Raw genomic sequence first — 57,671 nt, 5'->3', positions numbered from 1 at the left:
GGACCCTACTACTCCGGAGACACAAAGACCCTTGACGTTCACATAAAGCGACTTCGATCCAAGGTTGAGATAGACCCTTCAGACCCAAAGGTCATAACCACAGTAAGAGGGCTAGGCTACCGTCTGGAGACATCTAGGTAAACTCTTGGTGTGAATACACCCCTTGAGGATAAAATTCGTGAGCTCAAACATCAAGGTCTAAAAGCCACGGTTGCCAGACGTGCCGTGTTGGAGGTTCTCATCGAGGGACCTAGTCACCAAAGCGCTGACGACATAGCCACGAAGATATCTCAAAGGTACCCTGAGATACACCTTTCGACGATATATCGAACCTTGGATACCCTTGAGAACATCGGATCGATCGACCATGTACATCTTGGCCATGGACGGGCTGTATACCATCTCGGAGACGATCCTCATCAACACTTAGTGTGCGATCGCTGTGGATCGGTGATAGAGGTTCCCAACGAGATATTTGCATCGCTTAGCAAGACACTCGCCAACGACTACGGTTTCCACCTGAGAAGAAGCCACTTTGCGGTCTTGGGTCGGTGCCAGGCCTGCGAGGCCACAGATGGTTCTACAGCTCAGCCTCGATAGCAGTACCCAAAGACCGCTCTATCTTACTTAAAGGTTATGATCGTCAGAGTCCCAACGAAAAATAGGATACCTGACACTCCATATACCGTTGACTTGACAAGAACCCGCTTTAGAGGAGATCTCACGTAATCATCCATAATGTATCTAAGACCGTTGGTTCCATGAAGCAGCCCAAGTGATAGCAGGAGCCAGTCGAATATCTTCCAGAGAGGATTTTGGTATCGCGCTGCCACGAAGGCAACCGTCGTAGTTGTGACGTCATGCAAAATGTGCATGATAAAGAAATGAACCAGAGCGAGGAAGAACAAGATTATCCCCGAGACTCTCATAAAGAGCCAGGACCACGTCTCAAAGTTTTGTCTAGACGCACGCCTCTGAGGCGACACATCCCTGGACTGTGGACTCTTAATTACAGATGCCATCTCACACCTTTCCTGTAAAAAACGGCTTCAGAATGTAGACCGCCCCGACGAGCGTCATTACCCCTGCTAGAGACAGCATAAACAAAAACACTCCTTTTTCATTTTTGATCGCCTTGGGAAAGAAGTCGATCATGACTACTCGAAGCCCATTTAAGGCGTGATACAGTAAAGCGAAAAGTAGCCCGACTTCAAAGAGCCTTAAGAAGATGTTTCCATATAGCTTGTGGATCGAGTTGTAGATATGTGGACTGTTCAAGGTCGACACATCGACGATGTGAAGCAGGATGAACATGAACACCAAAAAACCAGTTATCCGGTGAAGCACGAAAGCCCACTGACCGGTCTTACCTTTATACATCGTCGAAGAAGGACTCACTTTGACCTCCGAACCCACTTGTCGCCCCAAAGCGTTGTCGAGACTACATAAATTGCAAAGCCAACCACTACAAGCGTTACCGCTCCTAGCGCTATCGAAAATAACAGTTGAGATGTATTCACAACTGTAAACCTAGCGGAAATTATCCATTGCGTCTAAACCCAATTCTAAGTGAGCCTGCCTTCAGGAGAAATTCTGCTTCGTCCACCTAGGTAGGGGTGCAACGCCTCAGGCACGCTCACTCCTCCGTCAGCCTCACGATTGGCTTCGACAATAGCAGCCCAGATGCGAGGCCAAGCCAAAGCAGAGCCGTTGACTGTGTTGAGCAACCTTACCCGTCCATCAGACTGACTTCGGTACCTAAGATTCGCTCTTCGAGCCTGATAGTCCGAGAACCAAGATACCGACGAAACCTCAAGCCATCGATCGACGCCAGGTGCGTACACCTCAAGGTCGATAGTCCTAGCCGAGGAGATACCTAGATCTCCAGTGCAAAGCTGCACCACTCTATAGATGAGGCCGAGTCGCTGAAGGAGCCCTTCGGCACGAACCAAGATGTCGTTCATCGCTTCATCGCGTTGCTCGTAGGTGCAACACGCAAAGAGCTCGACCTTATCGAACTCGTGCAGCCTAAGCAGCCCCCTAGTATCTTTACCTGCTGAACCTGCTTCGCGCCTAAAACACGGCGACACGGCACACAGCCTCAAAGGCAGGTCCTTTTCCTCTAAGATCTCGTCTTTGAACATGGAGGTCAGCGGAACCTCGGCGGTGGGAATCGCGAATAGATCATCTACCTCCATGTGATATGCGTCGTCTTCAAACTTCGGCAGATGCCCGGTCGACACCATCGTTTGACGACGCACGAAGGTCGGAGGCCTAACCTCGAGGTAGGAGTCTTCGTGTTCATCCAGAGCCAGTGAGGTCATGGCACGCAACAACCGGGCCCCAGGACCTTTGAACATGGGAAACATTGAACCCGATATCTTGGCAGCCCGACCAAGGTCTAACAACCCTAGTTGCTCTCCAATCTCCCAGTGGGGTACGCGCTTATGGTCTGGGTACTCAGGAAGTGTGAACTCTGAATACTTTCTCTCTCCGCTAGAAGGCGACCAAGCCCGCTCTACAACGTTGTCTTCCTCTGATAGCCCAATAGGCACCCTGTCGTCGGGTATGTTTGGAATAATCGCCCAGATACTGCGTCGCTCGTTTTCTAACTCTTGACACTGTCTTTCGATCAGACCGAGCTGTTCTCCCAACTCCCGAGAGGTCCGACGGAGTTCCTCTGCCTTCGGAGCATCTCCATCTCTCATTGCTTGAGCCACCTCTGCGGAGATCTTGTTGATTCTCTCTCGCATCGCGTCACGAGCCGTCATTGACCCAAGAAGCTTGGAATCTATCTCCAAGACCTTTGAAATCATGTCTGGGTCCACCCCTCGACTACCCAGACGCTTCGTTATCTCTTGAGTCTGTTCTCGCAGCAATTTTATGTCGATCATTACCAACACAGACTAGTGTCAAATCTATGGCAGTAATTGAGGTTTCAGATCTCCGCGTCTCCTACGGTTCTAAGGAGGCTGTATCTGGACTGAGTTTTGAGACCGACTACGGTCAAATCTTCATTGTGCTTGGTCCAAACGGGGCCGGAAAGTCCACAACTATCGAGACCTTAGAGGGGTTTCGATCTCCAAGTCAAGGAAAGGTCACAATACTTGGCCTAGACCCCAAGAAGCAACAGCGGGAGCTTGGAAAGCTAATCGGAGTCATGCTTCAAGGAGGAGGAGTTAACCCTAGGATGACTCCCAGCCAGGCCCTTACGCTGTTTGCGGGCTACTACGACAACCCTATCGACCCTGCCGAACTTGAGAGAACTTTGGAACTTGAGCACGTGAGAAAGACCCCCTTCCGAAGGCTTTCTGGTGGGGAGAAACAACGACTTCTACTGGCTCTAGCCGTGATCGGTCGGCCAAAGGTCGTGTTTTTAGACGAGCCCACATCTGGCGTTGATCCTGCGGGCAGAATAGCCATCAGGGAACTAATCGCTCGACTACGCGCAGAGGGAGTCGCCATAATTTTGACCACCCATGAACTAGGTGAGGCCGAAAAGCTAGCTGACAAGTTGCTCATCATCTCGCAGGGCAAGAAGGTTGCTTATGGAGACCTAGGCGAGATAAAAGCACAGCACTCCGCATCACAGATAACCTTCCGTTCAGCAGACGAGATCGATCCGAAGTCATTCGAAGAACACCTAAACGTTGCGCTCAAGCGTCCCTTCGGTAATGAGCTTTACGTGGTAGAAGCAGATGGCTCCCCTGAGTTAATCGCCAATCTCGCCCGCTATCTTGCCGATCAAGGGATAGGTTTCTCAGACCTCTCAACCTCCAGCACGTCTTTGGAGGACATCTATCTCTCGATAACATCCAAGGCGGATGCCTGATGTCCAATACCTTGAAATGGAGTAGAAAGTGAAGGCATATTTGGCACAAGCAAAATCGGAGATTCGCCTCTCTCTCACCCAAGGAGAGTCGCTCCTAGTTACGATCCTTATTCCTGTGATCTTTCTTCTAGGTTTCTCGGCGATAAAGGTTCTCCCAGTCCCAAAGGGCATTCACTCAAGGGTTGACTTTTTGGTTCCTGGGACGATGGCTTTGGCGGTAATGGCCACAGGGATGGTTTCACAGGGCATTGCAACTGCGGTGGACCGAACCTACGGGGTCTTAAAGAGGCTAGGTGTGACCCCACTTGGGAAAAGCGGCTTTCTGTACGCCAAGATTACAGCGATACTCGTCGTGGAGGTCATCCAAGTGGCAGTCCTGTACATAGTCGGGACATTACTTGGCTGGCATCCGCAAGGAAACTTTGCGATTTTCATAGTAGGTGCGTTACTGGCTACCGTAGCGTTTTCGGGCATCGGACTGCTCCTCGCCGGTACTTTGAAGTCCGAGGCAATGATAGGGATCTCAAATGCTATCTACCTGATCCTACTGTTTCTTGGAGGGATGATATTTCCAACCTCATCGCTCCCTGGACTTTTAGCGACTGTCGCCAAAGTACTACCCGCCCAGGCAACGTCCGATATCTTCTTCCATGCCTTGGGTGCCGGTGGATCGATTCCATCTTCAGACTGGACAACCCTCATAGTCTGGGCCGTCGTTGCACCTCTTTTAGCTGCAAAGTTCTTTCGTTGGGAGTCCTAAGGCTCAACCTCAATAGGCCTTAGGCCGAGTTTGCTCTTGATCTTGTCTTATCTTGATCGCTAGGACGCAAACACCAAGCACCGCCCAAGGGAAAAGGCAAAAACTCGTCGACAAATGGTCCAAGGTGTATCGACGAAGTACGATAAAGAAAGTAAGTAATACGAGACCGTCGAGGTACCCCTGATAGTTAGCTGAGAATCAGTTCAAGCTAAGCCATTAGACACACTAGATTGTAAATTGTGATCGAAGAGTGGACGAAGTGGTTCAAAGAGTGGAGGATAACGCCCGTAGGCTTTCGGCGACTATCCTACGCCACCTTGGTGTTTCTTGCGGTAATCATAGTCACAGGCGGAGCCGTTAGGCTCACGCAATCTGGTCTAGGTTGTCCCACCTGGCCAGACTGCACGGCGAACCACCTTGTCGCTGCAGACTCATTCCATCCCATGGTGGAGTTTGTAAACCGAATGATCACAATCGGTGCGTCTATCATTGTAATCCTCTCAGCACTCGCCGCCTTCTTGCGCAAGCCCTTTCGCAAGGACCTGGCGTGGTTGGCGATGGGATTGGTTGGAGGTCTCATAGCTGAGATCGTACTAGGTGGACTGACCGTACTAGCGAAGCTTGCACCTCCATATGTCATGGCTCACTTCATCTTGGCGATCCTGATTGTATGGAACGCCATCGTTCTATATGCCCACTCTGCTTCAGATGACGTGGCACCTACTCGACGGGTATCTAAAGAAACCGTCCTTTGGGGTCGATTAGTGCTCTTGGTTCTCGGAGCTGTTATCTTCGTAGGTACCGCAGTGACGGGATCGGGTCCTCACAGCGGGAGTCCAATAGCGGCTCGCCTACCCTTCAAACTAAGAGACGTCGCCCAGTTGCACGCAGATATAGTTTGGCTGCTAGTCGGACTAACCCTAGTCGGGCTGTTGCTTCTAAAGCAAAGCGGAGCTCCCGAAGACGTACAAAAAGCTGGACGGTTCCTCTTGGTGATGGAAGCACTTCAAGGGGCCATCGGGTACACACAGTACTTCACGCACCTTCCAGCGCTACTGGTGGGTTTCCACATCGCTGGGGCTACTGTCGTTTGGATGGCCGCTTTATGGCTGAACCTTTTGTTCTTCGAAAGGGGAACCCTAAAGGACGAGGCAGAGCGAAACCTTGAGTCGACCGAGATCCCCAACCTGTCCCCCACCTAACCCGATGGCCTGGAAAAGCCCAAGGTGACGGTTGAAAACTCTCACAATAACTACTTCAAGCGGTCTCACTAGATAACAACTAGTCCTTCGTCCGCAAGGCAGAGATAGGATGATTTTGCTCAGATACGTTGCTCCGAAAGGGATACAGCTTTGACGGCTCTAGGGGGAATGGTCGAGACTGAAGAGAGATTGGGTCAGGAGATTGATTCTCCGTGGGTTGTAATCGTCTGGAACGACCCAGTAAATCTCATGAACTACGTAACCTTTGTTCTACAAAAGCTATTTGGTTACTCGAAAGAGAAGGCTACAGAGCTGATGCTTCAAATTCACAATGAAGGTAAAGCCGCTGTTTCATCGGGATCAAAGTCGGAGGCTGAGAGAGACGTAAACCGACTCCACGCCTACGGCCTCTGGGCCACAATGCAGCAAGATAAGTAAGTGGCCGGTAGATGAAGTCTCCATTCAAACGACAAGGGGAAGACACGATCAAGGTTCGTATAAACGATCGAGAGCGAGACGTTCTCTCCAACTATCTAGAGCAGATATCGAACATAGTCCTAAGCGATATAAATCTGTCTTGGAGACTTTTCCCGCCCATATTTGACGATCCCGTCAGACAAGCCGAATGTGAACTGGACTCTCAAAGCCGCGAAGATGCCAAGCAGTTCGAGGTTGCTAGCTCCTTCAGCGTAAGTGCCGAGATGATAAGGCGAAAAGACTTGTTGAACTCAGTAGAGGCCACCACTTTACTCCAAGACCTCAACAAAGCAAGGCTTGTGCTGGCTGAGATTTTAGGCATAAAGGACGAGTCATTTAACCAGTCGAGCCTAGGCTCAGACGAGCTAAGGTTTATCTTTGACGTTTACAACTATTTAGGGTGGATCGTGTCAGAACTAATCGAGACACTCGCTAGCTAACTCCTAAGTGGAAGCGCCATTCCCTAAGACTACCGATAAAGAAGCGATAAAGAAGAAAGAGCACACCATGTCATCTTTGATTAGTTCGAACCAATCTAGCGCGAGCGTTCTCTCTCCATATTGGTCACCCCGCAGAGATCATCTATCAGCGTCGTTCAAAAAGGTAGATCACCTAGATGCCACAAAGATTCTTCGTAGAGACGGCAAGCTTATCGTTCCGAGCTACTCCATGTTGACGCCCGAACTTCTTTCGACTCTAAGAGATGGAGGTAATCTCTTTTTATTCGGCTCTTTAGAGTCAGAGTCGACTCGTATCGGCGATATTGAACTGAATTTAGATACGCTTCCAACGTCTGAATGGTACCTTAAGCTGAATAAGGATATTCCTGCCTTCGTGCGGTTCCCTTCAGAGGTACCGATCCTCTCTTCTCTTTATACATGTCGCACACCCGAAGGAGCCGAGCCACTTACGTATGTAAACATACACATGCAAGACCGTTTGGTTTCGTGGAGACGTGCTGTGGGTGCTGGAACCCTGCATTTCTTCGGATTCGACTTCGACAGTCTAACCTGCGCTAACGAAGAGGTTCGGTACCTCCTTGAGGTGTATCTGACTTTATCAAACAACCGTCCCAAACCCTTTGGTGTCTCCGTGGTTGGGTATGGGCCCTACGGTGGCATGGGCTATTTTCATGGAAGTGCAGCTTCATCGATAGAAGGGTTGTCATTTGTGGGTGCAGTCGATCCAAGTCCCGATAGGCGCGCTGCGGCATCAAGGGAGTTTCCTGGGATTACGACTGTATCCACTCACAAGGACCTCCTCGAGGTTGACGAAGTAGAGGTTGTAGTGGTCGCAACTCCACCGTCCACGCACTATCAGATCGCTCTTGACGCTCTAAGAGCAGGTAGACACGTAGTACTGGAGAAACCCATGTGCCTAACGGTTCAGGAGGCGGATGACCTAATCGAGCTTGCTCAAGCCCAGGGACTCGTCCTAACAGTAAATCAGAACCGGCGTTGGGATCAAGACTACAGAGCGATTCGAGAAGTGGTCTTCGCCGGAGGCATAGGAGACCTCTTCAATATCGAAACCTTTGTCGGAACCTTCGACCATCCGTGCCGGGCCTGGCACTCAGACGAAGGCGTTTCCGGCGGAGCAGCCTACGACTGGGGTGCCCACTACGTCGACTGGACACTTCAGCTACTAGGTCAAGCACCCACGGTGGTTACCTCTTTTGGACACAAGCGTCGTTGGTACGAGGTTTCCAACCTAGACCAGATAACCATTCACATGAGCTTTCCGGAAGGCAGGGAGGCGACTTTCATCCAAAGTGACCTAGCGGCTATTCGAAAGCCAAAGTTCTACCTGCAAGGAACGGAGGGAACCCTAGTCGGTCATTACCAGCCAATTACAAAAGAGACGGTGACGCAAGAACACGGATACGTAAAAGACTACTACCACTTCGCTGAAGCACCAGCTGAACTGGAACTTGCACGCTATGAGGGGCCAAATAGAGTCTCACGGCAAACTATAACTCTTCCGCCGCCAAAGCGATACGGATTCTGGCGCAACTTTGCAGATCATATCCATCTAGGATCGGCTCTTGAGGTTCAACCAGATCAGGTTCGTGAGGTCATAGCCGTCCTGGAACAGGCACACCTTCAGAGTAAAGATGGGTAGTTAGGTCTATGAAAGGCAACAACACGGTCGGTTTCGGTGTGATCGGAGCTACCAGCCACGTCGCCCAAGTAGGAGTTATCCCAGCTATCGAAGGTGCCAATAACTCCCGTATCGTCGCTATGTCTTCGAGAACCTTCAGGGAAAACGACCTAAGCACCTCCGGAGTAAGGCTGTACAGAGACTACCGTGACCTGCTAGAGGATGCCGAGGTAGACGCAGTCTACGTTGCACTTCCAAACCACCTGCACCACGAGGTCGTAATCGAGGCTATAACGTCAAAGAAACACGTTCTCTGTGAAAAACCTATGGCGATCTCAGGAAAAGACCTCCAAGAGATGCACGGAGCGGCACAAAAAAACCGTGTCGCTCTTGCAGAGGCTTACATGACCGCATACCATCCTCGCCATATCAAGGCTTTGGGTCTTTGCAGAGACGAATCCTTTGGAGAGGTGCAAAGCATCTACTCGTCCTTTTCCGGCAGGCTCGAACCCCTGTCGGGCTACCGTCTAGATCCTATGCAAGGTGGGGGTTCTCTCTGGGATATCGGAATCTACGCGTTCTCCCCGGTCCTAAAGATCCTGGGATCCCAACCCAAGCGACTAATCACCAGCTTTACCAAGTCTCGAAGTCTTATCGATCTTCGGACAGCCACAACTATAGAGTTCGAGGGAGATCGTAATGCTTTTGTCTTCACCTCTTTCGTCTCTGCCGAGAGCCAAGATCTCAAGATAATCGGCGAGAACCTATCCTTAGAGGTCAAAAAGGCCTGCACCCCTAGTTCAGCTGACACACAGATAGTACAAACTGACAGATTTGGTAAGGTAACTCTGTTTGAAAGTGAGCCTATTAGCGCATATCTGGCCATGATCATGGCTTTCTCAAAACACATCCTGGAAGGCACGCCTCTCATCTGGAGTGTTGACGACACTGCAACGACACTTCGCATAGTCGAACGACTAGTATCTGAGATCGGGAAGTCTAGAGATCAAGTCGGACACGTTGAGGTCCGTGCCCTTTAGATTAGACATTCCAGCAAGTCAGTAGATCGTCACGTGTGGAACATTTCCAAGCTAAAACAGGTTAAAGATGTGTGCAGTCACAGTATCGAAACCTCGCAAACGGACTACGTGTCCACTTCCTCTACCAACAGGGGGTGGGACCCTCCATCGTGATGATCCACGGACTCGCCTCAAATGCAAAGATGTACCGAGGTGTCGGTCAACGTCTCAGCGCCCACGGATACAGTCTCTGTAGCGTCGATCAAAGAGGACATGGTGAAACCGATAAGCCCGATGGTAGCTACGACTACGATACATTTGTCCAGGATCTGAAAGAGTTCCTGGATCTCGCTGTAAACGAAGGCCTTTTGACAGTTCCAGCTGTCTTTGTTGGACAAAGTTTCGGATGCTCAGTCGTTGAAAACTACGCACTAAGATATCCAAGCGACGTTAGAGGGCTCGTACTCATTGACGGTGGGTTTAGAGCGCTAAAGAAGGATTACCCTACCTGGCAAGAGTGCGAAGCCAAGCTAAGTCCTCCGCGATTCGACAACTACACTATCAGTTCGCTTCGGCAGCGTCTCCAAGAAAATCTATCTGACTTTCCAGACAGCGCATTCGAGGGAATCCTGGCCAACTTCAAAGAAAGTCCCGAGGGTAATGTTTCGGCGAGGCTCGAACGATCAAACCACATCAAGATCCTGCGGGAACTGTGGGAGCAGGATCCCGTGGAGATATTCGAGAAGATCTCCACGCCGTTCATCTTCATCACGGCACTCAACGACGAAATAGTGGATTCGGCAACTAAGAGAGAGGAAATTCGACGCTTACGAGAGATTTCGGACGCAGCTTCATCTGCTTACTGGATAGCTGGTCACCATGATCTCCACGCCCAGCACCCAGATTACGTTGCGCAGATTATCCACAGAGAGATAGAAGAAGGAGTATTTTCAACACCATGAGTTCAATGACATCCGCTTCAGCTCAAGGACTGTTATGCATAATGGGATCAGGTGAGACAGCGCCTACTATGGTCAAGGTCCACAGGTCTCTGATCAGCGCTGTAGAGGAGGCAAGGGGCAGTCAAACTCTATATAACATCTTGGACACCCCTTACGGTTTCCAAGAAAACGCTGACGAGCTCTCCCAGCGTGCCCAAGAGTACTTTCAAACCTCACTAAATCGCCGGTTTGAGGTAGCTTCACTCCGGACAGTATCACAAATAGGTACCGTGGATCAAGATAGCTTCTACGACAAGCTTACAAGGTCTAGTTACGTCTTCGCTGGTCCGGGCAGTCCTACCTATGCGCTAAGGGTATGGAAAGACCTCGAGCTATCAAGCTTGTTGTCAAAGGTCTTGAGTTCGAGACGGGTTGTTACGTTCTCCTCTGCCGCCGCACTCACTCTAGGCAGTTACACTCTGCCGGTCTATGAGATCTACAAAGCAGGCGAAGACCTCCGGTGGGAGTCCGGCTTAGGTCTTTTGGACAAACTATTTGGGAGAAAAATCGCCGTCGTGCCCCACTACAACAATCAAGAGGGTGGAACACACGACACGAGATACTGCTACATGGGCGAACGACGAATCAGTGTACTGGAGAGAGAACTTCCCGAGGATGCCTTCATACTAGGTATAGACGAACACTCAGGAGTGATCTTTGATCTAAAATCTCAAAGTATCGAGACAGTTGGGATTGGTCTAATAACCATCCGCCGTGCAGGCAGCTCCTTACAGATCACCCCTGGCACAACCATGCCTATCAGCGAGTTCCTAAACTTACATCGAGAAGAAGAGGCTAAGGGGAACCTTTCCCCCGTCAACGTTGCAAACGATGAGGACAAAGAGGTAGTCGATCTAATCCAACGAGGAGAACCCCTTGAAGAGGAGTTGCTAAGGCTGCAAGGCGAGTTCGAGGAGGCTATCGACGCTGGCAACTTCCTCGATGCTGCAAAGAAGATCCTGGAGCTTGAAGGAACTTTGAAGGAATGGGAGACCGACTCATTGATGTCAGATATCAACAAGAGAGGTCGGGCGCAGGTGAGAAGCATGATACTCAGGCTTGGACAAACAAGCACCGAGCGCGTCTTCGACCCTTCCGAGACCATAGCACCTTACGTAAAGTTCATCCTCGAGGAACGAGAGAAGGCTCGGGCGTCAAAGAACTTCGAACGGTCTGACCAAATTCGCGATCTGTTGACTAGTTTGGGGATAGAGGTACAAGACTCACCGCAGGGAACTTCATGGTCGCTAAAAGACGCTATAGTATCTTCTACAGTTAACTAGCTAGCCCCCATCGTCTAGTGGACTAGGACGTCGCCCTTTCACGGCGGTAACACGGGTTCGAATCCCGTTGGGGGTGCAACCACAGCTTCGAATCGATCTCGGAATGCACCGAGTCACCGGATTAGGGAAGTGAATCTAAGATATACAGACTTCTACCCACTAACCGTCCTTCACGTCATTAGTCAATAGATACGTGGCTCAGCCTGATTCCGATACCTCTGGTTCTCAAAAGGAGGTTCTGAGAACCACCAACCCAACTCAAGAGACTGCGGGCTCAGAGTCAAAGTACCCCAGTCTCTTCGTGTCATCGCAACCAGTCAACGCATAATAGGTTATCTATTTCTGCTGAACAACCTCGTCACATCTATCTTCACCGGCATCCCTAATGTATTGTTGGCAGCGTGCTTCAACTAAAGCTCCAGAGCGATGGGTTCCCTATCCGGCATACTCGATAAATGGGTATGCGACGACGGCATCGAATCAGGCTCAAAGGACACTCGATGTCGATTATGGTCAAACAAGACTGTCGTTCTAGGTTCTAGAAACAATCACGACAAGCTCCACGTGCCACATCCTTGTGTCTTAAAGCCGACGACGTTCGACCCTATCGTCAGGGTGACAGGACCACTCACCGTATTGTTGGATATGATCGAAGAGGTGCTACCGAGGAAGTCAGAGTCCATCTCCCAGTAGCAGTTTGAACCACCTGAGGTAGAGTAAGTTCCAGGAGAGATGTTAACTCCAACCGCGTAGACCCCATCGCCAAAGCTGGAAAGTTTCGTCCCGCTAGCAGGCAAGGGGTGCCACGTGCCACATCCCTGGCTCTCAAAACCAACATCACTTGGGAGAATCGTTACAATATCTGGACCGCTAACGGTATCGTTGCTTATAACGCTACTGAAGCTACCTGAAAGAGAGCTTTCACGTTGCCAGTAGCAGTCCGATCCCCCTTGAGTCTGGTAAGTGCCTGGCGCAATCTGCTGACCGACCACCCAGTTCCCATCACCAAAGCTGGTACGAGGACCTGAATCCGTAGTCGTCGTCGACGCAACAACAGATTTAGCGGGAGCTATCGTAGTAGACGACCCCGAACTGGTTTTTCGACTATTAGAAGAATCTTGGGCTACGGGAGAAGCAACCGGCGAACTTGTCGAGGACCGGTCCGTTGAGACACTCGTGTTCGAAGTCGAGGTGGTCGCAGTCCCTATAGTTGATGTCGACTTAGATGTGACATTTGCCTTGACGTTAGCCTGATGACTTCCAAGCGATTGAGCGAAGACTATAAACAAAAATACAGCTCCCGCAATAGAAAGCTTCTTGTGTTCTTTGAACCACACAAACTTCATAGCTACTCCTTTCAGTTCAGTGCACGAGACCAAAACGGTACAACACAGGTGTTACCATCCAGACTTCTTGCTTTTGTACTCTCGTTACCAACAGCCAGTACAAGGATCACCAATCTGTGTCTTTGTGCTTAGGAAGAACTCGACCCTAACGGCACGGCACAAAGTCGATAATCAGTGACCCCTTCTTGCTTCTTGCGTCAACACTCCGGCTTAGCCGTACCCCCAAGTAGCCTCAGAGATCCTCGTTTGAACGATGAAGGGTTTCGAGATCTCAGGCGATGTAGGACAGACTCGTGCCTTAAACTTCACATGAGTGGTGCGGACAGATGTTTCACCCATTTAGGCACCCAAAGGCTGTGACTATACACCACCGGCTGATTTGCGAGTGATCACTAACCTCCCGGTAAATTCCGTTGCAGATTCAGAACCACTCAATCCTTCTTTCTTCCCACAGTTGTGCGGCACGCCAGATCCTGATAGTGCTCCCTAGGCACGGCCATGATATCGACAGCTAGGTAATGAGCTGCAAGAATAAAAAGACCAAGATACCAGACTGTCTGTTATCCTCAGGATCGAGTCAACTCAGCACAACGAAACCACTGGAAAGAGCTACCAGGATTTAGACCACGAATCACTCATCGCTTTACCTACTACCACAGAGGCTACATAGGTGAAACAGTGGAGTGCAGCTTCGTTTTGGTAGTTCATGCAAAAAGTACATCACCGCCATCGAAGTAGCCGATTCTTACAAAGGAAAGACCCTTGCCTAAGAGAAGTGCTTCAAGCTCAGTATCAGAGGTCGTGGTTACGAGCAACCGATCTGGCTTTTCTCCAAGAAGATCCATAACTGTTAGTTTGTCCCTGTAAAGCACACATCCTACTCTGGAGCTAGCTGATATCTCTCTCACTGCATCAAGCACTCCACCTGAACTCACGTTGTGTAAAGTCTCCACTCCATATGCGTCAGCGTGTTCAAAGAGTTCTATCGCCGTATCCCTAAGCCTCGTAACCTTGTCGTAGTCAAAGGTAAATAGATTGCCTCCGTCAGAGTTCAGAAAGTCAAAGGCAAAGGCAGATCCCGAAAGCGTTTCACAGCTCTCCCCAATCAGATACAGAGAAGAACCGACACTAGACCGGGCAAGCGAGGGAACTGGGAGAGACGGTATGTTTGATAACCCCACAGTAGTAACGGTCGGCGTCGGGTCGATATCGACCCCGTTTGCCTCGTTGTACAGTGATACATTACCCCCAACCACGGCAACACCTAGGGCCTCGCACGCCTCGGCCACTCCATCGATCGACTCCGACAGCTGCCACATCACCTCCGGATGAGTTGGATTACCAAAGTTTAGACAGTCGACCAACGCCACCGCCTTGGCGCCGACACAAGCTATATTCATCACAGACTCAACTACAGTGGCTGCAGCGCCCCTACGGGGATGCACTACGCACCAGCGAGGATTGCCATCAACCGAAACGCCGAAACTGCGCTCTACACGTCCAACTCCAGGTGCTCCGATCCGCAACAGTGCAGCGTCCTCGCCTGGACCAACGATGGTGTTTAGGAACAGCTGGTGATCGTATTGCCGATAGACCGTCGAGGGATCGAAGGTGGTCTTTAGCAGATCATTTAGAACATCTTCTGTTACTGAATCTACCGATGGAGCATCTTGTAACTTTCTTTTCCAACCCTCAGGCTCCCGCCGTTCTCTATCGTAAAGAGGAGCCTCATCAGCTAAAGAGCCTGCAGGAACTTCGGCGAGCAGCTCACCGTCCCTATGATCGTAGACTCTGAGGATTCCTCGCACCTTCCCATCGAGCCACCGCTCAGGATCCTTAACCTCTCCGACTACCGAGGCCTGTACCTCCCAGTGCTCTGCCAAGGCAAGCACCTTGTCTAAGTTACTTGGGTGGACGATCGCGAGCATGCGCTCCTGAGACTCTGAGATCATCACCTCAAAGGGCTCCATACAGCTCTCTCTCCTTGGCACCTTATCGAGATATATATCCATAGATGATCCACCCTTCGCAGCGGTCTCAGAGGTAGCACAGGACAGACCGGCGCCACCTAGATCCTGAATCCCTACCAATAGATCAGAGCGAAGAAGATCAAGGCATAACTCGATCAGCTTTTTCTCTTCGAAAGGATCGCCTACCTGCACCGAAGGTCTCTTGGATGAGTCTGACTCTCCGCCGAAACCCGTGGAAGCCAATATAGAGACTCCACCGATCCCATCTCTGCCGGTCGGAGCACCAAGGAGGACCACTAAGTTGCCAGCTCCCGTAGCTGCAGCTTTAATAAGGTGTTCCTTTGGGGCAATACCAATCGCTGCCACATTTACCAATGGGTTGTATCCGAACTTCTCTTCAAAGTGTGTCTCCCCGCCCACCGTTGGAACACCCACAGCGTTGCCGTATCCTGATATACCCGATACCACTCCTTTGAAGATCCAACGAGACTTCGGATCGTTTTGGGGTCCCATCCATAAGCTATCGAGGAGGGCAACTGGACGAGCGCCCACTGTGAATATATCACGCAGTATGCCACCAACCCCTGTTGCTGCGCCCTGGTATGGTTCTATCGCGGATGGGTGATTGTGGCTCTCCATGCGAATAGCTAGGGCAAAACCGTCGCCTACATCTATCACGCCAGCGTTCTCACCAGGTCCCATAATCACCGAAGGACCCTCCGTCGGAAGGCGGCGAAGATGCACCCTAGAAGACTTGTAGGAGCAGTGTTCTGACCACATGACCGAGTACATAGCTAACTCTAAATCGTTGGGATCGCGCTGTAAGACGCTCCTTATCATCGCAAACTCTTCGTCGGTAAGACCTAAAGCTATGTGTAACGGTTCAGCCATATGGTATCCAAGATAGCAACGTCGCACTCTCTCAAGGGTCGCCCGATATCGGGAATCGTCAGGCGGACGGTACCGATCGTCTTTGACCGGCTACGAGGGCATCTTCTGCGTAATCTTTGTTCCGAGCTCTCTAAGAACTAAGACTAACTCTGAAAGATAGATCCACCACCTTTGGGTCTGGACTTGGGCTGGTTTGCAAAAAGACCTCGAAGCCTGACTAAACCCCACTAAATCCCTCCCACATTGCGTGAGGTCGACTAAGTCAAAGTCTGGCCAAGATGGCTGCGACAGACTCTTCGGGCACCCTAAGGTCACCCTCTCCCACGCCAGGATTGAGCCCTACTTTAAAGGTACCGTGATAGTCCGAACCGCCCGTTGGCACAAGTCCTATCCGATTCGCCATCTCTACAAGCTCTGCTCTAACAGAGGGAGAGTAACGCGAGTAATAAGACTCCAAACCAAAAAGTCCAAGACCTCTGAGACGCTCTAGCATATCGGTCAACTCTTCCTTGGAGACTCGCAAGGTCAGGGGATGGGCAATAGAGGCTAGACCTTTTGACTCTTGGGTCAACTGTAGCAATTCCTCGATCGAGAGACCTTCTTTCTCGATGTCAAAGGGGGTGGAATCGCCCAAATATCTATCGAAAGCCTCGTCGATCGAGTCGACGACCCCCAGATCGATCAACACAGCCGCAAAATGCGGTCGAGCCACGTTACCCTGCGTCGCCTTGGCTGCAACCATCTCCATTGTGATGTCGATACCTGCATCTCTGAGAGATGCGACTAGCCGCTCGTTCCGTTCCTTGCGCTTTTCACGAAGCAGATCAAGTCGCTGCTCTAGTATCGTCGTATCCTCTGAAGGGAGATAGACAAGAACGTGAAAAGTACCGAGCTGGCGCGCAGGTATCGACATCTCGACGCCCTTTATAAGAGTCATGCCAAGCTCACTCGCCCTCTTTCGAGCCTCTTCGTAGCCGTCTGTGCTGTCATGGTCGGTTAGGGCTATCACCTCGCAATTAAACGCGTGCGCCTTATCGACTAGCTCATATGGAGTATCCGAACCGTCTGAGTACGTGCTATGCAGATGAAGATCGTAGACCACTTTGATCAACCTAGCAGCTAAATTCCAAGCTCTTGTCATAGCGCTTGACTCGGCGTAGTTCACCGCATTAGACACGACACAGGCAACACAGAGGCAATATGATCCAATAGAGCGAGATGCTAACCTGTAGTAGTGACACTGCCACGACAGCGCCGGCTCGACAAGCGGCAACGTACCTCACGCACCACGGAGAAGGCCATTGTTTTTATCTGACAAACCTGAAGAGGCATGCGGCGTCTTCGCAGTGTACGCTCCGGGGCGAAAGGTTGCAAACCTAACCTTCGACGGACTGTACGCTCTTCAGCATCGAGGACAAGAGTCAGCAGGTATGGCGGTCTCTGATCACAACTCGGTGACCGTTTATAAGAATATGGGCTTGGTAAGCAACGTGTTCGATGAGCGAACCTTGGCTTCCCTGCCAGGGGATCTAGCAATCGGACACACTAGGTACTCCACTACAGGTGCGTCCAACTGGAGGAACGCTCAACCTGTATATCGATCCGTAGGACCTTATGGGTTTGCTATTGCTCACAATGGAAATCTAACCAACACGTCGGAGTTGGCCGAGCAGATCGGCATGCTTCCTGGCATGGTGTCGTCGGACTCAGATCTCATGGCAGAACTCATAGCCATGCGGTTCCCAAAGGAAAAAGGTGACACAAGGGAGCTTCGCCCGGGCGAAGCACTTGTAAGTGCAACACTTTCGGTCTTACCCGAACTCCAAGGAGCGTACTCTCTCGTACTTATGGATGCAGAGGTGGTTGTGGCGGTTAGGGATCCTCATGGATTTCGCCCACTGTGCATAGGTGAACTAGATGGAGGCGGACACGTCTTCGCCTCTGAGACGCCTGCTTTGGACGTAGTAGGGGCGCAGTTCATTCGCGAGATTGAGCCCGGCGAGATGGTAGTGGCAGACGACCACGGTGTAAGAAGTTACCACCCCTTTGATCCAAAGACCTTAGAGCCAAAACTCTGTATCTTCGAGTTTGTCTACTTCGCCCGTCCAGACTCTCGCCTGCTAGACCAGGAGGTCCACGGTACGAGAAGACGCATGGGTATGTACCTCGCACAAACAATGCCTGTAGAGGCAGACATGGTAATGGGGGTACCCGACTCAGGGGTTCCAGCAGCCGAGGGTTACGCACTTGCATCCAAAATCCCTTATGGTCAGGGTCTGGTAAAGAATCGTTACATAGGCCGCACGTTTATCTCTCCAGATCCAGCCTCCAGAGTTAGCGCTGTACGAAGAAAGCTTAACCCTCTAAGTGAGAACATCTCTGGAAAGCGTCTGGTCGTCGTCGACGACTCCATTGTGCGAGGCACCACAACACGATCGATGGTGAAGATGCTGAGGTCAGCGGGCGCAGCCGAGGTCCACCTGCGTATATCGTCACCTCCTTATAAGTGGCCGTGTTTTTATGGAATCAATACACCGTCTCGAAAGGATCTGCTTGCTGCAAGGTACGACATGGAAGAGATGAGAGAGTTCCTTGAAGCAGACTCGCTTGCATTTCTCTCCTTAGATGATCTGCGCAAAGCCATCTCTGTCGACGGAGGGTTCTGCGATGCATGCCTAACCGGAAACTACCCTACTAAGACCTCACAACAGCCATAGAGTAAAGGCGAGATGTACCCGTAGACTAACTGACACTTTCACAGAAAGGCAACGGAACTTGAGCACATATAGAGATGCGGGGGTTGATGTAACCGCCGGCGAACGGGCAGTATCTATGTTTGCCGAGACCCTCAACCGCTCGTTTTCCTCCCGCGTCCTAAGCTCAGTGGGAGGGTTTGGATCGCTTTATTCGATAGACAACCTCGGAGTCAAAGAGCCGATATTGGTGTCGTCAACAGACGGTGTTGGTACAAAGACTCAACTAGCCCGTCTTCTTGGCCGATACGACACGATAGGGCAGGACTTGGTGGCGATGTGCGTAGACGACATAGCATGTTACGGCGCCCAGCCACTTTTCTTTTTAGATTACCTATCGGTCGGTAAGCAGAGTCCAGAGATAGTCTCAGAGATCGTGACCGGCGTCGCAACCGCTTGCACTAAGGCTAGATGCTCTCTGATTGGCGGAGAGACCGCTGAACATCCAGGGGTCATGGACCCAGACGACTTTGATCTTGGAGGATTTGTAGTCGGCTTAGTCGCCAAGGATCAGATGTGGGGACCGAATCTAGTAAGAGAGGGAGACCTACTCCTAGGACTTAAATCCCCAAACTTGAGATCCAACGGCTTTTCTTTAATCAGAAGGATATACGAGATCGATCGCCTTCTTCAACATCCTCAATCTCTCTCTGATCACACTCGCGAAGAACTAAAGGTAGTTCTGGAGCCGTCCATTTTGTACAGTCCCTACCTGCAAGACATGCCGATGAGACAAGAGGTAAGGGTAGCGGCGCACATCACCGGTGGTGGACTCTTACACAATCTATCGAGGTCGATACCAGATGGTCTGGTAGCTGAGGTAGTAAGGGATAGCTGGCCGGTACCGGAGATATTCCTAGAGGTTAAACGGCGAGGAGACGTACCATCTGAGGAGATGTATCGTATCTTCAATATGGGAGTCGGAATGGTTCTCGTAGTTTCTCCCGACAGCATCTCCTCGATAAGCTCCTACTTTTACAGCGTCGGCGTGGAAACCTATACACTGGGACAGATCTCCAAAAGAACCAAGGACGAAGAAGGAGCGGTCTGGGTTGAGTAGTTTTGAACAGCTTCGATCAGAAGATGATGAGTCGCTTAAGGCACGACTCAGGGAACTCCTACTCAAGCACTCGATACTACGAGGGGAGTTTGTTCTTAAGTCGGGTCAGAGATCGACTTGGTTCATAGACGTCAAAAACACAGTGTGCCGGCCAGAGGGTCTTGCAATCGTATCTCTCTTGATACTGCGGCACCTTCCCCACGAGGTAACTGCGATCGGAGGACAAACCATGGGAGCTGATCCTATAGCCTTCGGTACCGCCGGGGTAGCAACCTCACTTGGAAGAGCGATTCGAAGCTTCTCTATCCGCAAAGAGGCCAAAGACCACGGTCCCGGAGGCATGATCGCTGGTGTTCTATCAGAGACAGACAACGCCATATTGGTCGAAGACGCCTCCTCACGGGGGACATCAACACTGTCGGCTGCGAGTGCGGTAAGGGCAGCCGGGGCTAAAGTAGCCTTGGCGATAGCAGTTGTAGATCGAGGAGGAACAGCAAAGCAACTCCTAGAACAAAATGGTATCGAGTTTCGTGCTCTGCTGAGCGCTCCGGACCTAGGTTTGCCTTTCGAAGGCGGCCTAACCTAACGTCTTGCATAAAGGCAACCTTTACCACTAGATTGCTAGGAGATCCCTAGCCGCTCTTTCAATCGTTGGAAGATCGATCACCTCTCGAGAGTGGTGATGATGTAACTTCCCGATAGATCCTCTAGGAAGCCCACAGACCACCTTGATCGGGGCGTCTAAATCCCAAAAGCCGTTCTCCGAGATTAAGCTTGCCACACGAGCAGAGAAGTCTCCTTCCCTCTCGCCCAGTATCAGCACCTTGGAACATCGCTTCACTGAATCCAAAATTGTTTCTGTATCCAAAGGCAAAACCGATCGTAGATCCACCACCTCGACAGACGCCTCCCCGAAGAGAGTCTCGGCCACTGCGTGGGCGTGATGGCGCAAGATCCCACATGTAACAATGGACAGATCATGCCCGCGTCCAATAACATCCGCACGTCCAAATGGCACCAGGTAAGTTGCTTGAGGCATCTCCCCCTTTACGTAATCACGAGCGTAGGAGTTCTCTAGCACCACCACCGCATCGTGGCTACGAAAGGCGTTGGTGACTAGACCCACCGCATCCGACGGCGTTGAGGGAACCACACATGGGACCGAACGACTTGGGCTGTAGACGTCAGCTATTGCGATAGCCGCCGATCCAAGAAACTTCGAGTCGCCGTAGCGAACCCTGATAGTTATAGGCAAAGAAGCATCGGGACTCTGACGTAGAGAGAGACTTGCCAACTCGTCTGAGATATTACTCAACAAAGCGGCAGGCGCTTCCTGCTCATATATCTCTACGACAGGCCTCCGCCCTGCAAGAGCAACTCCACAGGCAAGATGTAGCCTCGTGCTTCCGCTTAGACGACCCTCGATTACCCTGTCAGAATACAGCTCAGATCTTTCAGCTTTATCGATGCCGTAATGTTGCCGCCGAAGATCGATATCTGCTACCAAAATGCTCTCCGGTGAAGAGTTGATCATATCGTCGAAGCTTTTGTCCAAGGCTTCGCCTAAGGTGGCAAGAGTTCGCGGGCCTTGATAGTTTTCAAATCCTCCTTGGTAAGGTACCTCCTCAGCATCTCTTAGGAGACCATCCTCAACGCCTTCACTCTCTCCACTCTTTAGAAAACGTCCACCTCTATCTCTCCTTAGCTCTTCTTTGATCTGAGTTTCAAACTGCGACAGTTGATCTAGATCTCCTCCCATCTCGCCCAGATGAGTCTTTAGACACCAAAGGGTGTCTGGAGCCATAACGATCTGATCACGGTCGTTTAACATCTCCTTTAGGTTGTGATCGACCCTGGAGCAACCTCTGGTTACAACAATGACCGGACCCTCACCTCCTTCAGTAAGGGATTTGGCCTCCTCAAGCTTGTCTACAATATCCTCTGGCATGCACGAACAGGCTGAGAGCACAGTTACCGCATCGCTGTATCGGTCGGTTTCCCTCTTTACAAGAGATACCGTGGATGAGTTTTCACCCGCTAAAGAGCGGTCTAGCAAGACAACTACAAGGGGGAGGCTGTGCTTTTTGCCATGGGACATCGCCTCAAGAAACTCAATCTCAGAGATTCTGTCAGAGGTCAACAAAGCGTATATAGTCTTTGGTTTCGCCGTGATACTAATGGCATGAAGATAACCGACAGCCTGTGCTAAGTGCTGACTTCTTCGAGACGATCCGCCCAGAGTTCTGTTTTGAATCTCTGACAGTTCCGAGCGGGTCGTATCGCATAAAGACAGGGCCGCTGCCCTATAGGCAAAGTAACAGTTTCCAGGGAATACTATCGCCTCTTCACCTATAGCCACCATCGCCAAGGTCGTGATGACTACCTCCGAGCTCTCTGAAACCGATAGCGTTTCAGCGATACCCTTAGAGAGCAGATCGCCCGTAAGTGACGATATAGCCCTAAGGGTCGCAGCCGCCCGAAACACCTTCAAAAGATCGTCTCGGGTCATCCTCTCCTTCGAGGAAGTTTTCGAGAGATCGGCTAGTGAAGTAACCGACTGACTAGAGGACGTAACCGACTTTGACCTCTTACCCTTGCTCCATCGAAAAAGTTGCAAGACACCCCCTAACTATCTAGCACAACTAGCTAAAGACACAGAGACAGCGTAGCTTTAAATGAGATCACATGTCGCTAACTCAAACATGGGGTCACCCCACTACACCTATTAGTCATGGTTCGGACAACCAGAAACTATATTTTGTCACCCTGATATTTCACAAATATCACAACTTCGGCTAGTCTTAGGCTCCATGGTCACTCCCAATGTTTCTTATTCAGTAGTTCTTCGTGTTGAATTAAGCCATAGACCCGGAACCCTCGGAAGATTAACTACCGCGATCGGAGAAGCCGGCGGTAACATCTTGGGCGTCGACATCGTCGAAGTCTCAGACGATGTAATCGTTCGAGACATAACCGTGTTAGCTGTCGACGTCGAACACGCAAACGTAATCCGTGAAGCAGCTGAAAGCGTAGAAGGCGTTCACGTTCGAAGCGTAATGGATCGTACATTCAGACTTCATCTAGGTGGGAAGATAGAGGTTAAAGGCAAAGTACCTATCACAAATCGTGACGATCTCTCCATGGCATATACGCCTGGTGTTGCAAGGGTCTCAATGGAGATAGCCGCAAAGCCGGTTCAGGTTCATAAATACACCATCAAATCTAACACAGTAGCGGTGGTGACGAACGGAACTGCGGTGCTTGGTCTCGGCAACATCGGCCCGTACGCAGCTCTTCCAGTGATGGAAGGCAAGGCACAACTCTTCAAGGAGTTTGCAGGGATCGACGCCTTTCCCATCTGCTTAAACACAAACTCCATCGATGAGGTTGTAGAAACAGTAGAGAGACTCGAACCAGTTTTTGGCGGAATCAATCTCGAGGACATAGCTGCTCCTGACTGTTTTGAGATAGAGGACCGACTAAAGGGCTCTTTGGACATACCAGTCTTCCACGATGACCAGCATGGAACATCTGTAGTCGTACTTGCGGCATTGCGAAACGCCGTGAAGGTCGTAGACAAGAAGATGTCAGAGCTGTCGGTAGTAATCGCTGGAGCCGGCGCTGCAGGCGTTGCAATAGCCAAAATCCTAAACAACGCCGGGGTGCCAAACGTCATCGTGACCGACCGCCGAGGGATAATATTCGACGGACGCGAAGACTTCTCCGGTCCAAAGCTTTGGCTAGCCGAAAATACAAATCCCGAGAAGAAGATGGGGTCTGTCTCAGATGCTCTACGCGGTGCCGACGTATTCGTCGGAGTCAGCGGACCGGGAATAGTTCATCGCAACGATATCGAGCAGATGGCTCCGAGATCTATCGTCTTTGGACTCGCTAACCCCACTCCCGAGATCATGCCCGAAGAGATCGAAGGGATTGCAGCCGTTATCGCAACAGGTAGATCCGACTACCCCAACCAGATAAACAACGTCCTTTGCTTCCCCGGTATATTCCGAGGGGCGCTGGATGCCAACGCACTTTCGATCACCGAGTCGATGAAACTTGCAGCTGCAAACGCAATAGCATCAGCAGTTCCCGAAGAGGAGCTGTCACCTAGTTACATAGTACCCTCGGTCTTTAACCGCTTTGTTGTTGGTGCGGTCGCTATATCTGTCGCCGAAGCAGCGGTAAAAGACGGTGCGGTTCGCCACGATCCAGAGTTGTAGATACAAAGCCTGGGCGCACACAACTCAGAGGCTAGTAAGGGACGAGACAAAAGCCTCGTCCCTCTTTGGTGGTCTAGACCGGCGTCGATCCGGTGACCCCACGCTTTTCAGGCGTGTGCTCTACCAACTGAGCTACTAGACCACAGCGGACCTGACGGGATTTGAACCCGCGTCCTCCGGCTTGACAGGCCGGCGTGCACTCCGAGCTGCACCACAGGTCCTAGTCTCACTTTAAGAGCGAAGTTATTCTAGCGACCATCGGACCATAACGTTCACATTTTCCGAAAGTATGCCTTCTGGTGGATCTAGATCCAACCCAACGCTTTGGTCTTCCTGTCAGATCTCTTACGATAGATACTTAGGAACTAAAGCCTTAAGCCTTCGTTAGGAAGAAATGAGTAATGGTTGGGATCTGGTACTCTAAAAGCGGTTAGAAAGGTTACGACCAGAGCACCATCACTGAATGCGTTAACTACACCACACGCCAGTTGCTAAGACCTTCTAATCAAATATAATATATTTTATGACAAGCAATAGGAGTGCAGTGGCGACAGATATAGAAAAGCTAGAAAGCAAAGTTGTAAAAGATTATCTCGATGGGCTAGAAAGACGAAGGGTCAAAAGAGGTCGAAAGCGTTCCCCCGACACGATCAAAAGGCGGCTCGCTCAGATTGAAATGAAGTTACCATCTGCTCCTTCGCTCACTAAACTTCACTTAATTCAGGAAAAACTTGATCTTGAGAACACCTTGAAAGAAATGAACAAGCCTCAAGAATCCGATGACCTGGAACCTAGATTTATAGAGGTAGCTAAGTCTTATAGCGAGAGAAATAAAATATCGTACAACGCTTGGAGGGCTATAGGAGTCAGGCCAGAGGTTTTGCGCAAAGCTGGGATACTGGACAGTACGAACTAGCTAAGTACTGCAGAGCGCTCGAGTAGTGAAGCGAGTATTTTGCGACCTGAACTTGATCCAAGTAGATCACTCATCGCCCTCTCTGGATGAGGCATCATGCCCACAATGTTTCGGTCTTTATTACATATCGCAGCTATATCGCCGATCGATCCGTTCGGATTATCGACGTACCTTAGTATGATCCGATCTTCATCGAGCAGTCTCTTCAGATCATCTTCCGCACAGGTATAGTTCCCTTCGAAGTGGTTTATCGGAAGCCTCAGCTTCTCCCCCAACTCCAAAGACGAAGTAACTGGTGAATTACGCGAAGCTACCTCGCACTCAACAACATCGCAGATGAACGACAAACCAGCGTTTTTTTGCAGGGCACCCTCAAGAAGTTTCGCCTCAGTAAGCACTTGGAAACCGTTGCAAATACCAAGAACCGATCTTCCTGAGGTAGCGAAGCTAGACACTGCCTTCATCACGGGAGAAAACTTGGCTATGGCCCCGGGTCGCAGATAGTCACCATGAGCAAATCCGCCAGGTATAATGACACATTCAAGGTCCATAAGATCTGTTTCGCGATGCCATATGAGCCTGTGTGGTACGCCGAGATCCACGAGCGCCTCTACCACATCGTGTTCACAGTTAGTGCCCGGGAAAACAACTACCCCAACTGCCTTATCCATGGTCTACCTCCACCGATTCAGCGACGACGAAGTCTTCGATCACGGGGTTAGACAACAGTTCTCGTCCTAGTCTTTCAGCTGCTGCTAAAGCCTCTTCCTGCGAGGAGATGTCTAGCTCTATCAGAAAGCTTTTGCCTGATCTGACTCTTATTATTGGCGCAATCTCAAGAGACTGTGCTGCCTCTGCTATGGTAAACCCTTCTGGATCAGATACTCCGTCTTTCAGAAATACGTCCACTTTGACCCGATAAATCAAACGATGACCTCACATATGGTTGTTACAACGACCAATACCTTAGCTCTCATACTTATTAGTCCTCTCTCCTAGATAACATCTGAGATCGTAATTACCAGGCCAATCTGTGAACGACAGACCAGAGAGCGTCTCATAGATAGCTACGTAGCTTAAACTGAGTTTCTCTATGACTTTGGCGTCTAGAGTCGGAGGTCTACCTGCACCGTTCCATCCTGTCTCCGAAAGCCAGTCCCTTAGTATCTGCTTATCCAACTGGACAGGTTCGCGACCAAGACCCATAGATTCGACCCTCCAGTACCTAGATGAGTCTGGGGTCAACACCTCGTCACAAAGCGCAAGCTTCCCGTCTATGTAACCGAACTCAAACTTGGTATCAGCGATCACCAAACCCTTATCGGCCGCAACTCGCATAGCTTCACCATAGACAAAGAGAGAGATCTCTTCTAGTTCACACGCAAGTGAGGTTCCCACCCGAGCTCGGAGTTGAGACAACGAGAGAGGAAGATCATGTCCCTCTGCCTCTTTGGTCGTAGGAGTAAACACTGGACGATCGAGCTTGGATCCAAGCATCAAACCCGATCGCATCGCTATATCGCCTACACTTTGATATCTCAGATACTCTTTCCACGCAGAACCAGCGAGATACCCTCGCACAACACACTCGATCGGCACCATCTCTGCCCGTCTAACCGAGGTCGTTCTACCCAGGAACTCATCGTGGAGACCTATTGCATCTAGATCTACCTTATCGAACAGAACGGGTGTTTGCGTGGCGAGCTTTCCCTTTAGGGCATCAAACCAGAACAGAGATACAGCAGTAAGTACTCTCCCTTTGCGTGGAACACCTTCTGTCATCACAACGTCGTAAGCCGATATTCTGTCGGTTGCAACAACCACGAGTCTCGATGGATCGGAACTAACTACGTAGGAGTCCCGCACTTTTCCTGTATTTTTCAGTTCAAGCATCCCTTAGCCTCGCTTTTAGCTCCCCGAGACCCTCAAATATCTTGGGCACATTGCGAAGAAGCCTAGACTCATCGAGCACTTCTTCCAGATCCACCCTCACCGATGGATCTTCTTTTAAGATCTCGATAAAGCTTCGCTTCGACTCGTATGCAGCTCTAGCGTCACGTTGTACTATCCGATAGGCTTCGTCCCTTGAAAGTCCTGCCTCTACCAACGCAAGCAGGACTGACTGCGAAAAGTACAGGCCAAGAGATGCATCCAAGTTCTCGCGCATCTTCTCCACCTTTACCTCAAGGTTCTCAACAAGCCAGCGAAACTTCAAAAGTCCGTAGTGACAGAGGTGAAATGCATCAGGGAATATGACACGTTCAACAGATGAGTGAGATATGTCGCGCTCATGCCATAAAGCCACGTCCTCCAAAGCAGCGCTTAGGAAACCTCTAAGAATGCGCGCAAGTCCTACGATACGCTCCGCTACGATAGGATTTCGTTTATGAGGCATAGCCGAAGAACCCTTTTGCCCTTGGGCAAAGGGTTCGAAAACCTCTCCAACTTCACTTCGTTGAAGGTGTCTAATCTCGGTGGCGAAAGACTCCAACGAGGTAGAGATCGAGGCTAAGGAGTACATTACCTCTGCATGGATATCTCGGGCTACTACCTGTGTGGCCGGAACGGGTCGCAGACCCAGGCGGGAGAGAGCGAAGTGTTCGACTGCTGGATCGACATTCGAGTAGGTTCCAACCGCTCCCGACAACTTACCGACCGAGGCCTGAGCCAAAGCCTTCTCCGCTCGACCCAGATCGCGATCAAGCTGATATGCCCATAGGACAACTTTACCGCCAAAGGTTGTTGGCTCAGCGTGCATCCCGTGAGTGCGGCCAATCTCTGGAGTGTTTTTATGGCGCTCGGCTAACGCGATAGTAGCGAGGATAGTCTTTCGAAGCTCTCTAACTATAACCTCTAGAGCCTCCCTAATCTGAATGGAAAAGGCGGTGTCCACGACATCTGAAGAGGTCAAGCCAAAGTGTATCCACGATGACTCCTTCACCGCAATACGGCTTTGAAGTGTATCTACAAACGCCGCTAGATCGTGATTCGTTACGCGCTCCCTTGCCAGCACATCGTCGACAAAGCCTTGGTCTATAAGGGGAAGATTGGCTCTTATAACGTCGAGGTCAGCTGCCGGAGCATCGCCATTATGAACAAAGCCTTCAACCACCGCTAGCTCTACATCCGTCCAGATCTGCATTCGGCGCACGTCAGAGAAGATCTGTCTCATCTCGTTGGTCTGGTAACGCTCAATCAAGCTGTTCTAACCTCACAAATCTCACCACACACCGATATCAGATCTGTACTGCATGCCTTCAAATCTGATGTCCCTCGTCCCTTGGTAGGCTCTATCCCGTGCTTCCGACAGCGTGACCCCTTCCGCGGTCACTGACACTACCCGTCCACCCGATACAAAGAAGTGGTCTTGTTCTTCGTCGTAGGACGTTCCTGCCAGAAACACCTGGACACCCTCTCTGCTCATCGCAACATCTAGGCCTTCAACTATCGCACCGGTCTCTACGGTCTGTGGATAGCCCTTTGCCGCTAGCACTACAGTAACCATTGAGGTATCTGACACAGTTGGAGAACTACTTAGCGAACCCATCGCACACTCATAGAGAAGTTCTCCGAGACCCTCCGCTACTCTTGGAATCACCACTTGAGTCTCCGGATCTCCAAATCGAACATTGAACTCGATGATCTTTGGTCCGTCCTCACATACCATAACACCTGCGTACAGCACTCCTCTGTAGTCGATGCCTCTCTTTGTAAGTTCCGCCAAGGTAGGCTCTACCAGTTGAGCAAGCACCTCTTGTTGTACAGATTCATCCGCCCATTCAAGTGGAGAGTAGGCCCCCATACCCCCTGTATTGGGTCCCTTTCCACCATCCATGAGACGCTTGTAATCAGTAGCCGCAGGCAGTGCAACAGCCTTTTTACCATCGCAAAGGGCAAATATCGATAGTTCACGACCTTGCAGGCCCTCTTCAATAACTACAATTCGTCCCGCTCCATTGAACGTACGACCGCTTATCTTATCGATTACGTCTCTCTTGGCCTCCGCCAAGTCTGAGGTTACCAAAACCCCCTTACCCTGAGCTAGGCCATCGGTCTTGATTACATAAGGGGGCTGTGAACTTTCAAGATAGGAGACCGCAGACGCTATGTTGTCGAAGGTTCTGTACCTAGCCGTGGGGACTTTGGCCGCTCTTAGAAGATCCTTGAGGAACGCCTTTGAACCCTCCAGTTTTGCTCCCTCTTTAGAGGGTCCAAAGACCGCTTTGGCGTTCTCTCGCAGTCTGTCCGCCAGTCCATCTACCAGAGGCTGTTCAGGTCCTATCACATATAGGTCGGCGTCCAGATCGATAGGGTCAGCGTCGGAGGTCTCCATATATCTCGACAACGCGCTAGTGCCTGGGGCCACTATTACATCGTGTTCTTTTGACAAGGTCCAAGCCAGGGCGTGCTCTCTGGCACCTGACCCAACAACTACCACTCTCACGGAAAGCTCACGTATTGATCGCGCTCAGGCCCGGTACCCACCAAGGTAATGGGGACTTGAAGCTGTTCCTCGATGTAGCTGAGATATGACCTTGCGTTGTACGGGAGATCCTCGACCTTGGTTACCTCGGTCAAGTCAGTCATCCATCCCTCAAACTCCTTGTAAATCGGGACCGCCTTATGGAAGTCTGACTGATGATAGGGAAGGTCGCTCGTTCGTTCCCCTTCTATCTCATACTCATTTGCCACAAGAACCTTGGGAAAGACATCTAGGATATCTAGCTTTGTCAGTGCGATCTCAGAGACTGAGTTCAAAGCTACTGCGTGTCGCAAGAGCACCAGATCAAACCAGCCGGTTCTCCGTTTCCTTCCCGTATTGGTACCGAACTCAAAGCCCCGCTCGACCAGTAAGTCAGCGGTTTCACCCTCGAGCTCCGTAGGGAATGGACCTGCCCCAACACGCGTTAGGTAGGCTTTTGCCACTCCAACGACCCGGTCTATCTGGCGCGGTCCAAGTCCAGATCCCGTACAGGCTCCTCCTGCGGTCGGATTGGAGGACGTGACAAAGGGATACGTACCATGATCCAGATCCAAAAAGGTAGCCTGGGCGCCCTCTAGGAGAATCTGCTGACCGTTTTTATACGCTCTGTGCAGCACTCCAACCGTGTCAGATATCATGGGCGCCATCTTGGGAGCATAGACCTCAAGGTAGTCCGAGAGTATCTTTTTTTCATCCAGAGGCAGACGGTTATACACCTTCGCCAGTATCTGATTCTTCTCCTTCAGAACTACCTCAAGCTTTTGGGAGAAGATCTTTTCGTCAAGGAGATCTTGAACCCTGATCCCTATACGAGACGCCTTATCAGCATAAGATGGTCCGATCCCCCTCTTTGTGGTTCCGAGCTTGTTCTTACCTAGATAGCGCTCTGTTAGTCGGTCTAACTCCTGATGGTAAGGCATTATTAAGTGTGCTGCCCCAGAGATCATTAGACGGGAGGTATCGATTCCTCTACGACCTAGCACATCGACCTCTTCAAGGAGCACCTTTGGGTCTATAACTACTCCATTGCCGATGACAGGAGTTACGTGGGCGTTCAATATACCAGTTGGCACCAGCTGTAAGGCGAAGCGATCTTCGCCGATCACGATGGTGTGACCGGCGTTATGACCGCCTTGGTAACGCACAACGTAGTCGACCTCCGAGGCAAGGAGATCCGTAAACTTCCCCTTACCTTCGTCACCCCATTGAGTTCCGAGCACAACCGTCGCTGGCAAGACTCCTCCAACTCTTACTTAGTAGTCCACCGACGGGGAGCGCCTCTTATGAAAGCTTTAGATGCTCCTCACCATCGGGGTCAAGATCAACGAAAATCCGACCCCCTTCAGAGTAGTGACCCGCCAGAAGTTCAGAGGCTATTTTGTCTCCTAGTTCCCTCTGAATTACCCGCTTTAGAGGTCTTGCACCAAAAACTGGATCAAAGCCTTTGTCGGCAAGCCACCTCTTGGCTTCCTCGGAAACTTCGAGCGTTATACGACGTGACTCCAGCCTCTTTGCAAGATACCCCAGTTGGATATCTACTATCTTCTCCAAGGCCTTTTCATCAAGAGCGTGAAACTTGATTATCTCGTCGATGCGGTTGACGAACTCTGGCTTGAAAAACACCTGCGGCTCCACCGCCAAGTTTGAGGTCATGATCAGTATCGTGTTTCTAAAGTTGACCGTTCTTCCCTGTCCGTCGGTGAGACGCCCGTCGTCGAGAACCTGAAGAAGAACGTTGAAGACATCTTGGTGTGCCTTTTCGATCTCATCCAGCAGAACAACTGAGTAAGGTCTGCGTCGGACCGCCTCTGTCAGCTGGCCTCCTTCGTCGTAGCCGACGTATCCCGGAGGAGCCCCTACCAGACGAGCAACGTTGTGAGCCTCTTGGTACTCCGACATATCGATACGGATCATTGCGCGAGGATCATCAAAGAGAAACTCCGCTAACGCTCTCGCCATCTCTGTTTTTCCAACGCCCGTGGGTCCGATGAAAAGGAAGGATCCTATCGGACGGTCCGGGTCTGACAGACCCGCTCGCGACCTTCGAATGGCGTTAGACACCGCAACGACGGCCTGATCTTGACCGACTACCCTTTGATGAAGACTCTCTTCCATGCGCAAGAGCTTGGTCATCTCGCCCTCTAAAAGACGCGAAACGGGAACACCGGTAGCTTTTGACACTACCTCTGCGATGTCCTCTTCATCTACCTCTTCCTTCAACATTCTCTGATTACGCTGGAGTTCCGCAAGTTCTTTTGTGGCAGTCTCGACCTCGTGCGCAAGTTCAGGTACCTTTCCATAGCGGATCTCAGACGCCTTGTCCAAGGCACCCTCACGCTCGTAGCGATCAGCAAGAGATCGAGCTGCCTCGAGGGCCTCTTTTTTCTCTCGTATCTTTGCGATGGCTTCTTTCTCGGCCTGCCAGTGCAGCGTCATCGAAGCAAGCTGCTCTTTCAGATTGGCGAGCTCCTGGTCTAGCTTGTCCATACGCTCTTTAGACACAGGGTCCGTTTCCTTGGAAAGAGAGATCCTCTCAATCTCGTACTGTCTAATTTTTCGTTCGACAACGTCGATCTCAGTTGGACGTGAGTCTATCTCGATCCTAAGCCTCGAGGCTGCTTCGTCAACAAGATCTATAGCCTTGTCAGGAAGAAATCTGTCGGTTATATAACGGTCTGAGAGAGTTGCAGCTGCCACAAGCGCCTGGTCCTGAATACGAACACCATGGTGCACCTCGTACCGTTCCTTGAGTCCACGCAAGATAGCCACGGTGTCTTCCACTGAGGGCGGGTTAACAGTCACACGCTGAAATCTTCTTTCAAGAGCGGGGTCCCGTTCTATATACTTCCTGTATTCATCTAGCGTCGTGGCTCCGATCATGCGTAACTCACCACGAGCCAACATCGGCTTTAACATATTGGAGGCGTCCATAGAGCCCTCTGATGCGCCTGCTCCTACGACCGTGTGCATCTCGTCGATGAAGGTTATAATCTCACCTTCGGCATCAACGATCTCTTTGAGGACAGACTTGAGTCGCTCCTCGAACTCTCCGCGGTACTTCGCACCGGCTACCATAGACGCGAGATCTAACGCTATAAGCCGCTTTCCCTTTAGACCCTCAGGAACGTCACCTTCCACTATCCTCTTGGCGAGTCCTTCCACTATGGCGGTCTTGCCAACTCCAGGCTCACCGATCAGTACGGGGTTGTTCTTGGATCGGCGGGAAAGCACCTGAATCACGCGTCTGATCTCTTCGTCTCTTCCAATAACAGGATCGATTTTACCTTTCCGAGCCTCCTCGGTGAGATCCCGCCCGTAGCGTTCGAGGGCCTGATAACTCTCCTCTGGGTTGTTGCTCGTGACTCGATGGGAACCTCTCACCTCTTTCAAGACGTTGAGAAGCTGATCCTTGGTAACCCCAATAAGGTCCGTTAGCTCCAACAATAGATGCTCTACCGATAGGTAGTCGTCACCTAGTGCAGACCTTTCACGGTCTGCGTCGTTTAGCAAAGCCAGTAGAGCTCTCGAAACCTGAGGAGTTCCTCCGTAGCTTTTGGGAAGCTTAGAGATCTTCTCCTGGATTGTGTTTTTCAACTGCATGGGGGATACGCCCAGCCTCTGCAGTACGGGAAGGGTAATTCCTTCGCTCTGTGACAGCAGTGCCAATACGAGATGTTCTTTCGTAACCTCTGGGTTAGCATCTCTTTCTGCAAACGCTACTGCTTGCGAAAAGGCTTCCTGCGTCTTTAGTGTCCACTTTGAAGTGTCCATTATCTACTCACCACCATTTCAAATAAACTTCTCTTACACCTTTAACTTCACAACCTTCCTACCCCTAATACCCCAAGTGCGCCAGTAGATCTAGGGTCTCTTTGCACCTCTAAAAAGCACAACCGCCTGTGATAGAGGGACTAGATCCCTACGGTAGTGTTTGTGAATCTTCTCCTGCTCTGCCTTGGAACGTTCCTCCAAGACTCTCAGCTTCTCTTTCAGCTCTTTTATCTCTGTTTCAAGCGCCATAATCCTTTTCACACCCTCGAGCCCAATGCCCGAGTTTGTCAGCTCCTGAATCCTTCTTAGGCGCTCGATATCGTCTTGACTATATCTTCTCGACCCTCCATCGGTTCGAGCCGGGTCTAACAGACCCTTGCGCTCATAGATCCGAAGGGTTTGAGGGTGCATTCCAGAGAGTTCTGCAGCGACAGATATGACGTATACAGCTCTATCGCTCTGTCGCTCAAGATAAGAGTTACTCTCTCCCTTACCTTTTCTATCCACCATCGTCTCTCACCTCTTAAACCTCAGTCCCTTGGAGGCTCGGGGGTATATTTGGCTAATTCTTCCAGCAGTTTTCTCTGTTTCTGATCCAAGGACTCTGGTACCCACACCTCGACAGTAACCAAAAGATCACCCGGAGTACCTCCTTTCTTGGAAGAAGGTATGCCTCGACCCCTTACCCTAAAAGTCTTTCCCGACCGTGTTCCTGGCGGGACCTTTAAGGAGATCTTCGTACCTTCCAGAGTCGGCACCGATATCACAGTTCCTAGAGCTGCCTCTGGGTAGCTAATAGGAATGGTGATCGTCAGGTCGTTGCCACTTCGGCCGAAGCGTTCATGGCGTCCGACATGCACTAAAACGATTAAGTCGCCTGCCGGTCCTCCGTTTTTCCCAGGACCTCCCTTTCCCCGTATTCGGATTCTCTGTCCAGGCTCTACCCCAGCAGGAATCCTTATCTTGACTTGACGGGAGCGTCGTTCAACCCCTGTTCCCCTACAGGTTGGACATGCCTTTGTGACAACAATTCCACGTCCTCCACAGGCGGGGCAAGGCTGCGAGAACGAGAAAAATCCCTGGTTGTCTGAGATAGATCCTGATCCTTGACACCTTGCACACACCTGCGGAACAGTGCCTGGTGCGGCGCCGGTACCCCCACAGGTCGAGCAGCTGGAGTCGCCTACGACATTGACGGTGGTGGTTGCGCCTTTGGCGGCCTCTTCAAAGGAAAGGTGCACCTCAGCTTCGAGATCCTTACCTCGCTGGGGACCGGTTCCTCTACTGGTTCCCCGGCCCCTGTTGAAAAGACCGCCGATAAGGTCGCCAAGATCTTCCACCTTGAAGTCGAAGTTGGCTCCTGCTCCTCCTCCAAATCCTCCGCCCATGGGCCCTTGGGATCTCGCCTCGTCGTACTCTTTTCGCTTGGTTTGATCTCCAAGGACGTCGTAAGCAGCGGATATCTCCTTAAACTTTTCTTCAGACCCCGGATTAGCGTCCGGATGGTACTGCTTGGCGAGCTTTCGGTAAGCCTTCGTAATCTCCTTGTCGCTTGCGTCCTTTGACACCCCCAGAATCTTGTAGTAGTCCTTTTCGAACCACTCCCTCTGGACTGTCATCGCTGCCTCCTAACCAGATACTTTGACCATAGCGGGCCTAATAACCCGGCCTCTCCAGCGGTATCCGACCCGGAGCACCTCGGTTACAAGCTGATCACCTTCACCCTCTTCGTGGGCTACAGCTTCAGCTTCAGATGGATCAAACTTTGAGCCCAATGGTGAGATCTGCTCGAGACCCTCCTTGGCTAGTATCTCCATCAGAGCCGTTCCAACCTGCTCTACGTAAGAGGGAGACTCTACATCTCCTTCTCGGACATGACTTCTAGCAAGCTCCAGAGTATCTAACGCCGGTAAAAGCTTCTTGATCAGGTCTTCATTGGCTCGCTCAACAGTATCGATCCTCTGCTTGTCGACCCTCTTCTTGAAGTTATCGAAGTCAGCTTTGAGCCTCTGCAAGGCTTCAAGAAACTCGTCTCTCTCCTTTTTGAGTAGCTCAAACTCGATATCGATATCCAAAGCCTCGTCGGCGCTTGCCTCCGTTGAGGAGGAGAAGGGCTCTTCCCCTACAGCAGAGACACTTTCGTCCTCATGGATCAAGGGTTCCTCAAGGGTCTCTTCTTCCTGACTTTGGCTAGTCGCCTTTGCTTCTTCGCTCACTAGCTCTCCTTGTTGGGCTCGTCGACGATCTCAGCGTCCACAATCTCATCGTCTGAGGAAGCTGTGCTACCAGAAGAAGAACCCATGTCAGCACTGGTTGCAGACTTAGCCGCCTCCTCGTAAAGCTTGGTTGTAAAGCTCTGACTGGCTGACATCAGAGCCTCAGTGGCTGCCTTGATCTTCGATACGTCGTCCCCGGCGATAGCCGTCTTCAGCTCTGCAAGGGAGTTTTCAACAGCCTCTTTCTCTGGGCCGCTTAGATTCTCTCCTTGCTCTTTGATAAGCTGCTCTGTTCTATAAACTAAGGTGTCAGCGTTGTTCCGGACCTCCGCCTCTTCCCTTCGGGCCCTATCTTCTGCCTCATGAGCTTCAGCGTCTTTGACCATACGTTCTATATCGTCCTTGGAGAGGCTCGTCGAGCCTGTTATGGTTATGGACTGCTCCTTGCCGGTCGCCCTGTCCTTCGCCGACACATGAACGATACCGTTGGCATCTATATCGAAGGTTACCTCGATCTGAGGTATACCTCTTGGTGCGGGCGGAAGACCTACTAGCTGGAACCTACCAAGGGTCTTGTTGTACATAGCCATCTCGCGCTCACCTTGCAGAACATGGATCTCGACCGAAGGTTGATTATCGTCTGCTGTGGTAAACACCTCAGTCCGCTTGGTTGGGATCGTGGTGTTACGCTCAATTAACTTGGTCATGACACCACCTTTGGTCTCGATGCCTAGAGAAAGAGGCGTAACGTCAAGAAGTAAAACGTCTTTGACCTCACCCTTTAGTACTCCAGCCTGAATCGCAGCTCCAACGGCGACCACCTCGTCCGGATTTACACCCTTGTGAGGCTCCTTACCGGTCAACGACACCACCAGATCATGGATAGCAGGCATCCTAGTTGAGCCACCTACCATCACAACGTGGTCGATCTTGTCAGTGGTTAGGCCAGCGTCTTTAATGGCTTGCTCAAACGGTCCCTTGCAAGCATCCACGAGATCCTGTGTAAGCTCCTGGAACTTGGCCCGGGTCAGCTTTATGTCAAGGTGCTTCGGACCCTCAGCGGTCGCAGTTATAAAGGGAAGATTGATAGTGGTCTCCATCATCGCAGAAAGCTCGATCTTAGCTTTCTCGGCGGCTTCCTTTAGTCGCTGCATCGCCATCTTGTCACCGGAAAGATCTACACCTTCGGTATCTTTGAAGCTCTTTACCAGCCAATCTATAATTCTTTGATCCCAGTCGTCACCCCCAAGGTGGGTGTTCCCCGAGGTTGACTTGACCTCAAACACACCATCACCTATCTCAAGAACCGACACGTCAAAGGTTCCTCCACCAAGGTCGAAGACGAGAACCGTCTGATCCGCACCCTCTTTGTCGAGTCCATATGACAGAGCCGCAGCAGTAGGCTCGTTGATGATCCTAAGAACTTCGAGACCGGCGATCTGACCGGCTTCTTTTGTAGCAGTCCTTTGTGCATCGTCGAAGTAGGCTGGCACGGTTATCACAGCCTGGGTAACGGTGTCCCCAAGATACGCCTCTGCATCTCTCTTTAGCTTTGCCAGTATCCTCGCACTGATCTCTTGTGGGGTGTACTTCTTTCCGTCAATATCGATGGTCCAGGAGGTTCCCATGTGTCTTTTCACAGAACGTATGGTTCTATCGGGGTTCGTGATGGACTGTCTTTTTGCAACTTCTCCGACCAGTATCTCGCCGTTCTTGGCGAACGCAACGACTGAAGGAGTAGTCCTTCCTCCCTCTGCGTTTGGAATCACAACTGGATCGCCAGCCTCTAACACCGATACAACTGAGTTAGTCGTCCCGAGATCAATACCTACCGCTTTAGGCATCTGCGCCTCCTAAATATTACTTTATTCTTATATTGAAATATAACTTGAGTTAGTTTATATCAACTTTACCCATACGTCAACATGCAAGAATGAACTTTATTCCTCAATACTTAGATTTATCTGAAAAGTTGAGGCGACTGCGCTCAAGATTTATCGGTCTAAAGAAATTGTTTGGAGGGAGACTTTTCCACTAGTGTTATCTCGTGAGCACTTTGATACTTTTACGACACGGTCAAAGCACTTGGAACCTGGAGAACCGGTTCACAGGCTGGGTAGACGTCGACCTAACTGAGCAGGGAATCAAAGAGGCCATCAGAGCAGGTCAAGCGCTACTGGGTGCGGAGATACTTCCTTCTGTGGCATACACCTCGGTTCTAAGACGGGCAGTAAAGACGCTCGACCTAGCGCTTTATGAGATGGGCCTTAGCTGGATACCTGTGAAGAAGTCTTGGCGTCTAAACGAACGTCACTACGGCGCACTGCAAGGGTTGAACAAGGCGGAAACAGCAAAGAAATACGGCGATGCCCAGGTCAAGCTATGGCGGAGATCCTATGACGTACCTCCTCCAGCTCTCAAGGATCGCGAGATAGAAGCTCTAAGGAAGGACCCGAGGTATCGCTATGTACCAAAGGAGCTGTTGCCCAAGACCGAGTGCCTGAAAGACGTGATGACTCGGATGATGCCTCTTTGGTACGACGATCTCGCACCTCAACTACTTGGATCCGAGACGGTTCTGGTTTCAGCTCACGGCAACTCGATAAGGGCGCTTATAAAGCACCTCGAAAACATCTCTGATCAAGACATCGTGGAGTACGAAGTTCCAAACGGCGAACCCATAGTTTACGAACTCGACGATGGCTTAAACGTCACTTCCAAAGCAACCCTTTAGCAGGTTGTTGAAGCGCAAGGAAAACATTTAGTAACGAAAGTGGGACTGACTCACTTGCGAACTAAAGCTATGTTTGAGCAAGTTGAGACGTGCCTTAACCCAGCTGAAGCACAACTTCGATGTACCTCATTAGACTTCACTATGTGAAAAATAATACTGTGAAGGCATTTATAGGCATGGCAGCCGCTGCAGCCACTTTGAGTGCTTGTCACTATTCAAACGGAGAGTACGGTCCAGCCGGTGCTGCCCCTGTTGTGGTTCCAGGATCCTCTAACGGAAAAGCCACTTACAAAGGTGGGTACTCCGGAACAAACACTCACCTCTTACAGGGAGCACCTCAAGGAGCAAATCCTTCTCTAGATGACGGCGCTGGCTTTGTGGTTCCCAACTATCCGTCGACGACCTTACCCGGTTGGATCCAGGGACATCCGCCAGGTCCTACGGTCCTCTCATACCGCAACTCCCCTTACGGAAAGATACTGACCACCTCTAGCGGTAAGACGCTATACGTAAGGCTGGGTGATCAGTACAGACAGTCCTTTTGCTATAGCATCTGCGCAAGAGCGTTTCCCCCGTTTCTCACCAACGGTGCCCCACAGGCCTCAGGTGGGGTACTAGCGGCATATGTGGGCGTGTTAGAGGCTGACCTCTCCGGACAGAGGGAACAGGTCGCCTACGGACAGCATCCCTTATACACCTACTCAGGTGACACCGGTCCAGGTCAGTACAACGCAGAAGGAAAGGGTGGGATTTGGTACGTTATCAACGTCCAAGGGATAGTGGTAAAGGCTCCCTTGGGCACGGTATCCACATCCACATCCACTACGACCAACGGTTAGCTTAGCTCGCACTACTAGGGTCGACTCAAATCCCCAAAGCATTTTGAAACCCTCATCCAAGAAGGTCCTTGGATGAGGGTTTCCGTCTTTTGGCTTCATAAAGCTCTATTACTTACAACGATTAGTACAAATGGCCCTAGTAAGGCAGGCCGTTTCAGAACATAATTACCTTATATCGATAAAAAGTTATGTAATTGTGGGTTGAAAGGAAGGCTCTATGTACGCAGCTAATCTGCTTACGACAGTTATCGGGGCTCTTATAAATCTAACTGGACCGGGCCACTACATAAAGTGGGGTTTCATCCAGATGTCTCTCGCAAACTTGATCCTCATAATACTGATGATCGTGGTTCTGTTCTTGGCCATAGTTATTCCGTTTCCACATCGCTCAGGAGGGAAGAGATGATTGACGAGAAAGAGATCCAGATCGATAGGTCGGAACAAGACGATAAAGCCATTGAACATCAGTGGACGACAAAACTAAGGAAAAAGGTCGAGGGCGAACTTCCACCGAACAAACTGCTTCCAGATACGCAGCCAGCTTACGTCTCTAGCTGGATCTATGTATTTGGAGTCCTCACTCTTTCAGCTCTTGGTGTCGTAGCTGTCTCTGGAGGAATTCTTGCGCTCTTTGGTCCTTCTTGGTGGCAGCAGAGTCCAGAAGGACACTTTGTAAACTCTCTGCATCTTTGGAGTGTGGAGTTGTTCTTCTTCTTCATGGTCGTTCACCTCTGGGGCAAGTTCTTCATGGCAGCCTGGAGAGGCAAGAGAGCGCTCACATGGATAAGTGGTGCTGTAGCCTTCTTGGTATCGATCGGCGCAGCCTTTACCGGTTATCTATCACAGCAAAACTTCGACTCGCAGTGGATATCTACTCAAGGGAAAGACGCCATGAACTCCATCGGCATCGGAGCCTTCTTCAACCTGATGAACTTCGGCCAGATGTTTATGTGGCACATCCTCCTCCTGCCGCTATTGGTCGTGGTCATCGTAGGCATACACATCGTCGGCGTACGAGCTAAAGGAGTGGTACCTCCGATAGGATCTTTGCCGAACAAGGAAGACTATGCAAAGCCATGGCAGGGCAAGGTACGACCGTACGACATCATCAAAGAAGGAACGATCGCCGTTATTATCGTCTCCCTGCTAACCGTAGCGCTTTCTGTGGTCTTTTCCTCGCCGGATAAGCCCCCTCTCACCATTCAGAGATGGGCTAAGGCCGATCCGACAGACTTTGTCACCACAGCCGCATCCGAGCTCGCAGGAACCTCATTCTCTGGAAGTTACGGTCCTCCTTACAACAACGGAACAGGAGCCGTACAATACTTAGGACCTATCTCATTGCAGAAGATTGCCGGGGTAAGAATTCCTATTAACTCTGCCTATGACTTTGTTCTTCAGCCTCTATCGATAGTACCGAACAACCCTACCTTGAAGGCAGCTCTAAAGACCTACGAGTCTGCATCGCCTGCCACGCAGACTCTGTGGAACAACAACTTCGCCAAGGCCGACTCAAAGCTTATGGTAAAAGGTAACGAGATCGCCGTCCCCAAGGGGAACTACGGACCCATACCGATGCTGATGGACAACATGTTGAAGCTGGCTAACACTGGAGCGTTAGATGCGGCTTTAGAGAACTCCCATCAGTTCTACGGAACGGACTACACCAAGCCTCTGTTATTCATGGCAGACGGAAACTACATGGCGTCGCTTGCAACCCAGGATCACCTCACGGGTAATCAATGGGGAATGATGAACGAGACGGATAAATGGCCTGGACAACCGTGGCTCTGGCTATATACGATGTGGTACCAGATACCGCCTATGTCCACCTCAGGAAACGCCGATGTATTGGTGATGTCGATTATGGTGTTATTGACCATCGGGTTCGCATCGATCCCATTCATCCCAGGCGTTCGCTCCATCCCGGAAAAGGTTGGGCTCTATAGGCTGATCTGGCGAGACTACTACAAAGACCAGAAGTCCTAAGACATAAAGCCTCCTTTAAGTACTCGACCACAAATACCAAGAAAAGGCGGTTCTAGAACTAGAACCGCCTTTTCTGCATCTATCTGCGATCGGTGATGGCTTTAGGTAATTTACAATTTCGTCACAGCTATAACCGTCTGCTACCACCTTTTGGTTATATTATGACGCTAGCAACGTCCGCTCTTTAGAGCAAGAAGAGGAATAGACGATGAACTGGCCTTTGTTCAGGACCAAAGATGACACTAGGGGCTTGGAAGAACTCAATACAGACAGAAAAAAGGTAGTCATAGTAGGTGCCGGGTTCGCTGGATTGTCAGCGATCGAGACTCTTCACGATAAGAACTTTGATGTCCTTCTTATAGACCGGCACAACTTCGCAACCTTCCAACCCCTGCTCTACCAGGTAGCCACTGCAGGTCTGAACCCGGGCGACGTTTCATTCCCGATCAGGACACTGCTAAGAAAGTATCCAAAGGTAAGGTTCCGCCAGGGCGAACTGGTAAAGATCACTCCAGAGTCAAACCTAATCGAGCTCGAAGACGGCTCACGAATTGGGTACGACTATCTCATCTTAGCATTTGGTGCTACATCGAACTACTTCGGCATAAAGGGAGCCGCTGAGTACTCGCACGCTATATACACCCTTGACGACGCTATAGAAGTAAGGAACCGCATTTTCCATCAGTTCGAAAAGGCTGCTGCTCACGGCATCTCTGATGGTTGTCTCACCTTCGTAGTCGTAGGAGGCGGTGCTACAGGTGTTGAGATGGCGGGAGCCTCCGCTGAGCTGTGCGATCGAGCTCTTCGAACCGACTACACCTCAATTCCCCGATCCTTGGTTAGGGTAATCCTTGTGGAACAACGCTCCAAGGTCTTAGAGGTGTTCGACGAGGCGCTCTCGGAGTATGCCTTGGAAGAGCTCAGGCGTAGGAAGGTGGAGGTGATGCTGGGGAGCACAGTCGACGAGATCACCCCAGATACGGTCCATCTAAAGGGCGGAGTGGAGATTCCCTATGGGATCTTGATCTGGGCAGCAGGAGTGGGAGCTCCACCGCTTGCATCCACCCTGGGACTGCCCCAAGGACGAGGAGGGCGCATCGTGGTCAACCCAGACCTCAGGGTCGCCGACCACGAAAACATCTTTGCTGTAGGCGACATAGCGGCTGCCACATCTGGAGACGAGCTGGTTCCGCAGCTAGCTCAGCCGGCACTTCAAGAAGGCAGGCACGCTGGCTTACAGATTATTAACCTGGCTCAAGACTTACCAACAAGCGCGTTTTCTTACAAAGACCGGGGCATTATGGCGACGATAGGTCGACGAGCTGCAGTTGCTCAGCTAAAAGGAGGGATAGATCTAACAGGCTGGCTCGCCTGGATGGCCTGGCTAGTACTTCACCTCATCACCCTACTTGGCGTAAGAAACAAGCTCTCTGTTCTTATCAACTGGTTATGGCACTACGTCTCCTGGGGTAAGGGACCAAGGGTGATACTAGGCGGATAGAGGAGCTTGATCGTCCATCCACTCGTCCCAGATCTCGGCATGTTCCTTCAGCTCGGCTAAGGAAAGCTTCAAAAGTTCATCTGGGAACAGGTCCGACAGAGTTCTCTGGGCAATGTAGTCGTGAGCCACACCGGATAGAAGAACTCTACGTACTTCCACAAAAGTGTCGTCGGCGACTTCCGAGAGTCGTAAAAGCTCCACAGCAAAATCGACATCGCTCTTCATAGGTGCACGCCCAAACAGAGAAGCTCGCTTAGATGCCACGAGTTGGAGGGCTGTCTTCACATTTGAAAGCGACTCTCGTTGACCGATAACGACCTTGTCGATTACATCCTCGATCAACCGAAGAACATACCCCTGGTCAGGTCCGGGAGAACCCTTCAACCTACCGACAGCTCTGCGCCGACCTTTCGGCTCAGCTGGTCGAGCAATCTCCGGTAGCGGTACCGCCTCTCTGTAGAACTTTGCAACAGATATCGAGATTGGAACGAAGTCCGGCTGAGTCATTACATCTCCGATCTAACTGAACCACTTCATGTTCACAGCCACTGTCTCTTCACAACGATACTACAGATAAACACTTGAGGCAGCGGCTCTAATAAGACCCACTACGATCGAGTCCACCAAGGCGTGCCAAGAGGCCTCAATAACATTTGAGGACACTCCAATCGTAGACCAGGTGTCATCTCCGTTGGAAGAGTCGATCAATACCCTAACGGTCGCATCCGTAGCCTTGTCAGAGTCGAGGACTCTGACTTTAAAGTCTGTTAGATGCATCTGGCTAAGGGCTTCAAAGTAGGGTCGAAGAGCCTTTCGGAGGGCAGCGTCCAAGGCTGACACCGGTCCGTTACCCTCGGCAGTCTCAATGACTCTCTCACCGTTCACCACAACTTTGACGGTAGCTTCTGTAACCGACTCACCCTTTTCTTTATATTCCGTAAGCACTTTGAAAGACTCAAGTGAAAAGAAGTCCTGGGTCCATCCTTCACTAAGTCGAAGGAGCAACTCCAAAGATCCGTCTGCGACCTCAAAGTGATAACCCTTGTGCTCGAGTTCCTTTAGTCTTTCCAGTACCTGCGAGAGAGCTTCGTCTCTGATCTCAACACCGAGTTCGTTAGCTTTGAGTAAGAGGCTTTGACGTCCAGCCATCTCCGATACGACAAATCGAGTACCGTTTCCCACCGTTTCAGGATCAATGTGCTCGTAGGCGTCTGGCCGCCTGGCGATTGCACTGACATGCAAACCCGCCTTATGAGTAAAGGCCGAAGCTCCGACGTAGGGTGACTGTGGGGAGAGCGGGAGGTTGACTATCTCCGCGACGTGTCGAGATAGGGAGGTTATCAGCTGAATCCGTTCCCTGGGTACCGTCTCAATACCCATCTTTAGGGTGAGATCTGGAACCACGGTCGACAGATTTGCATTTCCGGTTCTCTCACCGTATCCATTTATACATCCTTGCACGTGGGTGGCGCCTGCTCTAACCGCAGATAAAGAGTTGGCTACAGCGCACCCCGAGTCGTTATGGAAGTGCACTCCGATCTGTGCGGCACTCACTTCGCTGACTCTTGCAACTATCTCCTCCACCTCAAAGGGAAGGGCTCCTCCGTTGGTGTCACATAGCACCAGAGTTCTTGCACCTGCCTGCTCAGCCGCATCGAGTATCGACAAGGAGTAGCTTGGGTTCCGCTTGTATCCGTCGAAGAAGTGTTCTGCGTCGAAGAACACCTCAAGTCCTTGTTTGACAAGAAAGTCGACGGAGTCAAAGGCCATCTTAATACCCTCACCTAATGAGGTTCTTAGGGCGTCAGTTACGTGGTAGTCCCAGGCCTTGGCTACCAGACAGACTGCTTTGGTAGAGGCTTCGAGCAGGGATCTCAAAGTGGCGTCTGACTCAGCCTTAACCCCTGCCCTTCTCGTGGAGCCAAAGGCTACCAAGGTTGCGTGCTCCAGATTCAGCTCCTCCGGAGCACGCCTAAAGAACTCAGCGTCTTTGGGGTTAGCACCTGGCCAACCACCTTCGATATAACGGACTCCCAAGGCGTCCAGCTGACGGGCTACTCTCAGCTTGTCTTCAACTGTAAGTGAGATGCCCTCCTGCTGCGCACCATCCCGAAGCGTGGTGTCGTAAACATCTACGGAGGAAGGGAGTCCCGCTACGTGTTCAGACGACATACTCTAACCAGTCTTTATATTTTCCGTTTTCGCCTCGGACGATAGAAAAGAAGGCGTTTTGAAGCCTCTTCGTCATCTCTCCCGGCTTTCCACTCCCTATCTCTCTGTCGTCGACGGAGGCTATCGGCACAACCTCGGCCGCAGTCCCGGTTAAAAAGGCCTCATCTGCTATGTAGAGATCCGATCTAAGCAGAGTCTGTTCTTTGACTTGGTATCCCATGTCCGAGGCAACCCTCATGATGGAGTCCCGCGTTATTCCATCTAAAGCACCTGACGATATAGGAGGCGTGATAAGTGCGTTGTTTTTGATAACGAATATATTTTCACCGGTGCACTCTGCAACCTCGCCTTGGGGATTCAGGAGAATACACTCGTCATACCCACTCTTTATGGCCTCAACCTTTGCAAGTGATGAGTTAACGTACATACCGGTGCACTTCACCGCAGGTGGCACGGAGTTGGGATCGTGACGTTGCCACGAGGACACCTTGGTCCTGATTCCATTTTGCAACCCATCTTCTCCTAGATAGGTTCCCCAGGGCCATACCGCTATCGAGACTGAGGTTTTGCACATAAGGGGGTTGAGTCCCATCTCCCCATACCCTAAAAAGGCAATAGGGCGAATGTAACAAGAGTCAAGACCATTTACATGCACCGTCTCTTTGATTGCATCGAAGATTGTTTTATTGGTAAATGGAATCTCCATCAACAGCATCTTTGCAGAGTTGAAAAATCTATCGACGTGATCTTGGAGTCGAAACACCGCCGGTCCCTGATCGGTCGAGTATGCACGTATACCCTCAAACACACCTGAACCGTAATGAAGTCCATGAGAGAGCACGTGGACGTTCGCATCCTTCCAATCGACTAAGGAACCGTCCATCCAGATCTTGGAGCTTTCAGTTATGGGCATATCTCATATCCTTTCCGCATAAAAGGAACCGATCTCTTCGGTCCTAAGATTCGTCTTGGGGCTGCTCTCAAGAGCTTTAAAGACTCTCGAAGCTGCCTCTTTCTCCCCAAGAAAATCAAGCATCATCGCTGCTGAGCGAATTGCAGCCGTAGGATTCGCCTTGCCAGAACCTACAATATCGTGTGCCGCTCCGTGTACTGGCTCAAACAAAGACGGAGAGGTTCTCTCGGGATTTAGATTCCCAGAGGCTGCAAGACCGATACCTCCCGAGACCGCTCCTGCAAGATCTGTCAAGATATCTCCAAAGAGGTTATCTGTTACAACTACGTCATAACGCTGTGGAGCCTCTACCAAGTAGATGCAGGCTGCATCGACGTGACTGTAGGATACATTCACATCAGGAAACTCTTTTGCAACCTCGTCGAAGGTTCGTTGCCACAGGTCTCCTGAGTAGGTAAGGACGTTCGTCTTATGGACTAACGTGAGGTGTTTTCGAGGTCGCTGGCTCGCAAGGCGAAAGGCATATATTACGGTTCGCTCCACCCCAAAACGTGTGTTCACCGAGCCTTGAGTCGCCACCTCATAAGGGGTACCTCGTCGTAGGAACCCACCCTCACCGGCATAGGTTCCCTCAGTATTTTCTCTCACCACCACCATGTCAATAGGTAGACCCTGGAATCCAGAGTCCGGATCCGGTGATATGAAAGGGCGTTGATTTATATAGAGATCAAGCGCAAAGCGAAGCTTTAGAAGTAGACCTCGCTCTAGTAGTCCGGGAGGCACGTCCGTTGACCCGATCGCTGGGCCAATAGCACCAAGAAGTATCGCATCGAAAGAGCGCAACTCCTCTAGAGTCGAGTCGTTCAAGACCTCGCCGGTCTCCAAATAGTGCCGGGCTCCGAGGTCAAACTCTTTTGTGGTAATGTCAACACCAGTCGCTGAGACAACCTTGAGTGCCTCTGCAACCACTTCAGGCCCGATCCCATCTCCACCAATAACCGCTATCGAATGCGCCAAGTTCCCTCCCCGATCGCTCATCCTACTACGAACAACTATTAGTAGTAAAACTAAAAAGACCGCCCACAATGTGGCCGGTCTCGCTCACACATATGTATGAGCGTTCAGATAATCTCTACTACGAAAACAGCTAGAACTCTTACCTGGTTCATAGATTACACACCTTAGTGCATGCACCCCTAAAGTCTGCTCTTATCTCCGAATTTTGGAGGTGAGACAGTGGGTAATGAAATTATCTTCCTAGTATCTCGATCAAGCCTGTAAAGTTAATGGTTGTGCTCTGAGGGCATCAGCCCTAAAAATACCCATACAACGATTAGCACGGGAGTTTGAGAAGAACCATGAGCGAGACGGTACTTACGCGACAAGCCTACGAACGGCTCCAAAGAGAGCTAGAGGATCTAACCACCCGTGGACGTATTGAGATCGCAAACGTCATCGAGGCGGCACGAGCGCTTGGAGATCTGAAAGAAAACGGAGACTACCACGCAGCCAAAGACACGCAGGGCAAGATGGAGGCGCGCATAAGACAGATCCAAGCCCTCCTGGCCAATGCAACCATCGTCGATAGTGACCCAAGTGAAACAACAAAGGTCACCCCTGGAGTGGTCGTAAGTATCCGCTACGAGGACGAAGACGAGACATACCGCTTCTTCTTTGGATCTATCGAGGAGAAGATGGAGGGGATCGACGTAATATCGCCTACCTCTCCCCTAGGACAAGCCCTAAACGGCGCAGCACCTGGAGACTGGGTCGAGTACGAGGCTCCTGGCGGCGTTCTTCGGGTAGAGGTCGTAAAGATAGGCGAGTGAGTCGAATCCCCGGGCTCTATATCGCCTAGCAAGAACTTAGCTGGGGAGCTGTGCCGAGCTAGGGGTCAACAATCTTGGTACTGCCGCCCACAGCAACATCGAAGAAACCCACTTGCCACGCCCACAAGGGCTTACCGACTATACTTTGGTTCCAAAGCGACGAGGTCCGATCGGTCCTACAGGGAAAGAGCAGGTCAGATAGGTGGGGAGAACATTAGCACAAAAGGTGTGGGACAGTCATGTAGTCAGGTCGATCGCCGGGGAGCCGGACCTACTGTACATCGATCTTCACCTTCTCCACGAGGTCACATCTCCTCAAGCCTTTGACGGTCTACGCCTTGCGGGGCGCAGTGTCCGCAGACCAGACCTAACCGTAGCTACCGCAGACCATAACGTCCCCACAAAGAACATCTTTGCACCCATCTCTGACCCCATCTCTGCAAAGCAGCTTGAGGTACTTAACAAAAACTGTGCAGAGTTCGGAATTACGCTCTTTCCGATGGGCTCTCCCAACCAGGGAATAGTTCACGTAATCGGTCCAGAACAGGGCCTCACGCTTCCAGGTATGACGATCGTCTGCGGCGACTCCCACACCGCTACTCATGGAGCTTTTGGCGCACTGGCTTTCGGTATCGGCACCTCAGAGGTCGAACACGTACTAGCGACGCAGACTCTTCCACAGAAAAAGCCAAAGCAAATGGCGATCAATGTAATCAATCAACTTCCCATAGGAGTAACGGCTAAGGATCTTATTCTTGCAATCATAGGCAAGATAGGCACCGGTGGTGGAATCGGCTATGTGGTGGAGTATCGAGGGGACGCAATACGGTCGTTATCCATGGAGGGACGTATGACTGTATGCAACATGACCATCGAGGCTGGAGCCCGTGCTGGTTTGATCGCTCCCGACGAGACCACATTCTCTTACATAGAGAACAGACCATACGCTCCCAAAGGAAGTGATTGGGAGGCTGCGCTGCAGTGGTGGTCCACGCTCGCAAGTGACGCTGACGCTGTGTTTGACAAAGAGGTGACTGTCGACGCCTCAACACTGACTCCATACGTCTCGTGGGGTACCAACCCCTCCCAGGTAATTCCCATCGACGGTGAGATTCCCGATCCGGATTCCTTTGACGATGAAAGCGAGAGAAACAACGCTCTAAGAGCCCTGTCTTACATGGATCTTTCTCCGCACACAAAGATAAGGGACATCGCCGTCGACACTGTATTTATTGGATCTTGCACAAACTCAAGGATTGAAGATCTAAGAACAGTGGCTCAGGTTGTCGATGGCAAGAAGGTTGCGCCTACGATTCGGGCGCTCATCGTACCAGGCTCTCGCCAAGTAAAAGAACAGGCAGAGCGAGAGGGTTTAGACAGAATTTTCAGTGCGGCAGGATTCGAGTGGCGAGAGCCTGGATGTTCGATGTGCCTTGGAATGAATCCCGATCAGCTCCGACCGGGCGAGCGCTCTGCATCGACCTCTAACCGAAACTTTGAAGGTCGCCAAGGTAAGGGAGGACGCACTCATCTGGTGTCGCCTGCGGTGGCTGCCGCCACCGCAATAAAGGGCACTTTCGCTACCCCCTCGGATCTTTAGAAAGGACTTCGCCAACATGGAACCCATAAGCGTTATAAGAGCAAGTGCAATGCCACTTCCAAGGGCTGATGTCGACACCGATCAAATCATCCCAAGCGATTGGCTAAAAAGAGTAGAGAGGACCGGATTTGGCGCAGGACTCTTCGCTGAGTGGCGGGAGGATCCCGACTTCGTATTGAACGATCCACGATACAGTGGCGCACAGATTTTAGTAGCTGGATCAAACTTTGGCGTGGGTTCTTCTCGAGAACACGCCGTCTGGGCACTGCAAGACTACGGATTCAAAGCGATAGTATCACCTCGCTTCGGCGACATCTTTCGCAACAACTGCACTAAGGTCGGAATCGTTCCCGTCGTGGTCAAATCCGAGGTCGCTGAACGTCTCTTCAGCGCAATCGCACGCAATCCAAAAACCGAGATAGTCGTGGACGTCACAAACCTACGCATTACCTCTAAAGACGCCGGGGTTGACGAACCCTTTGAGCTAGACGAGTTCACGCAGTACCGATTCCTAAACGGTCTTGATGACATAGGACTTACCATGTTGCATGGTCAAGCGATCGACGACTTTGAGGCTGGGCGTCCTGGTTTTATGCCTTCACTGACGCGAAGGTAGCTTCAGGAAGGAGGGGACTGCAGCGGCTTCACTAGCACTGTAAAGTCCCAGAAAGGTTATCAAGGCTCCCACAACAAAGGTAAACGTAATCGGTTCCCCCAAGAAAACCGTGCCAGCGAGTACAGCTACCACTGCGATAAGGTACGTCACCGTTGACGAGACGGTAGCGGTAACTAATCGGGTGAGAGAGAGGGCCAACAGACCAGCTATAGCTGTGTTTACGACACCCAGTACCACTGCAAATACTAGAGGACGTCCAACATCTAAAGCAACAAGGGCTCTCTGATCTGCAACTCCAACAGATACATAGACCACTAACGATACGATCAACTGGTAAGCAGCAATCTGTATTGAAGATAAAGCAGTAGGTAGCAAAAACCTCTTTTGCACCAAGATACCGACGCCGTAAAGGGCCGCTGCTGAAAGTACAGCTAGTTCGTACCTAAAGTCGCTCGTTCCTCCGTGTGTTCTCCAAGGCTCAAGGACTATCGATACACCTAAGAGTCCCACCGCAACACCGACATAGGTTCTTAGGCTCTGCGAACCAGCTCGGAAGAAAAGAGGGGTCAACAAAACGGTGAAGATAGGCGTCGTGGAGTTGAGCATCCCTGCCATCGATGCCGACACATGGCTTTCTCCATAAGTAAGGAGTAGGTACGGTAAAGCATAAGAACATAGACCTCCTCCCACCAGGGAAAGAATCTCTATCTTTGTCAACCTGCCAAGCCCACGAAACAACTCGCCCCTTGAAGCAGCCACTGCAGCCATCACAAGGGCTGCAGTGGCAACTCTTACCAACACAAGATCAAAGGGAGATAGCCCCCGAAGTGCAAGCTTTATTATCGGGAAAGACGAACCCCATATCATCCCTAGGGAGACAAAGATAAACAGAGCTTTCCTAGACAAAGCTGAAGTGTGCCCGATCTATTATCATCTCTCTCCTTAAAAGTACCAAGACTCGAAGGTCTCGGGAGCTACTTGATGGCATGTACTACGTAATCTATCGCTCTCGTGAGCAAGTACACATCCGATGGATCTATGGATGGAAACATAGCGACCCTTATTTGATTTCTGCCGAGCTTTCTATATGGCTCTACGTCCACTATCCCATTGGCTCTTAAAGTTTTGGCTACGCTCAGGGCATCTATCTCAGGGTCGAAGTCGATAGTTCCGACAACGAGAGACCGATCCACCACATTTTGCACAAAGGGAGTAGCATAGGTCGACCCCTCCGCCCATCCGTAGAGAATATCAGCTGACTCCGAGCAACGTCCCGTCGAGAACTTCAAACCGCCGTTTTCCAAGAACCACTCGATCTGATTGACAGTTAGATAGATAGTTGCGAGTGCTGGAGTATTGTAGGTTTGATTTAGGCGCGAGTTCTCCACTGCGATGGAGAGATCCAAAGTCGCCGGAACGAACCTGCCGGTCTCCTTGATCTCCTCAACACGCCTGAGCGCTTTAGGTGACATGAGAGCGATCCAAAGGCCACCTTCAGAGGCGAAGCACTTTTGGGGAGAAAAGTAGTAGCAGTCAAACTCCGCTGCATCAACCTTTAACCCTGCCGCGCCAGAGGTCGCATCCACAGCAACTATGGCACTCTCCGCCCCAAGGGGCCTTTCTATCTCCATCATGACCCCTGTGGAGGTCTCGTTGTGAGTGAGAGCATAGAGATCTATAGTGTCATCGACCTTTACCTTGGGGCGGGTTCCAGGTTCAGAGCTCACGATGTCAGGGTCTTCAAGGTGTGGTGCCAACGCAGCTGCAGATGCAAACTTAGATGAGAACTCACCAAAGCTAAGGTGCTGCGACCGTCGCCTTATAAGAGAGAAGGTTGCGATATCCCAAAACTGGGTTGCGCCTCCGTTACCCAAGACTACCTCGTAGTCTGATGGGAGCGAGAACAACTCCGCAAGGCCGTTACGAAGACGCCCTACAACGTCTCTAACCGTGCTTTGACGATGGCTCGTGCCGAGATAGGTAGTGCTTACATCTACCAAAGAAGAGATTGCTTCAGGACGTATCTTCGAGGGTCCAGATCCAAACCTTCCATCTTTCGGGAGAAGATCACTAGGAATCTGCACAGTTGGGCTATCGGTCAACTTAGACTTCCTTTCCATAGTTTAGTACCTGACGGAGCAATCAGTTATGTCCCAGAAATCACCGATATCTAGCCGAATAGCTCAAGTAGAAGAGTCCGCTACCTTAGCGATCGACGCAAAGGCAAAGTCTCTCAAAGCCTCCGGTGTCGACGTGATCGGGTTCGGTGCCGGTGAACCAGATTTTCCTACACCAGAGTTTATAGTTGAAGCGGCCATTAAGGCGGCACAAGATCCAAAGAACCACAAGTACACGCCTGCCATTGGTCTTTTGGAGCTGAGAGAGGCGATTTCTCTCAAGACCAGGCGAGACTCAGGACTCGAATTCTCTCCCAATCAAATCATCGTTACCAACGGAGGCAAGCACGCCATCTTCAACACCATCATGACCTTAGTTGACGAGGGTGATGAGGTTCTCATACCTAGCCCATACTGGACTACCTATCCTGAACTTGTCAAACTGGCCGGCGGTGTACCTGTCGCTGTTCCAACATCGATTAGGGAAGGATACAAGGTCACACCACAAGCCTTAGAACCCTACATAACGGAGAGGACCAAGCTATTTATCCACGTCTCACCCTCTAACCCTACAGGTGCTGTTTACTCCCCAGAAGAAACCTTCGATTTGGGCAGATTCTTGCTCGACAAAGGACTGTGGGTGATGACGGACGAGATATACGAGCACCTCACCTACGACGAAGTGAAGTCGACCCCGATCCTATCCTCCGTTCCGGAGCTGACCGAACGGACAGTCATAGTCAACGGAGTCGCCAAGACCTACGCTATGACCGGATGGCGAATCGGATGGATGATAAGTCCACCACAGGTGCACAAGGCCGCTAGCAACCTTCAGTCACAGGTCACATCGAACATATCAAACATCTCTCAAAGAGCCGCAGTAGCTGCTTTGCTGGCAGACCTCTCCTGCCTAGATGAGATGCGCACCGCCTTTGACCGAAGAAGAAAGACCATGGTCGCCATGCTCTCAGAGATAGACGGATTCAACACACTTGAGCCTGAGGGAGCATTTTACGTGTTTCCAGACGTCAGCGGAGTCTTTGGTCGGAGCATCGGGGATACAAAAGTTACCTCGTCTATGGACCTGACTGAGGTGATACTGGAACAGGCCGAAGTGGCGGTAGTTCCGGGCGAGGCGTTTGGAGCCCCTGGACATCTCAGGCTGTCTTATGCCCTAGCGGACAGTGCACTAGTCGAAGGCTTAGAGAGGATACAAAAGCTACTACAAGGCTAACTATTCGCACTTCAGTTAGCCCTTTAGAACCACCAAAATGTCCGTTACGTGCCGCCTGGATGCTACCTACCTCTAAGTACGTCAATCATCTTGGCGGACGCCCAATATCCCGATAGATAGGCTCCTTCAACGCGACTCTCAAGGAAAGCATCACCTGAGAAGAACACTGGGTACCTCGCCTTATCCACGTTTAACTCAAGGAATCGTGACGGAAGGAGTCGCTGTGGGGTTGCGTATCGCCATCTCTTCACTTGGGCAACCTCCGTGTCTATCGATATCTCATAGGTGGCTAGCGCAGCGTCACAGGCCTCTAGAACCTCATAGTCTTCCAAATCAAAGAGTCGTGCCGACATCTCATGTCCAAAGTGCACCGTTAGTACAGGTACCTCAGATATGCCTTTTTGGGCGTTATCTACCACTATCGCCACCTTGTCGAAGTCAGTAAACTTCACAGCGCCAAGACCATTGGGTAACTTACCGGTAAAGTTCGGAGCTATTACCGCAACGGTAGAGTGATAGGCGACCGATAGCTCATCTAAGGACGCCGTGTCTAAGTCAGAGACGATCTGCAACGCCTGAGGCAAGGGCGTAGTCACCAGCACTGTATCGGCTGAGAATGACCGACCGTCGTCTGAGAATACTTTGTAAGAGCCGTCTTTCATTACTTTGACTGAGCTGGCTCTAAAGCCTGTTGTAAAGTCCAAACCGTCGCCAACGCTTCGCAGGAGAGAGTTCATACCCTTCGTTCCCACGTAGCGAGGAAATCCATCTCGTTCTCGTTCCCAGCCAAAGTGCCATATCTTTATCTGACCAACTGAGTAAAGACGATCGACGAGACTTTGAAACTCATCCGAACGAACGGTTATAAACTGAGCACCATGGTCAGCCAGACCTCCCGCCACTCGGCGCGTTGCCATACGCCCCCCTAGGGAGACCCCCTTATCGACAACTCTTACCAAAAGGCCCGCTTCCTTGAGCCTCCTCGCCGCCGAGACACCACTCATCCCGCCGCCGACTACGACCGCATCAAGCTTTTTTACCCCATGCATCGGTTACTTGTTACTGATGTCTGCATCCATAGACCGCTCGAGAATCTGAGCAACATCAAGAACCTCCTTGCCCTCAGCTGTCGCCCCTTCAGCGGTTCGAGCCTTTACAGCATCGTCGAGCATGATCATACAAAACGGACACGCAGTTGATATGACGTTAGCTCCTGTACTTAGAGCTTGATCGGTTCTCTCAAGATTGATCCGCTTGCCAATCTTCTCCTCAAGCCACATACGCGAACCGCCGGCTCCACAACAAAAAGACTTCGATCTGTGTCGATGCATCTCCACCGACTCAACGCCTCGTATAGCGCTAAGTACCCCTCGAGGCTCGTCATATACCTCGTTGTGTCGACCCAGATAGCACGGATCATGATAAGTAACCTTTGACTCAAATACTCCCGGAGCTACCTTCTGCGAAGCAATAAGCTGTTCTAGGAGCTGTGTGTGGTGCATGACCTCAAAGTTACCACCCAGAGACGGATACTCTCTAGCGATGGAGTTAAAGCAGTGTGGGCAGGAGGCAACCACCTTTTTTACCTTGGCCTGTTTTAGAACTTCAATGTTTTGCATAGCTTGCATCTGAAAGAGATATTCGTTCCCAAGACGCCGGGCTGGATCTCCAGTACAGCTTTCTTTTGCACCAAGCACTGCAAAAGACACTCCAGAGCGGTACAGAAGCCGGGCAATTGTAACCGTAACCTTCCTTGCTCGCTCGTCTAAGGCACCAGCACAACCCACCCAAAACAGATATTCGATCTCCTCCGGAATCTCGCCGGTAACAACTGGGATCTCAAAGTCCAGTTCCTTTAGCCAGTCCTCCCGCTTAGATCCGCCAAGGCCCCAGGGGTCGCCTTGATTCTCGATGTTTCTAAGCATGAGGTTTGCTTCGCTGGGAAAGTTCGACTCCATTAGCACTTGGAAACGCCTCATATCTACAATTGTGTCCACGTGCTCTATATCGACGGGACATGCTTCAACGCATGCTCCGCAGGTTGTACACGACCAGAGGACATCCTCTGAGATGGCATCGGGAACAAGGGGAAGCTCTTCGGGGATCTTTTCGACCGAACCACTCTTCGCCAAAGTGGCGGCGTGAAAGATACTTTCTCGGAGGTCCATGATCAGGAGCTTGGGAGACAGAGGCTTCCCCGTATTCCAGGCTGGGCACTGCTCCTGGCAACGTCCACACTCGGTACAGGTAACCAGATCGAGCCGCTGCTTCCAGTTCAGTTGGGACGGGTAACCCACTCCGAAGACGTCGTCTTCGGACAAGGTCTCAGGATCCATACTTGGCGTAACCGCCAGAGCACCCAATGCCTTTGGCCGGCGGGAAAACGCTATGTTGACTGGCGCCACAAATATGTGCAGATGCTTAGAGTAAGAGACAAATATCAGGAACGCCATTATGACCAAGATGTTGGCTTCCAAGAAAACGGTCTCAAGTGCGTAAGCTGTGCTCGGCGACAGACCACTAAAGAGCGATGCAAGTCCATGAGACGCAAAGGCCCAGTTCGAGTAGGGAAAGTCCCCCGCAAGCACCTGGAAGGCTCTATAGAGAAGAAGCGTCACAACCACAAGCGCAATTCCCACAAGGACCAGCCATGCAGCACCAGTGTGAGAGCCATAAAACCTAGAAGATCGGTCCTTGCGACTAGGAGCGTTCTTCAGGCGAATCACACTAAATGCTAGCAACGATACCAGTACCGCTACTGAGAAGAAGTCCTCCAAAAACCCAAGCCAGGAGTCATGGCCGATCAAGGGAATCGCAAAGTGCCGGTTGAACAGAGCCCCAAATGCCTCGACAATCGTGGCAATAAGGACTATAAACCCCCAGAACGTAAAGAAGTGCGCCAGTCCCGGAACGGTCTTTTTCAACAACTTCTTTTGGGCAAAGACCTCGGTAATCTCTGCCACGATACGTTGATACACACCTTCGGCCCTACCAGGGGCTGGCTTCCCACTGCTAACCAGTTTGAAGATAAAGAAAAAGCGACGCCCTGCTATTCCCAAGGCAGCTAAAACAATTATGACTCCAACCAACAGTCTCAAGGGTTCTCCAATAAAACATTTTCTAGATCCTCTTAGCCTAGATCACTCTTTGATAATAAATGAAACCGTAGAAAAATACTAAGCGGTAACAAGGAGGTCACTTAGCCGGAGGGAAGTTCAAGTAGTACTTAGACGGCGTGGGGCCCCTTTGTCCCTGGTACTTACTTCCAAGATCGCTCGATCCGTATGGATTGACGGCCTCCGAGGTCATCCTTAGGAAGCTTATCTGACCGATCTTCATACCCGGATACAGAGTAATCGGCAGGTTTGCAACGTTAGAGAGTTCTAGGGTAACGTGTCCACGGAACCCGGGATCGACAAAGCCAGCCGTTGAATGTATCAGAAGTCCAAGCCTCCCCAGAGAAGACTTTCCCTCCAACCGTCCAACTAGGTCATTTGGTATCCCGATCAGCTCAGCGGTAGATCCAAGCACAAACTCACCTGGGTGAAGTATCAAAGCCGAATCCCGTTCTACCTCTACCAACTCCGTAAGCTCTTCCTGGGCCAGTTTCACATCTATTACCTTTATCGAATGGTTCCTAAATACCCGGAACAAGGAATCGAGATGCAGATCCACGGACGAGGGCTGCACACACCCCTCACCTAGCGGCTCGATAACAACCCTACCCGCCTCAATCTCTTCCCAAATCGACTTATCAGACAAGATCATATAGATTGATACGATAGTATTTAGAAGAACAAACAAGTTCATGCGGGTGTAGTTCAGAGGCAGAACATCAGCTTCCCAAGCTGAGAACGCGGGTTCGATTCCCGTCACCCGCTCTCTTAGGTAATCGCTGCAGAAGCCTATGCGGTAGATGCATCGATAATGGATTCAGCATCTCATAGAAGAAAACTCGAGCCGAAATGCTCTTGAGGCTCAGAACCGCCCTGTATGAAAGTAACTAATGACGCACTTCCAAGAAGTTCCACCATATCATCCGTAGAACCACTTCTTTGGGATTCCCTTCCTAGGCTCTATGAACGAAACGCACTTAGGTCCCAAGAAGTTACTCTGTACATCAAAGTAACCGCTTTGTTATCTCACGCAGCTGTTACGGTTTGATTGGTACCGATTACGATCTACATAACTATGCAGATCCAGCAATAACCCGACATGGCTGACTCTGCCGCTCCTAAATCGAGCTATGGTAGAAGCACCTTGGCTCTCGACACTATAGCCGTCGTAGACATCTTCAGCCTTCAGTGTGCGAGATCCCAAGACGAACACACACAGCTAAGCCTCCTAGATCACCGGAGTCGACCCCCGAAAACCGAGAACATTCGGTCATCGCGTTCAAACCTCACGATCGCTTTAGGACAACACGACGAGACAGACATCTAACCGTTGCATCTAAGTGAGCAGTAGTGCGCATCACTCAGCTGCACCCCTCGCAGGGTTCCTCTGCCTGCCGGGAGCAGGCTTTGGTTCTCGCCTCATCGGCCGCGGCCTCGACGAAGTCGAGGTCTTATGCAGCCTCGCCCGGTGGTCGGTGACCCGGCCATCGGACCTGCCGTCTGTGCCACCTTCAGGTGGCCCGGGTACGTACAGGGCACTGGCGCCAACTACACCAGGACTGGCGTTGTACTTTGGCTAAGTCACGGAGGTTCTCTGCGGCGTTGTGATCCCGGTCCACTTCCTTACCGCATATCTCGCAGGTGAGGGCCTTTGCGAGCTTCTTCCCAGCGAGCGTACCACCACAACCGTGGTGGAGCTTCGTCGAGG

At 51.0% G+C, this 57,671-nt stretch carries 56 protein-coding genes and 4 tRNA genes (1 of these 60 running past the window's edge); 29 read left to right on the top strand and 31 right to left on the bottom strand.

Features of this window, described 5'->3' with window-relative positions:
* Together BUA24_RS03930 and BUA24_RS03925 are read left to right on the top strand one after the other, a co-directional pair.
* Positions 1 to 141: the 3' portion of a response regulator transcription factor gene (locus BUA24_RS03930; RefSeq protein ID WP_072788921.1), read on the top strand. It extends 567 nt beyond the left edge of the window; 141 of the gene's 708 nt are visible here — the last part of the coding sequence; its start codon lies beyond the left edge, outside the window; the stop codon is at positions 139 to 141.
* Between the two features lie 9 nt (positions 142 to 150).
* Positions 151 to 600 (top strand): Fur family transcriptional regulator, encoded by a 450-nt coding sequence (locus BUA24_RS03925; RefSeq protein ID WP_072788919.1) that lies wholly within the window; start codon positions 151 to 153, stop codon positions 598 to 600.
* A 23-nt stretch (positions 601 to 623) separates the two neighbouring features.
* Here the strand turns inward: BUA24_RS03925 and BUA24_RS03920 are convergent, their stop codons facing one another.
* From BUA24_RS03920 to serS, 4 genes are read right to left on the bottom strand one after another with little or no spacing between them, the layout of a single operon-like run.
* Positions 624 to 1,022, bottom strand: a complete 399-nt coding sequence (locus BUA24_RS03920; protein ID WP_072788917.1) for a succinate dehydrogenase hydrophobic membrane anchor subunit — start codon at positions 1,020 to 1,022, stop codon at positions 624 to 626.
* Position 1,023: 1 nt separating this feature from the next.
* Complete coding sequence (sdhC, locus tag BUA24_RS03915; RefSeq protein WP_143146375.1) at positions 1,024 to 1,398, bottom strand: succinate dehydrogenase, cytochrome b556 subunit; 375 nt, start codon at positions 1,396 to 1,398, stop codon at positions 1,024 to 1,026.
* Positions 1,395 to 1,520 carry a hypothetical protein gene (locus tag BUA24_RS13135; RefSeq protein WP_272867281.1) on the bottom strand — a complete coding sequence of 42 codons (126 nt, stop codon included), beginning with the start codon at positions 1,518 to 1,520 and terminating at the stop codon, positions 1,395 to 1,397. Before BUA24_RS13135 ends, sdhC begins: the two co-directional genes overlap by 4 nt.
* A 45-nt stretch (positions 1,521 to 1,565) precedes the next feature.
* Positions 1,566 to 2,894 (bottom strand): serine--tRNA ligase, encoded by a 1,329-nt coding sequence (serS, locus tag BUA24_RS03910; protein WP_072788968.1) that lies wholly within the window; start codon positions 2,892 to 2,894, stop codon positions 1,566 to 1,568.
* A gap of 26 nt (positions 2,895 to 2,920) precedes the next feature.
* Here serS and BUA24_RS03905 point away from each other — a divergent pair, with 26 nt between their 5' ends.
* The 10 genes from BUA24_RS03905 to BUA24_RS03860 all read left to right on the top strand — a co-directional run bounded on the left by BUA24_RS03905 (position 2,921) and on the right by BUA24_RS03860 (position 11,750).
* Positions 2,921 to 3,832, top strand: a complete 912-nt coding sequence (locus BUA24_RS03905; protein ID WP_072788916.1) for an ABC transporter ATP-binding protein — start codon at positions 2,921 to 2,923, stop codon at positions 3,830 to 3,832.
* Between the two features lie 28 nt (positions 3,833 to 3,860).
* Entirely contained in the window at positions 3,861 to 4,592 is a 732-nt protein-coding gene (locus BUA24_RS03900; protein ID WP_072788914.1) for an ABC transporter permease, read from the top strand.
* A gap of 239 nt (positions 4,593 to 4,831) precedes the next feature.
* Positions 4,832 to 5,794 carry a COX15/CtaA family protein gene (locus tag BUA24_RS03895; protein WP_072788912.1) on the top strand — a complete coding sequence of 321 codons (963 nt, stop codon included), beginning with the start codon at positions 4,832 to 4,834 and terminating at the stop codon, positions 5,792 to 5,794.
* Between the two features lie 168 nt (positions 5,795 to 5,962).
* Positions 5,963 to 6,232 (top strand): ATP-dependent Clp protease adapter ClpS, encoded by a 270-nt coding sequence (clpS, locus tag BUA24_RS03890; protein ID WP_072788966.1) that lies wholly within the window; start codon positions 5,963 to 5,965, stop codon positions 6,230 to 6,232.
* A gap of 11 nt (positions 6,233 to 6,243) precedes the next feature.
* Positions 6,244 to 6,711: a DUF2017 family protein gene (locus BUA24_RS03885; RefSeq protein WP_072788910.1), complete on the top strand. Its 468-nt coding sequence runs from the start codon at positions 6,244 to 6,246 to the stop codon at positions 6,709 to 6,711.
* Between the two features lie 67 nt (positions 6,712 to 6,778).
* Positions 6,779 to 8,392, top strand: coding sequence for a Gfo/Idh/MocA family protein (locus BUA24_RS03880; RefSeq protein ID WP_072788909.1), 1,614 nt, complete (start codon positions 6,779 to 6,781; stop codon positions 8,390 to 8,392).
* 8 nt (positions 8,393 to 8,400) lie between these two features.
* Positions 8,401 to 9,411: a Gfo/Idh/MocA family protein gene (locus BUA24_RS03875; protein ID WP_072788908.1), complete on the top strand. Its 1,011-nt coding sequence runs from the start codon at positions 8,401 to 8,403 to the stop codon at positions 9,409 to 9,411.
* A gap of 71 nt (positions 9,412 to 9,482) precedes the next feature.
* Complete coding sequence (locus BUA24_RS03870; protein WP_072788906.1) at positions 9,483 to 10,352, top strand: alpha/beta fold hydrolase; 870 nt, start codon at positions 9,483 to 9,485, stop codon at positions 10,350 to 10,352.
* On the top strand, positions 10,349 to 11,674 hold the full coding sequence (locus BUA24_RS03865) for a CysS/YqeB C-terminal domain-containing protein (protein ID WP_072788904.1): 1,326 nt from the start codon (positions 10,349 to 10,351) through the stop codon (positions 11,672 to 11,674). The genes BUA24_RS03870 and BUA24_RS03865 overlap by 4 nt, the downstream gene beginning before the upstream one ends.
* Before the next feature lie 3 nt (positions 11,675 to 11,677).
* Positions 11,678 to 11,750: transfer RNA gene (locus tag BUA24_RS03860), tRNA-Glu, on the top strand.
* 472 nt (positions 11,751 to 12,222) lie between these two features.
* Here BUA24_RS03860 and BUA24_RS03855 read toward each other — a convergent pair.
* The 3 genes from BUA24_RS03855 to BUA24_RS03845 form a co-directional block, all read right to left on the bottom strand.
* On the bottom strand, positions 12,223 to 13,020 hold the full coding sequence (locus BUA24_RS03855) for a hypothetical protein (RefSeq protein WP_072788902.1): 798 nt from the start codon (positions 13,018 to 13,020) through the stop codon (positions 12,223 to 12,225).
* 704 nt (positions 13,021 to 13,724) lie between these two features.
* A complete protein-coding gene (gene purL, locus BUA24_RS03850) occupies positions 13,725 to 15,881 on the bottom strand; it encodes a phosphoribosylformylglycinamidine synthase subunit PurL (RefSeq protein WP_072788900.1) in 2,157 nt (718 codons plus the stop codon).
* Between the two features lie 262 nt (positions 15,882 to 16,143).
* Entirely contained in the window at positions 16,144 to 17,022 is an 879-nt protein-coding gene (locus BUA24_RS03845) for a PHP domain-containing protein (protein WP_072788964.1), read from the bottom strand.
* Between the two features lie 160 nt (positions 17,023 to 17,182).
* Here BUA24_RS03845 and purF point away from each other — a divergent pair, with 160 nt between their 5' ends.
* Genes purF through pyrE form a run of 3 tightly spaced genes read left to right on the top strand, consistent with a single transcriptional unit; the run spans position 17,183 to position 20,280 of the window.
* Positions 17,183 to 18,598, top strand: coding sequence for an amidophosphoribosyltransferase (gene purF, locus BUA24_RS03840; RefSeq protein ID WP_072788898.1), 1,416 nt, complete (start codon positions 17,183 to 17,185; stop codon positions 18,596 to 18,598).
* A gap of 58 nt (positions 18,599 to 18,656) precedes the next feature.
* The gene (purM, locus tag BUA24_RS03835) at positions 18,657 to 19,694 is read left to right on the top strand and encodes a phosphoribosylformylglycinamidine cyclo-ligase (RefSeq protein ID WP_072788896.1); all 1,038 of its coding nucleotides are present in this window, start codon (positions 18,657 to 18,659) and stop codon (positions 19,692 to 19,694) included.
* The gene (gene pyrE, locus BUA24_RS03830) at positions 19,687 to 20,280 is read left to right on the top strand and encodes an orotate phosphoribosyltransferase (protein ID WP_072788894.1); all 594 of its coding nucleotides are present in this window, start codon (positions 19,687 to 19,689) and stop codon (positions 20,278 to 20,280) included. Before purM ends, pyrE begins: the two co-directional genes overlap by 8 nt.
* Positions 20,281 to 20,307: 27 nt before the next feature.
* On the opposite strand, the gene BUA24_RS03825 is transcribed toward pyrE, so the two are convergent.
* The gene (locus BUA24_RS03825; RefSeq protein WP_143146372.1) at positions 20,308 to 22,203 is read right to left on the bottom strand and encodes a transketolase C-terminal domain-containing protein; all 1,896 of its coding nucleotides are present in this window, start codon (positions 22,201 to 22,203) and stop codon (positions 20,308 to 20,310) included.
* Positions 22,204 to 22,504: 301 nt separating this feature from the next.
* On the opposite strand from BUA24_RS03825, the gene BUA24_RS03820 reads away from it, so the two are divergent.
* The gene (locus tag BUA24_RS03820) at positions 22,505 to 23,917 is read left to right on the top strand and encodes an NAD-dependent malic enzyme (RefSeq protein WP_072788890.1); all 1,413 of its coding nucleotides are present in this window, start codon (positions 22,505 to 22,507) and stop codon (positions 23,915 to 23,917) included.
* 66 nt (positions 23,918 to 23,983) lie between these two features.
* On the opposite strand, the gene BUA24_RS03815 is transcribed toward BUA24_RS03820, so the two are convergent.
* Together BUA24_RS03815 and BUA24_RS03810 are read right to left on the bottom strand one after the other, a co-directional pair.
* Positions 23,984 to 24,059: transfer RNA gene (locus tag BUA24_RS03815), tRNA-Phe, on the bottom strand.
* 4 nt (positions 24,060 to 24,063) lie between these two features.
* Positions 24,064 to 24,138: transfer RNA gene (locus BUA24_RS03810), tRNA-Asp, on the bottom strand.
* A gap of 302 nt (positions 24,139 to 24,440) precedes the next feature.
* Between BUA24_RS03810 and BUA24_RS03805 the strand changes: the two genes are divergently transcribed.
* Positions 24,441 to 24,833 (top strand): hypothetical protein, encoded by a 393-nt coding sequence (locus BUA24_RS03805; RefSeq protein WP_143146371.1) that lies wholly within the window; start codon positions 24,441 to 24,443, stop codon positions 24,831 to 24,833.
* Here the strand turns inward: BUA24_RS03805 and purQ are convergent.
* The 11 genes from purQ to dnaK all read right to left on the bottom strand — a co-directional run bounded on the left by purQ (position 24,830) and on the right by dnaK (position 37,147).
* A complete protein-coding gene (gene purQ / locus BUA24_RS03800; RefSeq protein ID WP_072788886.1) occupies positions 24,830 to 25,504 on the bottom strand; it encodes a phosphoribosylformylglycinamidine synthase subunit PurQ in 675 nt (224 codons plus the stop codon). The genes BUA24_RS03805 and purQ overlap by 4 nt on opposite strands.
* Positions 25,497 to 25,760, bottom strand: coding sequence for a phosphoribosylformylglycinamidine synthase subunit PurS (gene purS / locus BUA24_RS03795; RefSeq protein WP_218587402.1), 264 nt, complete (start codon positions 25,758 to 25,760; stop codon positions 25,497 to 25,499). Before purS ends, purQ begins: the two co-directional genes overlap by 8 nt.
* Positions 25,761 to 25,799: 39 nt before the next feature.
* Positions 25,800 to 26,726 carry a phosphoribosylaminoimidazolesuccinocarboxamide synthase gene (locus tag BUA24_RS03790; RefSeq protein WP_072788885.1) on the bottom strand — a complete coding sequence of 309 codons (927 nt, stop codon included), beginning with the start codon at positions 26,724 to 26,726 and terminating at the stop codon, positions 25,800 to 25,802.
* Entirely contained in the window at positions 26,719 to 28,032 is a 1,314-nt protein-coding gene (purB, locus tag BUA24_RS03785; protein ID WP_072788883.1) for an adenylosuccinate lyase, read from the bottom strand. The genes BUA24_RS03790 and purB overlap by 8 nt, the downstream gene beginning before the upstream one ends.
* Positions 28,033 to 28,053: 21 nt before the next feature.
* The gene (purD, locus tag BUA24_RS03780) at positions 28,054 to 29,271 is read right to left on the bottom strand and encodes a phosphoribosylamine--glycine ligase (RefSeq protein WP_218587401.1); all 1,218 of its coding nucleotides are present in this window, start codon (positions 29,269 to 29,271) and stop codon (positions 28,054 to 28,056) included.
* A 2-nt stretch (positions 29,272 to 29,273) separates the two neighbouring features.
* Positions 29,274 to 30,551, bottom strand: a complete 1,278-nt coding sequence (locus BUA24_RS03775) for an adenylosuccinate synthase (protein ID WP_072788879.1) — start codon at positions 30,549 to 30,551, stop codon at positions 29,274 to 29,276.
* Positions 30,552 to 30,597: 46 nt separating this feature from the next.
* The gene (locus BUA24_RS03770) at positions 30,598 to 33,087 is read right to left on the bottom strand and encodes an ATP-dependent Clp protease ATP-binding subunit (RefSeq protein ID WP_072788878.1); all 2,490 of its coding nucleotides are present in this window, start codon (positions 33,085 to 33,087) and stop codon (positions 30,598 to 30,600) included.
* A gap of 90 nt (positions 33,088 to 33,177) precedes the next feature.
* Positions 33,178 to 33,597 (bottom strand): heat shock protein transcriptional repressor HspR, encoded by a 420-nt coding sequence (locus BUA24_RS03765; RefSeq protein WP_072788876.1) that lies wholly within the window; start codon positions 33,595 to 33,597, stop codon positions 33,178 to 33,180.
* 20 nt (positions 33,598 to 33,617) lie between these two features.
* A complete protein-coding gene (dnaJ, locus tag BUA24_RS03760) occupies positions 33,618 to 34,706 on the bottom strand; it encodes a molecular chaperone DnaJ (RefSeq protein ID WP_072788874.1) in 1,089 nt (362 codons plus the stop codon).
* Between the two features lie 9 nt (positions 34,707 to 34,715).
* On the bottom strand, positions 34,716 to 35,303 hold the full coding sequence (locus tag BUA24_RS03755) for a nucleotide exchange factor GrpE (RefSeq protein WP_072788873.1): 588 nt from the start codon (positions 35,301 to 35,303) through the stop codon (positions 34,716 to 34,718).
* Positions 35,303 to 37,147 carry a molecular chaperone DnaK gene (gene dnaK / locus BUA24_RS03750; protein WP_072788871.1) on the bottom strand — a complete coding sequence of 615 codons (1,845 nt, stop codon included), beginning with the start codon at positions 37,145 to 37,147 and terminating at the stop codon, positions 35,303 to 35,305. The genes BUA24_RS03755 and dnaK overlap by 1 nt, the downstream gene beginning before the upstream one ends.
* A 203-nt stretch (positions 37,148 to 37,350) precedes the next feature.
* Between dnaK and gpmA the strand changes: the two genes are divergently transcribed.
* From gpmA to BUA24_RS03725, 5 genes are all read left to right on the top strand, one after another.
* Positions 37,351 to 38,037, top strand: a complete 687-nt coding sequence (gpmA, locus tag BUA24_RS03745) for a 2,3-diphosphoglycerate-dependent phosphoglycerate mutase (RefSeq protein WP_072788869.1) — start codon at positions 37,351 to 37,353, stop codon at positions 38,035 to 38,037.
* A gap of 143 nt (positions 38,038 to 38,180) precedes the next feature.
* Positions 38,181 to 38,876 carry a COG4315 family predicted lipoprotein gene (locus tag BUA24_RS03740; protein WP_178138694.1) on the top strand — a complete coding sequence of 232 codons (696 nt, stop codon included), beginning with the start codon at positions 38,181 to 38,183 and terminating at the stop codon, positions 38,874 to 38,876.
* 217 nt (positions 38,877 to 39,093) lie between these two features.
* Complete coding sequence (locus BUA24_RS03735; protein ID WP_072788866.1) at positions 39,094 to 39,282, top strand: hypothetical protein; 189 nt, start codon at positions 39,094 to 39,096, stop codon at positions 39,280 to 39,282.
* Entirely contained in the window at positions 39,279 to 40,865 is a 1,587-nt protein-coding gene (locus tag BUA24_RS03730; RefSeq protein WP_084660165.1) for a cytochrome b N-terminal domain-containing protein, read from the top strand. The genes BUA24_RS03735 and BUA24_RS03730 overlap by 4 nt, the downstream gene beginning before the upstream one ends.
* A gap of 208 nt (positions 40,866 to 41,073) precedes the next feature.
* Complete coding sequence (locus tag BUA24_RS03725) at positions 41,074 to 42,366, top strand: NAD(P)/FAD-dependent oxidoreductase (RefSeq protein WP_084660164.1); 1,293 nt, start codon at positions 41,074 to 41,076, stop codon at positions 42,364 to 42,366.
* On the opposite strand, the gene BUA24_RS03720 is transcribed toward BUA24_RS03725, so the two are convergent.
* Genes BUA24_RS03720 through BUA24_RS03705 form a run of 4 tightly spaced genes read right to left on the bottom strand, consistent with a single transcriptional unit; the run spans position 42,355 to position 46,489 of the window.
* A complete protein-coding gene (locus BUA24_RS03720) occupies positions 42,355 to 42,873 on the bottom strand; it encodes a hypothetical protein (protein ID WP_072788864.1) in 519 nt (172 codons plus the stop codon). The two genes, BUA24_RS03725 and BUA24_RS03720, sit on opposite strands and share 12 nt — an antisense overlap.
* Before the next feature lie 60 nt (positions 42,874 to 42,933).
* Entirely contained in the window at positions 42,934 to 44,538 is a 1,605-nt protein-coding gene (gene cimA, locus BUA24_RS03715; RefSeq protein ID WP_072788863.1) for a citramalate synthase, read from the bottom strand.
* Positions 44,528 to 45,451 carry a branched-chain amino acid transaminase gene (locus BUA24_RS03710; RefSeq protein WP_072788861.1) on the bottom strand — a complete coding sequence of 308 codons (924 nt, stop codon included), beginning with the start codon at positions 45,449 to 45,451 and terminating at the stop codon, positions 44,528 to 44,530. The genes cimA and BUA24_RS03710 overlap by 11 nt, the downstream gene beginning before the upstream one ends.
* A gap of 3 nt (positions 45,452 to 45,454) precedes the next feature.
* Positions 45,455 to 46,489 carry a 3-isopropylmalate dehydrogenase gene (locus BUA24_RS03705; RefSeq protein WP_072788860.1) on the bottom strand — a complete coding sequence of 345 codons (1,035 nt, stop codon included), beginning with the start codon at positions 46,487 to 46,489 and terminating at the stop codon, positions 45,455 to 45,457.
* A 320-nt stretch (positions 46,490 to 46,809) separates the two neighbouring features.
* On the opposite strand from BUA24_RS03705, the gene BUA24_RS03700 reads away from it, so the two are divergent.
* The 3 genes from BUA24_RS03700 (at position 46,810) to leuD (ending at position 49,496) form a co-directional block, all read left to right on the top strand.
* Positions 46,810 to 47,280 (top strand): GreA/GreB family elongation factor, encoded by a 471-nt coding sequence (locus BUA24_RS03700; protein WP_072788858.1) that lies wholly within the window; start codon positions 46,810 to 46,812, stop codon positions 47,278 to 47,280.
* 202 nt (positions 47,281 to 47,482) lie between these two features.
* Positions 47,483 to 48,880 carry a 3-isopropylmalate dehydratase large subunit gene (leuC, locus tag BUA24_RS03695; protein WP_072788856.1) on the top strand — a complete coding sequence of 466 codons (1,398 nt, stop codon included), beginning with the start codon at positions 47,483 to 47,485 and terminating at the stop codon, positions 48,878 to 48,880.
* Positions 48,881 to 48,896: 16 nt separating this feature from the next.
* Positions 48,897 to 49,496 (top strand): 3-isopropylmalate dehydratase small subunit, encoded by a 600-nt coding sequence (gene leuD / locus BUA24_RS03690; protein ID WP_072788855.1) that lies wholly within the window; start codon positions 48,897 to 48,899, stop codon positions 49,494 to 49,496.
* Here the strand turns inward: leuD and BUA24_RS03685 are convergent.
* Together BUA24_RS03685 and serC are read right to left on the bottom strand one after the other, a co-directional pair.
* A complete protein-coding gene (locus BUA24_RS03685; protein ID WP_072788852.1) occupies positions 49,479 to 50,402 on the bottom strand; it encodes a DMT family transporter in 924 nt (307 codons plus the stop codon). The genes leuD and BUA24_RS03685 overlap by 18 nt on opposite strands.
* A gap of 68 nt (positions 50,403 to 50,470) precedes the next feature.
* Entirely contained in the window at positions 50,471 to 51,616 is a 1,146-nt protein-coding gene (gene serC / locus BUA24_RS03680; protein WP_072788850.1) for a phosphoserine transaminase, read from the bottom strand.
* A 28-nt stretch (positions 51,617 to 51,644) separates the two neighbouring features.
* On the opposite strand from serC, the gene BUA24_RS03675 reads away from it, so the two are divergent.
* Entirely contained in the window at positions 51,645 to 52,847 is a 1,203-nt protein-coding gene (locus BUA24_RS03675) for a pyridoxal phosphate-dependent aminotransferase (RefSeq protein WP_072788849.1), read from the top strand.
* 62 nt (positions 52,848 to 52,909) lie between these two features.
* Here the strand turns inward: BUA24_RS03675 and BUA24_RS03670 are convergent, their stop codons facing one another.
* From BUA24_RS03670 to dcd, 3 genes are all read right to left on the bottom strand, one after another.
* The gene (locus BUA24_RS03670) at positions 52,910 to 53,896 is read right to left on the bottom strand and encodes an NAD(P)/FAD-dependent oxidoreductase (protein WP_072788847.1); all 987 of its coding nucleotides are present in this window, start codon (positions 53,894 to 53,896) and stop codon (positions 52,910 to 52,912) included.
* 3 nt (positions 53,897 to 53,899) lie between these two features.
* Positions 53,900 to 55,945, bottom strand: coding sequence for a heterodisulfide reductase-related iron-sulfur binding cluster (locus BUA24_RS03665; RefSeq protein ID WP_072788845.1), 2,046 nt, complete (start codon positions 55,943 to 55,945; stop codon positions 53,900 to 53,902).
* Between the two features lie 97 nt (positions 55,946 to 56,042).
* Positions 56,043 to 56,657: a dCTP deaminase gene (gene dcd, locus BUA24_RS03660; protein WP_072788843.1), complete on the bottom strand. Its 615-nt coding sequence runs from the start codon at positions 56,655 to 56,657 to the stop codon at positions 56,043 to 56,045.
* Between dcd and BUA24_RS03655 the strand changes: the two genes are divergently transcribed.
* From BUA24_RS03655 to BUA24_RS13130, 3 genes are all read left to right on the top strand, one after another.
* Positions 56,658 to 56,728 (top strand) — tRNA-Gly (locus tag BUA24_RS03655).
* Between the two features lie 112 nt (positions 56,729 to 56,840).
* A complete protein-coding gene (locus tag BUA24_RS12415) occupies positions 56,841 to 57,011 on the top strand; it encodes a hypothetical protein (RefSeq protein ID WP_178138692.1) in 171 nt (56 codons plus the stop codon).
* A gap of 302 nt (positions 57,012 to 57,313) precedes the next feature.
* Positions 57,314 to 57,442, top strand: coding sequence for a hypothetical protein (locus BUA24_RS13130; protein WP_272867280.1), 129 nt, complete (start codon positions 57,314 to 57,316; stop codon positions 57,440 to 57,442).
* Between the two features lie 32 nt (positions 57,443 to 57,474).
* On the opposite strand, the gene BUA24_RS13315 is transcribed toward BUA24_RS13130, so the two are convergent.
* Positions 57,475 to 57,671: zinc ribbon domain-containing protein (locus BUA24_RS13315; protein WP_419187294.1), on the bottom strand; the 197-nt coding region annotated here is incomplete at its 5' end.

The sequence above is a fragment of the Ferrithrix thermotolerans DSM 19514 genome (genome assembly GCF_900128965.1).
Classification (GTDB): domain Bacteria; phylum Actinomycetota; class Acidimicrobiia; order Acidimicrobiales; family Acidimicrobiaceae; genus Ferrithrix; species Ferrithrix thermotolerans.
The sequence above is the reverse complement of the archived record's forward strand: the minus strand, read 5'-3'. Positions and strand labels throughout refer to the sequence as shown.

Bases quoted from the DNA above. Each gene is read 5' to 3' on its own strand.
- BUA24_RS03905 (WP_072788916.1), top strand. From the start codon at position 2,921: ATGGCAGTAATTGAGGTTTCAGATCTCCGCGTCTCCTACGGTTCTAAG.
- dnaJ (WP_072788874.1), bottom strand. From the start codon at position 34,706: ATGACAGTCCAGAGGGAGTGGTTCGAAAAGGACTACTACAAGATTCTG.
- BUA24_RS03725 (WP_084660164.1), top strand. From the start codon at position 41,074: ATGAACTGGCCTTTGTTCAGGACCAAAGATGACACTAGGGGCTTGGAA.
- dnaK (WP_072788871.1), bottom strand. From the start codon at position 37,147: ATGCCTAAAGCGGTAGGTATTGATCTCGGGACGACTAACTCAGTTGTA.
- BUA24_RS03765 (WP_072788876.1), bottom strand. From the start codon at position 33,597: ATGGTGGATAGAAAAGGTAAGGGAGAGAGTAACTCTTATCTTGAGCGA.
- dcd (WP_072788843.1), bottom strand. From the start codon at position 56,657: ATGAACTTGTTTGTTCTTCTAAATACTATCGTATCAATCTATATGATC.
- BUA24_RS03730 (WP_084660165.1), top strand. From the start codon at position 39,279: ATGATTGACGAGAAAGAGATCCAGATCGATAGGTCGGAACAAGACGAT.
- BUA24_RS03675 (WP_072788849.1), top strand. From the start codon at position 51,645: ATGTCCCAGAAATCACCGATATCTAGCCGAATAGCTCAAGTAGAAGAG.
- BUA24_RS03920 (WP_072788917.1), bottom strand. From the start codon at position 1,022: ATGGCATCTGTAATTAAGAGTCCACAGTCCAGGGATGTGTCGCCTCAG.
- BUA24_RS03825 (WP_143146372.1), bottom strand. From the start codon at position 22,203: ATGACCCGAGACGATCTTTTGAAGGTGTTTCGGGCGGCTGCGACCCTT.
- BUA24_RS03865 (WP_072788904.1), top strand. From the start codon at position 10,349: ATGAGTTCAATGACATCCGCTTCAGCTCAAGGACTGTTATGCATAATG.
- BUA24_RS12415 (WP_178138692.1), top strand. From the start codon at position 56,841: ATGAAAGTAACTAATGACGCACTTCCAAGAAGTTCCACCATATCATCC.
- BUA24_RS03735 (WP_072788866.1), top strand. From the start codon at position 39,094: ATGTACGCAGCTAATCTGCTTACGACAGTTATCGGGGCTCTTATAAAT.
- BUA24_RS03700 (WP_072788858.1), top strand. From the start codon at position 46,810: ATGAGCGAGACGGTACTTACGCGACAAGCCTACGAACGGCTCCAAAGA.
- BUA24_RS03710 (WP_072788861.1), bottom strand. From the start codon at position 45,451: ATGCCCATAACTGAAAGCTCCAAGATCTGGATGGACGGTTCCTTAGTC.
- serC (WP_072788850.1), bottom strand. From the start codon at position 51,616: ATGGAAAGGAAGTCTAAGTTGACCGATAGCCCAACTGTGCAGATTCCT.
- BUA24_RS03820 (WP_072788890.1), top strand. From the start codon at position 22,505: ATGGTCACTCCCAATGTTTCTTATTCAGTAGTTCTTCGTGTTGAATTA.
- BUA24_RS03845 (WP_072788964.1), bottom strand. From the start codon at position 17,022: ATGACAAGAGCTTGGAATTTAGCTGCTAGGTTGATCAAAGTGGTCTAC.
- purQ (WP_072788886.1), bottom strand. From the start codon at position 25,504: ATGGATAAGGCAGTTGGGGTAGTTGTTTTCCCGGGCACTAACTGTGAA.
- BUA24_RS03670 (WP_072788847.1), bottom strand. From the start codon at position 53,896: ATGCATGGGGTAAAAAAGCTTGATGCGGTCGTAGTCGGCGGCGGGATG.
- purL (WP_072788900.1), bottom strand. From the start codon at position 15,881: ATGGCTGAACCGTTACACATAGCTTTAGGTCTTACCGACGAAGAGTTT.
- BUA24_RS03770 (WP_072788878.1), bottom strand. From the start codon at position 33,087: ATGGACACTTCAAAGTGGACACTAAAGACGCAGGAAGCCTTTTCGCAA.
- BUA24_RS03720 (WP_072788864.1), bottom strand. From the start codon at position 42,873: ATGACTCAGCCGGACTTCGTTCCAATCTCGATATCTGTTGCAAAGTTC.
- BUA24_RS03805 (WP_143146371.1), top strand. From the start codon at position 24,441: ATGACAAGCAATAGGAGTGCAGTGGCGACAGATATAGAAAAGCTAGAA.
- BUA24_RS03885 (WP_072788910.1), top strand. From the start codon at position 6,244: ATGAAGTCTCCATTCAAACGACAAGGGGAAGACACGATCAAGGTTCGT.
- BUA24_RS03875 (WP_072788908.1), top strand. From the start codon at position 8,401: ATGAAAGGCAACAACACGGTCGGTTTCGGTGTGATCGGAGCTACCAGC.
- BUA24_RS03705 (WP_072788860.1), bottom strand. From the start codon at position 46,489: ATGAGCGATCGGGGAGGGAACTTGGCGCATTCGATAGCGGTTATTGGT.
- BUA24_RS03790 (WP_072788885.1), bottom strand. From the start codon at position 26,726: ATGCTTGAACTGAAAAATACAGGAAAAGTGCGGGACTCCTACGTAGTT.
- BUA24_RS03855 (WP_072788902.1), bottom strand. From the start codon at position 13,020: ATGAAGTTTGTGTGGTTCAAAGAACACAAGAAGCTTTCTATTGCGGGA.
- cimA (WP_072788863.1), bottom strand. From the start codon at position 44,538: ATGTCGTCTGAACACGTAGCGGGACTCCCTTCCTCCGTAGATGTTTAC.
- clpS (WP_072788966.1), top strand. From the start codon at position 5,963: ATGGTCGAGACTGAAGAGAGATTGGGTCAGGAGATTGATTCTCCGTGG.
- serS (WP_072788968.1), bottom strand. From the start codon at position 2,894: ATGATCGACATAAAATTGCTGCGAGAACAGACTCAAGAGATAACGAAG.
- BUA24_RS03880 (WP_072788909.1), top strand. From the start codon at position 6,779: ATGTCATCTTTGATTAGTTCGAACCAATCTAGCGCGAGCGTTCTCTCT.
- leuD (WP_072788855.1), top strand. From the start codon at position 48,897: ATGGAACCCATAAGCGTTATAAGAGCAAGTGCAATGCCACTTCCAAGG.